This is a genomic window from Brevibacillus sp. NRS-1366, assembly GCF_050467985.1.
This window is the reverse complement of the sequence record NZ_JBITPN010000007.1, coordinates 1-57,671: the sequence shown is the minus strand read 5'-3', so window position 1 is coordinate 57,671 and position 57,671 is coordinate 1. Positions and strand designations below refer to the sequence as shown.

Here is a 57,671-nt window from a genome sequence, read left to right as displayed (position 1 = left end):
CATAGATGCTTGACGATGACGGCAATGCTGTTGGACTCGATAGATGGAGACCGATGTAGCTCCTCCAATGAGAGCTGTTCCATTGTTCTCTCTGCCGACCTTTTTACGTCATGAAATTTGTCCGTTGTACATGAAAGAAATTCTTGCGCTAAGTCCACTGGCATTCTCCCCTTTCCTGTATACATAAAGATGATACATGGGGTGGGAATAAAGGGGAAGAGATCGAGGGGTCATAATAAATGGATCGCCCCCGTTTGAAAGCCTTGCATTTTCGTCTAAAATAAGGAATACTGTATGATAGCCTTCGTATGTTGTACAATCGAAGAATCCGACATTATTCTTGATTTACCTATACTTTCGTCCGCGTCTCATTCATGTGGCGGGGAATGTATTGAAGCCAATAGTTTTCTAATGGAAAGGACGTGCCTTGAGTGAGTCAATTGTTTGCTCATATTGATTCCGAGAAACTGAGTGAGATGGCATTGGTTGACATTGCGTATGAAATTTTGCGTGAAACCAATCGTACCTACAACTTCCGCGAGCTGATGGATGAGCTGGTTGCCCTGCGTAAGATGACAAACGAACAGCTCATGGCTATCATCGCTCAAGTATACACAGAGATTAATATTGACGGCCGTTTCGTCTGCCTTGGTGACAATGTCTGGGGCCTAAAACGCTGGTACCCGACCGACACTGTTGATGAAACGCAAGAGGGCGGCGGAACCAAGAAGAAGAAAGTGGTTCTGGACGACGACTTCGACGATTACGATGCAGATGATGAAAGCGTTGAGGAATTCGAAGAAGACGATATTGTCATTTTTGAGGATGAAGAAGAGTTCGTCGACGAAGATGCTGAAATCGAGGAAGAAGAGATTGACGCCGAGATCGATGAGGAAGAGTTGGACGAAGAAGAGGAGGAACTGTTTGAAGATGAAGTGTTGGAAGACGAGGATTCCGCTGACGACGTCGAAGAAGATGAAGATAAATTATAAGTCCTTGACTTCCGCTTGAGGGACAGATAAAATACTCCTTGGGCTTCACATGAAGAAGGATTAAATAAGGGAAACTATAAAACAAAAGTGCCCCTACCCCATGTTTGCACGGGATAGGACTCGCTTTTGTTTTTCTTTTTTTGGGAGCCGTCTTTATCCGTTTATTTTAACAACTTAAGGGTTAGGGAAAGAGGGGACGTTAACGATGACGAAGTATATTTTTGTGACAGGCGGGGTCGTATCCTCGTTGGGAAAAGGAATTACAGCGGCTTCTCTGGGCCGACTCCTGAAGAATCGGGGACTGAAGGTAACCATCCAGAAATTTGACCCATACATCAACGTTGACCCGGGAACGATGAGCCCGTATCAGCACGGGGAAGTATTCGTTACGGATGACGGTGCGGAAACAGACCTGGATTTGGGCCACTACGAGCGTTTCATTGATATCAACCTGAGTGCCAACTCCAATGTAACGAGTGGTAAAATTTACTCCACGGTCATCGCCAAAGAGCGTCGTGGCGACTACCTGGGTGGAACAGTTCAAGTTATTCCTCATATTACCAACGAGATCAAGGACCGTGTATTCCGAGCTGGCCGTGAAACCGGAGCAGATGTGGTTATCACTGAGATTGGCGGGACGGTTGGTGATATCGAGAGCTTGCCTGTACTTGAAGCGATCCGTCAAATCAAGAGTGATATCGGCCGTGAGAACGTCATGTACATTCACGTGACCTTGGTTCCTTACATCAAGGCAGCAGGTGAAATGAAAACCAAACCGACTCAACACAGCGTCAAGGAATTGCGCAGCCTGGGCATTCAACCAACAGTCATCGTTACACGTACAGAACAGCCAATGACGCAAGAAATGAAAGACAAGCTCGCTTTGTTCTGTGACATCGACAAAAATGCTGTGATCGAATGTGTGGATGCAGAGACTCTTTACGATGTTCCACTGCAGCTTCAAGCACAAGGTCTGGACGACTACGTTTGCCGTCACCTTGGCCTGACTTGCCACGAAGCGGATATGACTGAATGGAAAGCGCTCGTGAGCCAAATCAAAAACCTGTCCAAAACAACGACGATTGCAATCGTTGGTAAGTATGTAGAGCTGCATGACGCGTATTTGTCCGTTGCAGAAGCGCTTTATCATGCTGGCTACGCCAATGATTCCAACATTGAAATCAAATGGGTGAGCGCGGAAGAGGTTACGCCTGAGAATGTTGGTGAACTGCTTAGTGATGTAAACGGTATTCTCGTACCAGGCGGCTTCGGTGATCGCGGAATCGAGGGCAAGATCATCGCTACGCGTTATGCTCGTGAAAATAAAGTACCTTTCTTTGGGATTTGCCTGGGTATGCAAATCGCTGTCATCGAATACGCTCGTCACGTAGCAGGCATGGATGGAGCAAACAGCTCCGAGATCAATCCTGACACAGCGTACCCTGTGATTGATTTGTTGCCTGAGCAAAAAGAAATCGAAGACAAAGGCGGCACCATGCGCCTGGGCGTTGGACCTTCCAAAGTCGAGGAAGGCAGCCTGACTGCACAAGCGTACGGCAGCACTTTGGTATATGAGCGTCATCGTCATCGTTATGAAGTGAACAACGAGTACCGTGAACAACTGGTGGAGCAAGGCTTGCGTATTGCAGGTACTACACCAGACGGCCGCTTGGTTGAAATCGTGGAAGTGCCAGATCACCCGTGGTTCTTGGCTACCCAATTCCATCCAGAGTTTACTTCCCGTCCGAACCGTCCACAACCATTGTTCCGTGATTTTGTGAAAGCTTCCCTAAACCTGAATAAATAAGCATCAATAAAAAATGCACCAGCGATTTGTCATCGTTGGTGCGTTTTCTCTGTTTTCGTTATCTCTTTTTTTAATGAAAAAAAGGAGCGAGCCAGGCTACCCAATAAGCTGCGGGAACTAGCAGAAATTGAGCTAATAGAGTACCGAAAAAGCGGGAGATCATCAGCCAGAGGTACATGTTGCGAATCGATTCGTGAGTCGCTTGTCCTTGCAAAGCTTTTTCCGTTAAAAGAGCAACTTGGGGGTCTACCAGAATGGTCATGAAAATGGTGGCGAACCCGTTGATCAGCCCAGAGGACATCGAGACGGTAGCTTTAAAATCGGGAACGAGCAAAATGGCGTAGAGAACAGACAGCACACTGCTTGTATAAATGGCTGTTCCCAAAGAGTTAAGCAATAGTAGCCGCTTAGGAATACCTTTAATACGGAAGCGTGAAATGAATCTCCAGTTCGGGATACGCACATGGTGCCTAGCACGCCGGATACTGTCTATCGTAACGGCAGTCCGCAGCATTTGCGGAATCGACCCCGCGAGCTCCAAATGTGAGATGACTCGTTTGGAAAGCTGAACAAACGTCGGGAAAAGCATGATGGCTGCCAACGTGCCTAGCGATGATGCGCCAATAATCATATGCAGCTTCATGCTCGGGTCAGTATGCGAGAGGGCAGCTTGATCAATCAACCCGCCAGTGAACGGTCCCTGAATCAAATTAGAAGTACGTGATACGAGCAGTACGATTCCGACTAGCGACATGGCTACAGCAATTCTACCTGTCTGCACTCCGGCAAAACGGATTCCATAGGAGAGAGTTTCTGTAGTGTGGATAATAAATGTTAACAAGCAGATCAGCAACAAAGCATCCATGAAAGAGTTACGCTCCTCGCTAGCTGAAAAAATAGTACACCTATTATACCGTAAGTAGGCAAAGCGGGAAAATTTCAACACGGATATGCAGGAGTTTCCTGTTTTTAGGCGAACCCTAATGATTTAAGGAAAAGGCTTTCGTCAGGGGGGAATCGAAGTGTTGGACAAACATGATAAAAAAGTACTGGTTGTCGATGATCAGTATGGAATCCGCATTTTGCTATATGAGGTACTGGGTAAGGAAGGCTACAAAACGTTTCAGGCAGCGAATGGAAAAATGGCGCTGGAAATCGTGGAAAAGGAATCGCCTGATCTAGTCATTCTCGACATGAAAATCCCTGGCATGGACGGCATCGAAATTTTAAAGCATATCAAGAAAATCAATCAGGACATCAAGGTAATCATGATGACGGCTTACGGCGAGCTGGACATGATTAAAGAAGCGACACAGCTAGGTGCACTTACACACTTTACCAAGCCATTTGATATAGATGAACTGCGGATGGCCGTACATCAGCAGTTGGCTTGCTAGTCATTTATACCTCGCTTGCAAGGGTACAAGCGTACCTGTTAACAAACAAGCGTCTGTGGTATAATAAGCCACATGACTGAAGTCTGCTAGAGGAGGATTTACAAAAATGCCACTGGTACCTATGACCGCATTTACCGAAGACGTCAAGAAGCATAAGTACGCCGTCGGACAATTTAACCTGAACAATTTGGAGTTTACTCAAGCGATTACGGAAGCAGCTATGGAAGAAAAATCGCCTGTGATCTTTGGTGTCTCTGAAGGAGCACTTAAATACATGGGATTGGATTATACCGTAGCCATTGCCAAGGTGGCAGCAGAACGCGCAGGAGTTCCCGTAGCGTTGCACCTGGACCATGGAAGCAACTTTGACATGGTAATGAAGTGCATCCGTGCAGGGTTCTCTTCCGTTATGTTTGACGGTTCCCACCATTCGTTTGAAGATAACCTTCGCCTGACCAAACAGGTTGTAGAGGCTGCGCACGCTGTTGGCGTTTCTGTAGAAGGTGAACTCGGTACCATCGGCGGGGTAGAAGACGACTTGTCCGTTGATGAGGAAGATGCTACCCTGGCAAATCCTGAGGAAGCGATTCGCTTCTGGGAAGAAACCAAAGTAGACTATGTAGCAATTGCTGTAGGAACAGCACACGGTATGTATAAAGGGGTTCCAAAAATCCGCTTTGACATCATCGAAAAAGTGGCGAACAATATTGGCTCGCCAATCGTGCTGCACGGCGGTTCCGGCGTTCCGGATGATGCAATCGTGAAATCGATCAGTCTGGGCGTAGGGAAAATTAATGTAAATACGGAAAGTCAAGTCGCATGCACCGAAATGGTACGCAAAGCGTTGGCTGCGAAGCAAAGCGAGATTGACCCGCGCAAATACCTGGGCCCTGCTCGCGATGCGATCAAGGAAGTTGTTAAAGGAAAAATGCGTTTATTCGGAAGCAGCAACCGCGCGTAACCAAGGAGGACTAATCATGCGTTTTTTGATTGATACTGCAAACGTTGATGAAATTCGTGAAATTCATGAGTGGGGCGTTCTGGCCGGTGTTACTACCAATCCATCTTTGGTAGCAAAGGAAGGCCGGGATTTTGTTGAGGCTCTCAAAGAAATTATTGATATCGTCGATGGCCCAATCAGCGCAGAAGTCATTAGTGTTGATGCAAAGGGTATGATTGAAGAGGGAGAAAAGCTCGCTTCCCTTTCCAAAAATATCGTGGTCAAGCTGCCGATGACAGCCGAAGGCTTGAAAGCAGCGAAATACTTCGCCAAGCGTAAAATCAAAACCAACGTGACACTCGTGTTCTCTGCTAATCAGGCGTTGTTGGCTGCCCGTGCAGGAGCGAGCTTTGTGTCTCCGTTTTTGGGGAGATTGGATGACATTGGACAAGACGGTATGCAATTGATCGAAGACATCGCGGAGATCTTTTCTGTTCATGGGATTGAGACCGAAATTATCGCAGCGTCTGTTCGCCACCCTGTCCATGTGACAGAAGCGGCTCGCCGCGGTTCGCATTACGCGACCATCCCATCCAAAGTATTTAAGCAACTGATTGCCCATCCGCTGACAGATAGCGGCTTGGAAAAGTTTCTTTCCGACTGGGCAGGTATGCAAAAATAGAGGACATCTTATGAAAGTCCGAGCACCTTTTCCATTGGGGAAGGTGCTTCTTTCCCGATTACGCCTGAGGAGAGCAAAGCATGGATAAGCTGATCATCAATGGTGGGAAACCGCTCGCGGGGACGGTTACCATCAGCGGAGCAAAAAACAGCGCAGTCGCACTGATTCCAGCTGCATTGCTGGCAGATGGGCCCGTTGTCATCGAAAATCTGCCCCGTATTCAGGATGTAGATATCTATCATGAGCTCCTGCAAGAAATGGGAGCAGATGTGCTGTTCGAAGAGGATTGGATGGAAGTAGACGGACGCGAGATGCGACTGATGCTTATGCCCAATGGCCGGATTAAGAAGCTGCGCGCCTCTTATTATCTGTGGGGAGCATTACTCGCCAAGTTTGGAGAAGCACAGGTCGGACTGCCGGGTGGCTGCGACTTGGGTCCCCGTCCTGTCGATTTGCATATCAAAGGCTTTGAGGCGATGGGCGCCGAGGTTGAAAACAAGAACGGCGTGATGACCATCCGGGCCAAACATGGTCGCCTGCAAGGTGCGCGTATTTATCTCGACCTGGTAAGCGTCGGTGCTACTATTAACATCATGCTGGCTGCTGCCAAAGCAGAGGGCGTGACCATTATTGAAAACGCTGCCCGTGAGCCGGAGATTGTGGATGTAGCTACCTTGCTCAACAACATGGGGGCAAACATCAAAGGTGCCGGTACGGATATGATCCGTATTCAGGGAGTAGAGCGACTGCGTGGCTGTCGTCATACCATTATTCCTGACCGGATTGAGGCGGGCACCTATATGATTGCGGCAGCGGCAACGAACGGCAATGTTCTGGTAGAGAATGTGATTCCGAAGCATTTGGAGTCGCTGACAGCCAAGCTTCGCGAAATCGGAGCGCAAGTCGTAGAAATGGATGATTGTATTCAAGTGATCGGGCAGGATGGTTATCGCTCGATTGATGTAAAGACAAGTCCGTATCCCGGTTTTCCAACCGATCTGCAGCAACCAATTACGACGTTGTTGACCTTGGCAAAAGGCTCTAGTATTGTAACGGACAATATTTACAGCTCTCGTTTTCGTCATGTCGACGAGCTGCGCCGCATGGGGGCGTCATTGAAAGTAGAGGGACGATCGGCAGTCATCGAAGGTGGCAGTAGACTCAATGGCGCGAAGGTCGTAGCTTCAGATTTGCGAGCTGGAGCGGCTCTATTCATTGCCGGACTGGCAACCAGCGGAACGACTGAGCTGGAAGGATTGGAGCATATTGATCGCGGGTATGAGAATTTAGTGGGCAAGCTGCAAACCTTGGGCGCAGATGTAGTGCGGATAGGCCTGCAGCGTTCGGAAAACCACCAACGTTAACCAAACACCAGGAGAGGAGTCTTCCAGAATGGAACGCAGTTTAACACTTGAACTGGTACGAGTGACCGAGGCGGCAGCTTTGGCTTCTGCCAGTTGGATGGGTCTTGGAAAAAAAGATGAGGCCGATGACGCAGCGACAACCGCCATGCGTAAAGAATTTGAAAAGGTGCCAATGGACGGGATTGTTGTTATCGGAGAAGGAGAAATGGATGAGGCGCCAATGCTCTACATTGGAGAGCGTCTCGGCCAAGGGATAGCTCCTGCTGTCGATGTAGCCGTCGATCCTTTGGAAGGAACCAACATTCTGGCCAAAGGAACTTGGGGAGCAATCTCGGTCATTGCGATTGCGGACCGCGGAAATTTATTGCATGCTCCTGACATGTATATGGAGAAAATTGCAGTAGGGCCAAAAGCGGTTGGCAAAGTAGATATTAATGCTCCGGTTCGCGATAACTTAAAAGCTGTCGCACAAGCGCAAGGAAAAGACATCAGTGATCTGGTAGCGATTGTATTGGATCGGGACCGTCATCAACAAATCATCCATGAAATTCGGGAAGCAGGTGCGCGCATTCGATTAATATCGGATGGCGACGTAGCGGCTGCAATCAATACGGCATTCCCCGATACAGGCGTGGATATCATGTTCGGTTCTGGTGGAGCGCCTGAGGGTGTACTGGCTGCTGTGGCACTCAAATGTCTGGGTGGCGAAATTCAAGGCAGACTGCTTCCGCAAAATGAGGAAGAGATTGAGCGCTGTATCAAGATGGGTCTCGCGAATCCGCACCAGGTCCTGTTCATGAATGATTTGGTGAAAGGTGACGACGCTATTTTTGCGGCTACAGGTGTAACAGATGGCGAATTGTTAAAAGGTGTTCGTTTCCAGGGAATGCGTGCAACCACCAATTCGGTTGTGATGCGTGCAAAAACAGGGACGGTACGATTTATTGAGGGGAATCACCGCTTGGAACGCAAACCAACAATAGGTTTGTAAGATCATCAGATGAAAAGTAGGGTCAAACCTCAGCGAAGCTTCTAAGTAAATAAAGAGTGGTGGATGTATGTTACTTTCTGAACTAGAAGAAAAGAAACTGACTGATCTCTATAAGCTGGCAAAGGAATACCACATTCCTTATTACTCGCAGTTGAAGAAAAAAGAATTGATTTTCGCTATTCTTCGCGCCAGGGCAGAACGAGACGGTCTCATGTTTATGGAGGGTGTTTTGGAGATCCTGCCAGAAGGATATGGATTTCTGCGCCCGATCAACTATCTCCCAAGCTCGGAAGACATCTACATTTCTCAGTCGCAGATCCGTCGTTTTGATTTGCGAATGGGGGATGTGGTATCGGGTAAAGCCCGGCCGCCAAAGGAGAACGAGCGATATTTCGGCCTCTTGCAAGTAGAGGCAGTAAACGGAGAAGACCCTGAAACAGCTGCAGAGCGTCTTCATTTCCCCGCTTTGACACCGTTGTATCCTCAAACGAAACTTGTGTTGGAGACAGCTCCCGAACGTGTTTCCACCCGCCTGATGGATCTCCTAGCCCCTGTTGGACTTGGCCAACGTGGATTGATTGTGGCTCCGCCAAAAGCAGGGAAAACGGTGCTGCTCAAAGAAATCGCCAACAGTATTACGGAGAGTCGTCCCGATATCCATTTGTTTGTGCTGCTCATTGATGAGCGTCCCGAAGAGGTAACCGATATGCAGCGCTCGGTCAAAGGTGAAGTAGTTGCCTCTACTTTTGATGAATTGCCTGAAAATCATATCAAAGTGGCTGAGCTGGTACTGGAGCGGGCGAAGCGTCTGGTCGAGCACAAAAAAGACGTAGTGATTCTGCTCGATTCGATTACTCGTTTGGCGCGTGCCTACAACCTGGTCATTCCGCCAAGTGGACGGACACTGTCCGGGGGGATTGATCCGGCAGCTTTTCACCGGCCCAAGCGGTTCTTTGGCTCGGCTCGCAATATCGAAGAGGGCGGCAGCCTGACCATCTTGGCCTCAGCTCTGGTCGAGACAGGCTCGCGGATGGACGATGTGATTTACGAGGAGTTCAAAGGTACGGGAAACATGGAGCTTCATTTGGATCGCAAGCTGGCAGAACGCCGCATTTTCCCGGCGATCGACATTCGCCGTTCGGGAACAAGGCGCGAAGAACTGCTTTTGACCAAAGAAGAGCTGGATAAGCTGTGGATGATCCGGAAAAATATGAACGAAACCAACGAATTTGTTGATTCGTTTATTAAAAAACTGGCAGATACCAAGACGAACGACGAATTTTTACAAACCCTTGAATCCAAGCAAGGACGAGGGAAAACAGCAAGTACGACGGCGAGTTCTTCATGACTCTCCGTCATTTTTTTTTGCCTACAGGCATACCGTTAGGAGAGTAACGTAAATAAAGGAGGAGTGTATCAGTGGAGTACGTGCAGGTAACTGCCCCGATGACGAGCCAAGAGGAAGCCAAAAAGGCCGTCGTGGAGCAGGCTTTGTTCCAAGCTTTTAATCCTTATGCGAGCCTGGCTAAGCCAAACGCATCGCCATCGAGCAACGTGATGATGTATGCTGTACGCCAAGGTGACACTCTCTCAGGGATTGCACAGCGATACGGGCTTACATTGAAAAAATTGATCGATACAAATAAAATCAGTAATCCCCATCTGCTTGCCGTGGGTATGAGGCTGGTCATCAGTCAGGACGAGGTAACGCACATGGTCAAACGAGGGGAGACGCTAAATTATGTGTCGCAACGCTATGGTGTAAGCAGAGAGTTGTTGGTAGAAAGAAATCCGTTGCTCAAATGGCTGTCGGACAACCTGTATGTGGGACAGGTATTGTATATTCCCATTACGGGTGGGAAGCCGATGCGGGCGGAGGAGCTTGCGCAAAAGAGAAATACATCCCAAGCGGCAAGTCGACAAGTAATAGGCAGGCTCCGAGGCGGATTGGAGTGGCCGGTGCGGGAGGCGACGATTACGAGTGGATTTGGCGTTCGCTGGGGCAGGTCGCACAAGGGTGTGGACTTGTGGAATGAGGCGGAGGCAAAAACACCGATTTATGCGGCGAAGGCAGGTGCGGTTTTGGAAGCGGGAGCAAACCGCTCGGGTTACGGTCGTATGGTCGTGCTGGATCATGGAGACGGTCTGCAAACGTTTTACGCACACATGCGAACCATACGGGTTGCTCCTGGTCAACTAGTGGATGCTGGAGACGTGCTGGGGTACATGGGGCAAACGGGTGATTCGACAGGATACCATCTGCACTTTGAAGTTCGCCAAGATGATGTGCCGATAAATCCGCTCCCTTACCTTAGCAGGTAACCCTTCACAATTTACATTGCTTTTTCAATGCGATACAATGGGCAAAGTAAAGAAGCGAGGCGATTTTCCCATGTATTTAGTATACGCAGATGAAAAAGGCAATGTATACGATCACCCCGGCCTGTTCGCGGTGGCACGTAATGGAGATATATTGACTGAAGTTCTCGAAGAAGAATTGATCCCGCTGCCAGAAGGGGCAACAATGGTCAGTTTGCCAGATACTGTTCCGATCGGAATGGATCCAGATACAGGCGAAATGGTCAAACTGGATGGCTGCACAGCAGTAGGTGCGCTCGTTCCCCAAGGAATTACACGACTTTTGTTGCCAGGCTATGTCAAAAGCAACAAAGAGAGCAAGCTGCCTCTGTTTGGATATTCGGCGGTTGTTTGGAAAGACAATCGTTTTTGGGTAGCTGGTAGAGCGAGTGACGATATTTACAAATGGGACCCGTTGAATTTTCCGATGGACGAGTTGCGTCAGCGAGTGGAAAAGACATTGGAGCTGTTCCCGCAAAACCGTATTTTAAACCACTTGTCCCATTGTGCCCTGGAATACGAATGCCTGACAGCCTCCAATAACTTTTTCAACCGCTGGGAAGGCAGCTTGCCTGTCTCGTACACCTGTAATGCGGGTTGCTACGGATGTATTTCCGAGCAGCCGGAAGACAGTGGCTTCCCGTCTCCACAAACCCGGATGAATTTCAAGCCGACAGAGGACGAGCTGGTTGAGGTAATGCTGCACCATTTGCAAACACCAGAGAGCATTATCAGCTTTGGCCAAGGCTGTGAAGGAGAGCCATCCACCATGGCTTCCATCATTGTTCCTGCCATGCGACGTGTGCGAGAGGCGACCGACATGGGCTTCATCAACATTAATACCAATGCTGGTTTGACCGATCACATTAAAGGAATCGTGGACGCTGGCCTCGACCTGATGCGCGTAAGTATTATCAGCGCGATTGACGAACACTATAATGCCTACTATCGTCCACGTAACTACACGCTGGAAAATGTGGCGCGTTCTGCCGAGTACGCCGCTTCCAAAGGAGTGTACACATCGATTAACTACCTCTGTTTCCCGGGCGTATTTGACCGTGAAGAAGAGATGGAAGCGATGATCAATTTCATCCGCAGAACCGGAATCAAGCTCATCCAGATGCGCAATCTGAACATCGACCCAGAGAGCTACCTGTCGATGATCCCGAAAGCCCAAGGGGAAGTTTTTGGGATGAAGCAGGCCATCGAAATTTACCAGGAAGAACTCCCAGATGTGGTAATTGGATCATTTACCCACGTGCCACCTGAAGAGCTCAGACGCAGGAAAAACATGGCCTAAGCGGTCAACCTGTTGCATTTCGGCTGTCAGCGTGCTACTATCTGATATGTGTTGATATAACTCTGTTTCGGCAAACGATTCAGGGCGGAAAGAGGTGTAATGAGATGAAACAAGGTATTCATCCTAAGTACAACGTGGTAACTGTTACATGTGCATGCGGTAACGAATTTGAATCCGGTTCCGTGAAACAAGCGTTGAAAGTGGAGATCTGCTCCAACTGCCATCCTTTCTTCACAGGAAAACAAAAATTCGTAGACGCTGGCGGCCGTGTAGACCGTTTCAAACGCAAATACAATCTTTCCTAATCGGAAAGGATTGGAGCAACCAGGTAGAGCGATCTGCCTGGTTTTGTTTTTGTATGGTGCAGAACCAGCAGGAATTACCACTTCCGGGCAAAGGGAGAAAAGAAACGTGGCACAACTATATTTTCGTTACGGAGCGATGAACGCTTCTAAATCCATTCAGCTGTTGACGGTTGCTCACAATTACGAGCAATCTGGAAAGAAAGTGATGGTATTTACTCCGGCAGTAGATGACCGCTTTGGTGTAGGTAAGGTCGCTTCTCGTGTTGGGATCAGCAGGGAAGCGATTCCGATTGGCGATGAGACAAATCTGTATGAGATCGTGGAAGCTGAGACAGTGAAGCCGGATTGCGTATTGGTGGACGAAGCTCAGTTTATTGGTAAACATCACGTTGATCAACTCGTGATGATTGTAGATCAATTAGGAGTTCCGGTCATCGTTTACGGGCTCTTGAAAAACTTTAAAAATGAACTCTTCCCTGGAAGTGCAGCGTTATTGTGTGAAGCGGATAAGGTAGAGGAGATCAAAACGGTGTGTGTTTACTGCAATAAAAAGGCGACGCATATCCTCAAATTTAAAAACGGACAGCCTGTATATACCGGAGAGACGATTGAAATTGCTGGAAATGATACATACAGCAGTGTATGTCGCCAGCATTACTATCGCCCGCCTGTCAATCACGAATAAGTTTCTACAGTCCTTTTTTATGAATAGCCACCTCTTTTTTCTATGTGCATGAGCATTCGTTGTGATGCGCAGACTAAGCGAAACAGGAGGTGGCTTTTTCATGCGAAGAATGCCTTTTTGGAAAAGCACGCTGACAGTTGTGGGCGTGCTCGTTCTTTCTTCTGTCCTGACTGTTGGATGCGGTCGAACGATGACCCAGGAGAAAAGCTATAACACGCAAAAGTCGGAAGGCCAGTATCCTGCAACGATAAAAGGGGAGCAAAGTGGGGATATTTATCACCATGCTGCACCACATACGCAGGACCGCGATACCTTGATGGGACGCAACCAAAACCCAAACATGATCATTGGCCAATCCAACGTACGTAATTCCCAAATTGACTTGAATAACATGGAAATGATGGCGAAGTCGATTCCAGGTGTGGAAGGTGCGCGTATCACACTCAATGGTGGCAATGCATATGTTACTCTTGATCTCGTACACAACATTACGGCTAACCAGGCACGAACCATTGAACAGCAGGTGATCGCTGCTCTCCGGCAAAAAATTCCTCGTTACGATTTCCACGTAACCTCCAATGATGGGTACCATCGCTAACGTGTAGGAAGCAACTGTTTGGCAAGGCTCGGCAACCCCGGGCCTGTTTTGCATAAGAAAACCCCTATCGAGGCCTTCTAAAGGAGAAGCGACGACGTCATGTAAAATAATGCGCTTTGACTTATTCCTGCTTTCCTCCTATAATTTATCTGTTATGATTGTTTTTTTAGTTATTCTTTGCGATGGGGTGAAATACAATGTTTACACGCTTATCCGCAGTTGAAGAGCGTTTTGAAGAGGTAACGAATCTCCTATGTGACCCCGACGTCATTAGCGATACAAAACGCTTGCGCGAACTGTCCAAGGAACAGTCTTCGTTGGAAGAAACAGTGACGACGTACCGTGAATATAAATCAGTTGTGAGTCAAATGGATGATGCCAAAGCCATGCTGGATGAAAAGCTGGACGATGAAATGCGTGAAATGGTCAAGCTGGAAATCGGTGAATTGGCAACGCGCAAGGAACAGTTGGAAGAGCGATTGAAAATCTTGCTGCTTCCAAAAGATCCAAACGATGAGAAAAACGTAATCGTGGAAGTGCGCGGTGCGGCAGGTGGCGAGGAAGCGGCCTTGTTTGCAGCGGTTCTTTTCCGTATGTATACACGTTTTGCTGAGCGCAACGGCTTCAAGATCGAAGTGCTGGAAGCAAGCCCTACAGACATCGGTGGCTACAAGGAGATCGTATTCTCTCTCAGTGGTCGCGGTGCCTACAGCAAAATGAAATTCGAGAGTGGCGCACACCGTGTACAGCGTATCCCGGCTACAGAATCTGGCGGACGTATTCATACCTCTACAGCAACGGTACTGGTACTGCCAGAAGCGGAAGATGTGGAAGTGGAAGTACACGAGAAAGACATCCGAATCGACACTTTCTGTTCCAGTGGTGCAGGCGGACAGAGCGTTAACACCACCAAGTCGGCAGTGCGTGTGACGCATATTCCAACAGGCATCATGGTTTCCTGTCAGGATGAGAAGTCGCAACACTCGAACAAGGACAAAGCGCTGCGTGTATTGCGTGCGCGTTTGTATGACTATTACATGCAGCAACAAAATGCGGAAGCAGATGCTACGCGAAAAAGCCTGGTTGGTACCGGTGACCGCAGCGAGCGCATCCGTACGTACAACTATCCACAAAGCCGCGTAACCGACCACCGCATCGGTTTGACGCTGCATCGTCTGGAATCCGTACTGGAAGGCGAGCTAGATGAAGTGATCGATAACCTGATTATGCATGAACAAACGGAGCTTTTGAAAAGCCATGCACACTCAGCTTGATTGGTCTGATGTGAAGACGATTCGAGAAGCCCAAATGCGGGCTTCTTCCTTTTTGCGGGAGCGAGGGGCAAAGGATCCTCTGTTTGAAGCAGAGCTGCTGATACGACATTGTATGGACTGGGATCGCACGCGGTATCTGATTTCCATGATGGAACCAATACCTTCTGCTGTACTTGACGAGCTTGATTCGCTTTGCCAGCGTCGTGCGCAGGCTGAGCCGCTGCAATACATGTTTGGCTCCCAGGAGTTTTACGGGCGATTGTTCCATGTTCGTCCAGGCGTACTGATTCCTCGGCCGGAAACGGAAATTTTGGTAGAGCAGGTTCTCCGGCTGGCAGACGAGCTGTGGCGAGGGGATGAAAAGCTGGCTGTGGCAGATATCGGTACCGGCAGCGGAGCGATCTGTATTACACTTGCTAGCGAGCGTCCGAGCTGGGATGTGACAACAGTAGACTTGTCACCAGACGCAACGGCAATTGCACGGGAAAATGCGGAGAGGCTGGGAGCTTCTGTCCGCTTTTTACAGGGGGATTTGGTAGAGCCGTTGTTGCAGGCAGGTGAAAAGGTCGATATTCTTGTTTCAAATCCGCCGTATATTCCTAGCAGTGATGTGGATGAGCTGGACGAGGAAGTACGCGTCCACGAGCCGCGTATGGCTTTGGATGGGGGAGCGGACGGCCTTGTTTTCTATCGGCGTCTCTGTGAAGCTTTGCCTCGAATTGTAAAGCCAAGGGCAGTCGTTGCTTTTGAGGTAGGTATTCATCAGGCAAGCGATGTCGCAGCCTTGATTACTGGCTCAGGAGTCATTGAGGAAGTACACATCATCAATGATTTGGCAGGAATTGAGCGAGTTGTTATCGGCGTGAGACGGTAGAGGCGAAGTGCCCTCGCCGTCTTTTCGCTATAATTGCGTGAATATTCGTTGAGAAAGCGTTTGGATTCGTCCAATTCTGCCCATACTGATCTTAAGAAGAGAAAATGACTCGGAAGATCAGTAGAGAGAGGGAGACTGAGGAATATGAAACGGACGCTACTCATAGCTTTTACTTTATGTGTGCTAATGATGAGCTGGGAGGGGCAGCTTACTTCGGCTAATGTGCTGGATAATGGGCCGATCCCTCAGGAATCCATCCGATTGCGAATTATTGCCAATAGTGATTCAGTTCAGGACCAGTGGTTGAAACGAGAAGTACGTGATGCTCTTATTGCCCAAATGGATTCATGGGCAGGTGATATCAAGTCTTTTGAACAAGCGCAGGAGGTCGTAGCAGCCAATCTGCCCGTTTTGCAGGAAGTGGTAGACAAAACGGTACGTGAACGTGGGTTTTCGTATACTTCCGTAGTAGATTTCGGACAAGTGCCGTTCCCGACAAAATTGTACGGCTCGTACGTCTATCCGGCTGGCGATTACGAAGCGCTGCGCGTGCGAATTGGCGAAGCAAAAGGACAAAACTGGTGGTGTGTTTTATTCCCGCCCCTCTGCTTTATTGATATGTCCAATGGTGATGCTGTTGCAGCAGCGAATGTGACCGAGGTTAAAGCAGAAGAACAAACCGAGGATGAAACGAAAGTTACTTCTAGCACACAAGAGATGAGTCCGGTGACTCAAACAACTTCTGTCACACGAATGGATGATTCATTGACGGAATTGCAAGAATGGCGGCAAGCACAGCCGGCTCCTGCCCCTCAAGTAGAGGTAAGATTCTATCTGTGGGAAAAGCTAGAGAAGTGGTTCTCCTAATTGGAATCAAATGCAAAACGACACCCGGACGGATGGTCAGGTGTCGTTTTTACGTACGAAAATGGGGTTGGTTATTTCAGTAAAGCCCCAATTTCCGGTTTCAACAGATTGTGGAAACGATGGGGGGCAATGGTAAAAGAGGGCATTCCTGCGGCATATGGCGCAATTTCATACTGACCAAAATGAATGACGAGGTTTCCATTTTCAAAGGAGAAGGACTGATTATCGGAGATGCTTTCAAACGAATAGATCTCCATGCCTTCTTTCGTATTTTGTTCTTTGATTTGCGCTGAAATGAGATGATTCAAGATAGAGCGATAGTCGTAGCCAGGCTGGAACAGATCGGCCAATGTAAGCTGTTTCGCTTTAGGCTGGTTAGCGATCGTGTAATACGTGACATCTGTCATTCCGTGCGCTCCACCCGTGTAGACATATGTTTGAACAGAGAAGGAAACGAGCTTGCCGGTGGAATGTACTTCATAGGAAATATCGAGAGCATATGGGCGCAGGTCGTAGCCGTATTTTTTGGCGTCTGCTGCGTTTTCCCGTGCACCCTGTTGTGTATGAGCGATAGTATCCTGAGCTTGCTTCAGCAAAGTGGCGTTCAGCTGTGCTTCGAACGCTTTATCTTGCAAGCCACTGATGACCGGAACAACAACCTTAATTTGATGTTCTTTCGTATTGGACAAAATCGTTTTAGGTGTGAACACGACGCCTTGGGTTTGTGGCTTTTGAACCTGAACAGCGGGTATACTTGGTTTGGCAGGAGATACAGCGGCAGGAGCTGCAAATGCAGGAACAGCGACAGATGTAAGCAGGACAACAGTGCCAAGCAGGCTGGAAGCAACAACTTTTAGAGATGACATATTCGTTCACGTTCCTTTCAAATGGGAGAACAAGAGGAAGTTTTCGTAAGCTTATTTTACAATAGCTCCCCAGGAAAATAAGTTAAAAAAGGGTAACAATCAACTTTTCCACGCTGCTTTTGAAAAGTTATACACAAGTTACCCACAGGCTGTTGAAAACTTTTACCTGCACAACTATACTAGAGGCACTCAATTATAATGAAACGAGCTTGAGAAAGGACTTTTTCACGATGGAAATAAATCTAATGACGAAAGTCTGGTCTGTGGATAATAGTGTGGAAAAAACTGTGGAAAAACTCCGTAGTTGTACACAGATTGTGGATGCCGCTAGTCTCTTGCGTGAAGGTGCTGTAGTGGCCTTTCCTACTGAGACTGTATATGGATTGGGTGCAAATGCATTATCTGATGAAGCAGTGGAAAAAATATTTCAAGCAAAGGGCAGGCCAAGTGATAATCCGCTGATTGTTCACATCGGTGCGATCGAGCAATTATCTGCCGTAGCTGTGGAGGTTCCGGAAAAAGGGAAAAAGCTAATGAAGGCTTTTTGGCCAGGGCCATTGACGATCATTCTTCCTAAAACGGATCGGGTAGCTCCTCTAGTAACGGCTGGACTTGATTCCGTTGGAGTGCGCATGCCTGACCATCCGATTGCGCTCGCTATCATTGAAGAAGCGGGTGTACCAATCGCTGCACCAAGTGCCAATCGCTCAGGCCGGCCGAGTCCCACGACAGCTGCACATGTGCTGAGTGATTTGGATGGACGAGTAGCCGGTGTCCTAGATGGGGGAGCGACAGGTGTAGGAGTGGAATCAACAGTGATAGACGTGACCGTAGACCCGCCGATCGTCCTGCGACCAGGCGGAATTACCCGCGAGCAGATGGAAGCGGTGATTGGAAGCGTTGACCTGGACCCATCCTTTCAGGTGGGAGCGGTCGAAATCCCTCGTGCCCCCGGCATGAAATATACCCACTACGCGCCTCGGGGGGAGCTGTGGCTGGTGACGGGCGAGGCTGCCAAAGTACGTGAGAAGATGGCAGAAATGCTGCGTGAGGCCAAAGCCCACGGCCAAAAAACAGGTGTGCTTGCGTCTGACGAATCATTCTCTTTTTGGACAGCCCAGCCTGAGGCGGATGTCGTTCTCTCGGTAGGGTCTCCTACTGATCTGGAGAAAGTTGCGCAGCAATTATATGCCGTCCTTCGTGAATTTGACGATCGGCAAACGCAGTATATTGTAGGAGAAACGTTTTCACGGGACGGCTTGGGTATGGCTGTCATGAATCGTCTAGAAAAGGCTGCTGGAGGCCGTATTCTCTCCGTGTAAAGCGTCTAAACTCCTTCTTGTCCGCATATGGTGAAGAGACAAGGAGGGGGGAGGCAGATTGGATCAGGTCTTGTTTCAATGGGGGCAATTTTTGACCTTGCTCATGATTGCCTTTGCCTTAAGCATGGATGCCTTTTCATTAGGGATCGGTGTGGGCATGGTAGGAATCCGTTTACGAGAGATCCTAAAAGTGAGTATTACAATTGGACTTTTTCACATTGCCATGCCCATAATCGGCATCGTCGTCGGTGCGTATTTATCCGATCTGGTTGGGGACATTGCGGTCTTTATTGGCGGCGGGGTCCTAATGGCCATCGGTGTGCATATGCTATGGAACGGATTCCTCCATGGAGATCAACGGAGCGTATTGAAAACAAAGGGATTCGGTTTGTTGCTCTTCGCCTTCAGCGTCAGCCTGGATGCTCTCACTGTTGGATTCTCGTTTGGGTTAATCGAGGTAAACAGGATTTTGGCTATCGCTCTTTTTGGTATCATGGGAGGAGCGATGTCCTACTTCGGTTTGTTGCTCGGAAAAAGCGTTGGAGGATGGCTGGGGGAGTATAGCGAACTAGTAGGTGGTCTTATTTTGTTTTGTTTTGGGTTAAAATTCATTTTGTAGGCGGATAGCGTCCTGACGAAAAGGAGGAGCATTTCGTGAAGCGGATATTGTTTGTCTGCACGGGGAATACATGCCGCAGTCCGATGGCAGAGGCGATTTTTCGTGCCAAGACTACAGGGCAAGGATATGAAGTGCGCTCGGCGGGTGTGGCGGCTTTTCCCGGACAGGGAGCTTCCTTGCACGCAAAACAGGTGTTAGACGAACGTGGAATCGAGCATGCGCATACATCGAGCCGATTGGACGACGATTTGATTGACTGGTCAGATGTCATTTTGACGATGACACACAGTCACAAGCATGCGATTACAGCCTATTTTCCTGCGGCGATGGCAAAAGTCCATACATTGCGAGAGTTCGTCGGAGTGGAGGGGCTTGGCGATATAGCGGACCCTTTTGGAGGCGAATTGCAGGATTATCGTCGTTGTGCTGAAGAAATTGAGGAATCGCTGGACATGCTGTCTGAGTTGTTGCTCCACCCGCGTTTTCGTGAATTTGGAGGTGAATGAGGTGCTGGTAGCTAGCCAGGACCTCGTTTTGTGTTGATAGCACGAACATTTTTTTGATTGAGAGTAAAAATGTTCACTTTTTACTTGAGGCATTTTGATGTATAATGAGTGAGATTATGAAACGAGCGAGGGATGACAGATGAAAGTGGCGATTGCTGCTGATCACGGTGGATACAAGCTGAAAGAAGAGATCAAGACGCTATTGGCCTCCATGAACATCCAGACGGAAGACTTCGGTTGCACTTGTGAGGAGTCGGTAGACTATCCTGATTACGCCTTGCCAGTAGCCGAAAAAGTGGCGGCAGGTGAGTTTGAGCGGGGAATATTGGTTTGTGGGACAGGCATTGGCATGTCGATTGCTGCCAATAAGGTTCCTGGTATCCGCTGTGCCTTGGTGCACGACACGTTTTCTGCACGAGCGACCCGCGAGCACAACAATACGAATGTACTCGCCATGGGTGAGCGTGTAATTGGTCCTGGGCTTGCCCTTGATATCGTGAAAATTTGGTTGGAAACAGAATTTCAGGGTGGACGCCACGAACGCCGTGTGGAAAAGATCACCCGGATCGAAGAGCAGCACGCGGGAGGGAAGTAAGTGGATTTGTCCGCCATCGAAAACCAGGTGCATGAGATCGTTGATGAAGTGGCACGTCTTGCCAAGATCAAGGCAGGACAAATCATGGTGATCGGTTGCAGCACCAGCGAAGTACTGGGGAACCACATCGGCAAAGCAGGCAGCAAAGAGGTGGCGGCAGCTATTTACCGTGGCATCCGCACTGCCCAAGAGCAGCTTGGTTTTGCTGTTGCATTTCAATGTTGTGAACATTTGAACAGGGCGTTGGTAGTGGAGCGTGAAGTGATGGAGCGCTTAGGACTGGACGAGGTTTCGGTCGTTCCTGTCCCGACTGCAGGTGGTTCCATGGCAGCTCATGCTTTTTCACAGTTGGCAGACCCGGCAGTGGTGGAGCATATCCGTGCCCATGCGGGAATTGATATCGGTGATACCTTTATCGGCATGCATTTGAAGCATGTGGCCGTACCTGTTCGCCCGACACTGCGCAGCGTGGGAGAAGCGCACGTCACGGCTGCTTCCACTCGTCCCAAGCTGATTGGCGGGGCTAGGGCTGTATATGAAGTTATACCCTCAAATAATAGCTGTACCTAAAAAAAGGATGTTCAAAAAGAGTATCATATTCAAGGAGGAGAATAGATCATGCTAGATTTTTTGCGTAAACAGGACCCTCAGGTATTGGAAGGCATTCAATTGGAATTGGGAAGACAGCGCGACAAAATTGAGCTGATTGCATCTGAGAACTTCGTTAGCCGTGCTGTGATGGAAGCAATGGGAACCGTACTGACCAACAAATATGCAGAAGGCTACCCGGGCCGCCGCTATTATGGTGGATGCGAATACGTAGACATCGTTGAGAACATCGCTCGCGATCGCGTAAAAGAGCTGTTTGGAGCAGAACACGCAAACGTTCAACCACACTCTGGTGCACAAGCGAACATGGCTGTTTACTTCACGATTCTACAACCAGGTGATACAGTGCTCGGGATGAACCTTTCCCATGGCGGTCACTTGACTCACGGTAGCCCAGTGAACTTCTCCGGAACGCTGTACAACTTTGTAGAATACGGAGTAGATCAAGAGAATCAACTGATCAACTATGATGATGTTCGTGCCAAAGCATTGGAGCACAAACCAAAGCTGATCGTTGCAGGTGCGAGTGCATACCCACGTACGATTGATTTCGCCAAGTTCCGTGAAATCGCAGATGAAGTAGGCGCTTATTTCATGGTAGACATGGCGCACATCGCTGGTCTGGTAGCAGCAGGTCTGCATCCAAACCCAGTTCCGTACGCACATTTCGTTACATCTACTACGCACAAAACATTGCGTGGACCTCGCGGCGGTTTGATTCTTTGCAAGGAAGAGTTTGCAAAAGCAATCGACAAATCCGTATTCCCTGGCGTACAGGGTGGTCCATTGATGCACGTAATTGCGGCAAAAGCTGTTTCTTTCGGTGAAGCGCTGCAAGCTGATTTCAAAGACTATGCAGCTCGCATCGTAGCGAATGCACGCGCGTTTGCAGATGCTTTGAAAGCAGAAGGTCTGACTCTCGTATCCGATGGAACTGACAACCACCTCGTGTTGGTTGATGTAAGCAAAATCGGCCTGACTGGTAAAGTAGCTGAACACCTGCTGGACGAAGTAAGCATTACAACCAACAAAAATACGATTCCTTATGATACACAAAGCCCGTTTGTAACAAGCGGTGTCCGCATGGGTACTCCAGCTGTTACAAGCCGTGGTTTTGATGAAGAGGCGATGAAAGAAGTAGCAGCAATCATCGCACTCACCTTGAAAAACCCAGAAGACGCAGCGAAACACGAAGAAGCACGTCAACGTGTGGCAGCTTTGTGCCAACGCTTCCCTATGTACGAAGGATTGAACATCTAAGAAATCCACAAAAGCAGGCCCCATGGAGTTTTCCGTGTGGGTCTGTATTTTTGCATGAAAAAAAGAATGAAGATTGGGCAAATTGACGGCGGCACACACCTTCGCTATTATGAAAAAGATGTATTGATAGGGAAACGGAGGAACTTAAATGAGCCGTGTATACGTATTTGACCATCCACTTATTCAGCATAAAGTAACGTTTATCCGTGACAAGAATACGGGCACCAAGGAATTTCGTGAGCTGGTGGACGAAGTAACCACACTGATGGGCTATGAAATCACACGGGAAATGCCACTCGAGGAAACCACGATCGAGACCCCGGTAGCTACCTGTAAATCGAATGTGATTGCAGGTAAAAAAGTAGGTCTCGTACCGATTCTGCGCGCAGGTCTTGGCATGGTGGACGGGCTGATGAAGCTGATTCCTGCAGCGAAGGTAGGTCACGTGGGTCTTTATCGTGATCCAGAAACGCTGCAGCCAGTGGAATACTACGTGAAGCTGCCTTCCGACGTCGCTGAGCGCGAACTGATCGTCATAGATCCAATGCTGGCAACGGGCGGATCGGCTGTTGCTGCGATTACTGCATTAAAAAATCGCGGTGCGAAAAACTTGAAGCTGATGTGCCTCATCGCTGCTCCGGAAGGGATCAAAATGGTGCAGGATGAGCATCCCGATGTCGATATTTATGTAGCAGCTATAGACGAATATTTAAATGACCATGGATACATCGTGCCAGGCTTGGGTGACGCGGGTGACCGCTTGTACGGCACGAAGTAGTGGGAAAGGGAAAAACCAATGAAAACATGTAAAGTAATGACGGTATTCGGTACGCGTCCGGAAGCGATCAAGATGGCTCCGCTAGTGCATGAGCTAAACAAGCACAGCGAAGAAATTGAATCAATCGTCTGCGTAACCGCCCAGCATCGTCAAATGCTCGATCAGGTGCTGGAGATTTTTGAAATCAAGCCGGACATTGACTTGAACATTATGAAAGACCGGCAAACACTCGTTGGTCTTACAAGCCGCGCGCTAGAGAATCTGGATGCGGTAATAAAGGAAGTAAAGCCGGATATCGTACTGGTGCACGGTGATACGACAACGACTTTCGTCGCGAGTTTGGCTGCCTTTTACAACCAGGTAGCGATTGGTCATGTAGAAGCGGGCCTCCGCACTTGGGACAAGTATTCGCCGTTCCCGGAAGAGATGAATCGTCAATTGACCGGCGTCATGGCTGACCTTCACTTCTCTCCTACGGAAGGCTCGGCAGACAACCTGCGCCGCGAAGCCAAACCGCAGGATCGTATTTACATTACCGGTAATACGGCGATTGATGCATTGAAAACAACGGTACGCGATAATTACATGCACCCTGTGCTTGACCGTGTGGCAGACCATAAACTGGTGCTAATGACGGCTCATCGACGTGAGAATCTAGGGGAGCCGATGCGTCAAATCTTCCGTGCGGTTCGAAGACTGGTGGACGAGCATCCCGAGATTGCTGTTGTGTACCCTGTTCACCTGAATCCAGCTGTGCAGGAAGTAGCCCAGGAGCTGCTCGGAGATCATGAGCGTATTTCGTTGATCGAGCCGTTAGATGCATTTGATTTCCACAACTTTGCTCGTCGTGCTCATCTGATCCTTACTGATTCTGGCGGGGTTCAAGAAGAAGCACCTTCTCTCGGTGTGCCAGTGTTGGTGCTGCGGGATACTACGGAACGTCCGGAAGGCATTGCAGCAGGAACCTTGAAGCTGGCAGGCACGGATGAAGAGCAGGTGTACACCATGGCAAAAGAACTGCTTACCGATCAAGAAGCGTACAATGCGATGGCGCATGCAGCCAATCCGTATGGAGATGGGGAAGCGTCCCGCCGGATTGTTGAAGCGATTCTGTATCATTTCGGACTTCGCTCTAATCGTCCAGAGCCTTTCCAATCGGGTCAATAATCATCCAGAATGATTGCGTTCTAAAAAGACGACATACAGCTATGAGTACCCGTCTGGTTTTATTCGTATAAACCGGACGGGTTTTCTTTGATGTAAAGGACTTGATAAGCTTAAGAAGATGAGAGCCCTCCGCAACAGTTTGACCGACCACCATAGCATTTGGTATGTTTTTCAAATTATGAATATAGCGATTTGGCGAAACTATCACCCACCATGGAGCGTCTAAATTTTAGTTGTACCCTTACATAACAAAAAAGACAAAAAGATCGGAATAGGGAGAGGAGTCACCAATATGAGAGCGCAAAGGATGGTTACGCTGCTCACGGCCACCACATTGGCCTGGGGAGCTTTTGTTCCGTTTGTGCCGCTTGCGACAAATGTTGCACAGGCCAGGGCGGAAAGCAGCGCATTGCAAATGATGTGGCAGACCCCGATTGGAGAGGGCACCACTTTACTCAAATACACGAAATCTTTTGCCGATCAGCTTGTTACCGTGATGGTAACAAAAGTTGACCTGAACAATCAGTACGTGGAAGTCAAACCAGTGTATGGAACGGCAGGCAAGCTGACGGATCGCCAAACCGTAACGCAAATGGCGAGGGAAACAGGTGCAGTGGCAGCAATCAACGCTGACTTTTTCAACATGTCCAAGCGAGGAGCTCCATTCGGTATTGTGGTGAAGGACGAGCAGTTGATTTCATCCATGGGTCTGATCTCTTACTGGTACAGCTTGGGGATCAAGGGAGATAAGACAGCCATCATCGACAAGTTCGGATTCGGCGGGAAGGTAACAGCGCCCAGCGGAGCGACCTATTCAATTCAGGGAGTCAACAAGGAAGAGTACAACCCGAGTGAAGGAAGAAAAAGTCACCAAAACCAGCTCAATCTATACACGCCCTCCTTTGGCAAAACAAGTCTGGGAGCAATCTCCGGATACAAAGATGTTGTCGAGGTGCTGTTTGTCGACAATGTCGCCAAAGAAGTACGTGTCAATCAACCAGGAGTATACATACCATACAACGGATACGTCCTATGGGGACATGGAGAGGCTGCCGCTTTTCTCAAGCAAAACTTCCCTGTAGGTGCTACGGCTGCGGTTGAGTACCAGACAACGCCGCAAAATATAGACTTGATGCAAGCGGTCGGCGGGAATGTGCTTTTGGTCAATCAAGGCAAAGCGTTGACTTCCTTCCAGGCGGACAAGTCGATCACATCGATGACCGCACGTACAGCTGTCGGGGTCTCCCAGGATGGCAAAACCCTCTATATGGTTACGATTGATGCCAACAAAGGGGTTTACCTCGATGAGCTGGCAAAAATCATGGCAGAGCTCGGTTCTTATCGGGCAGTCAATTTTGATGGTGGCGGTTCTACAACTCTAGCTGCGCGGATGCTTGGGGAAACTCATGCCAACCTTTCCAATAAACCGAGTGGTGGTGCGGAGCGACGTGTTCCAACAGGACTTGCCGTTTACAACACAGCCCCTGCCGGTGATTTAAGAGGATTCACAATTGATGTGCCATCAGACGTACTCATCGGCCAAACCATCCCCCTCTCCGCTTCCAAAGGGTACGATACGCATTACTTGCCTTATGCGATCAACCCTGCCAATGTGAGCTGGGATGGTAGTCAATCAGAAGCAGGAACAGTTGATGGACAGCGCTTTACGCCAGCCCGCTCCGGTCAGATTACGTTGACGGCTCAATTGGGCAATGTGACGCAAAATAAAGAAATTCATGTCATTTCCGGCAGTGAGGTTCAACAGATCGTCGTCTCGCCAAATCCGATAACGATCGCACCGGGACAAGCCCTGACGCTCGATGTGAAAATCAAGACGAAAAAAGGAGCGTTGGTTCCAGCGACGCCGCTTAGCGTCCAAGCCAGTGTAAACTCCGCGGTAGCGACCGTGAATGATAAGCTGCAGCTAATCGCAGGGAATGAACCTGGCAATGGAACCTTGACGATTACTTATGATGGAGTAGCGACAAGTGTACCGTTCGCAGTTGGACAATTTGAGCAGCCATGGCTTACTTTCGATAATCAAGCCGGGATGTACCATGCAGCGAGCCCGGCCAGCATCAGCTCTAGCGGCTCCTTTACAGTAGTAACCGACCAAGTATTCAGAACGAAGAAAGCTGCTAAGCTGGTGTACAACTTCTCGGGAGCGCCGGTTAGCAACATGCGTATCTCGTATGGAATTCTTGGCGCCAAGCCGGTTGCCATCCCAGGCAAACCACTGGGACTTGGCCTATGGGTGAATGGCGACAATAGCAGACACTGGCTGCGTGCCGAAGTACTGGATGCGAACGGCAAGACCGTATACGTCGATCTGGCAAAAGAAATCGACTGGACAGGCTGGAAGCAGGTTAAAGGCTACTTCCCGAGCAATGCCGCATACCCACTGCAGCTAAAGAGCGTATACGTCGTGGATCAAGCGAATGACGGAATCACTCATGATAAAGGAACGCTGTACTTCGATGAATTCTCGCTCTTGTTGCCGAACCAAGCAGGTCAGCCGAGCAACACGGTAGTTGTCCCTGAGCTGCCAGGAACCGTCTCATTGGGTCAAGAGCTCGATCTGAACTACTCCATGGTCAACACAGCCTCCTTCCTTGACAGCGCGACAGTAGGGATTGATTCCATCGTGACGCAGTCGTTGCCAGGCTATGTGCCGGCTGATTACTCCTTTACGATCAAGCCAGGCGATCTGAAGGAAGGTCAAGAAGACCGGATCTCTACTTCACCGATCCAGTTGACGCTGGTACCGAAAAAGTGGATCGCAGGAAAAGGAATTGGCCTCTTGTACGTAAACGAAACCAATCAAACACTTGATCCGTTGCTTGGAAGCGTCAATGCACAGGGTCAATGGGTGTACGAAGTGAACGGCTATGGCAAGTACGTCCCTTACTATTTGGACAATGCGGGAACAGGTGATACGCCATTTGTTGATATCTCCAACCACCCGGCCAAAGCAGAGATTAGCTATATGGCGGAAAAAGGGTACGTAAAAGGATTGACGGACACCACCTTTGGCCCGGAAGCGTCCTTGACGAGAGCGCAATTCGTCACCTTGCTGGCGAGAACGTTCGAGTGGCAACTCCCGTCCGCGCCCAAGCTGAGCTTCAAGGACAAGGTACCTGCCTATGCGCAGGGAGCTGTACAGGTCGCAGTGTCCAAAGGATTGGTAAAAGGCTACTCCGACAAGACATTCCGTCCGGATCAGCCAGTGACCCGTGCCGAAGCAGCTGTCATCCTGGATCGTCTCCTGAACAAAAAAGGAGCAGCCAAAACCGTTTCGGACAAGGGCACATGGCCGTCGTGGGCGTCCTCGTCTATTACCAACATGGTTGGCCTTGGCTTGATGGATCCAGTCAGCGGAAAGTTCCAGCCGAACAGTGCGACAACCCGCGCAGTATGCGTCGTGGCCCTATACCGTATTTTGCAGCAACCGAAATAAGAGATCAGACTCGAGAACCAGGCTTCCTCTATAAGGGGAAGCCTGGTTCTTTTTTTTGGCCAAGCTTCGTGGAAATTACTAAATGTTCATAAAGAGGCTTGAAATTAAGAGTAGGCTGGTGAGAGAAAAAAGGAGAAATAAGCGGAAGGTCTTAGGGACGCCGACCGAGGCGTAATGGAAAAAGAGAAACACGCTTTTAGCGTCCACCTTTGTGAATCCCCCTTGAATCGTCTACTTTGGACGCGGTTTCCCTTTTGAAATGGAGCCGTGCAAGAATGACCCCCAAGCAAGTGGCCCTACGAACCTGGAGTGTGTTCTCCTTTTTTCTCTCCTCAACTACAGCTCGATTTCGCCGAAAAACCGTTTGCTAAAATAGGTTAACCATTTTAAAATGTTAGTTAACAAATATGTGTTAACCAAAGAGGTGACTTGGTTGTTAAATATGCAAGCTGAACTGGCTGCCAAGAACAAGCAGTATCTCTGGCACCCGTTTACGCAAATGAAAGATTACCTTGAACAAGAGCCCCTGATTATCGCCAGAGGAGAAGGCATCAAGCTCTATGATGTGAATGGCAAGGCGTATTACGACGGGTTCTCCTCCGTTTGGTTAAATGTGCATGGCCACAATGTACCCGAACTCAATCAAGCCATTATTGAGCAATTGGGACAGGTAGCACATTCAACCCTGCTTGGCATGGCAAACGTGCCGTCCATCCTTTTGGCAGAACAGTTAATTCGTATCGCTCCAAAAGGTTTAACCAAAGTTTTCTACTCCGACAACGGGGCAACGGCAGTGGAAATTTCGCTAAAAATGGCTTTTCAGTATTGGCAAAACCGGGGGATTTCTGGCAAGCACTCCTTCATTACGATGAACAACGCCTACCATGGCGATACGATCGGAGCCACCAGTGTAGGAGCTATTCCGCTTTATCATCAGGTGTACAAGCCGCTGCTCTTTTCCCCGCATGTCATTCCGTATCCGTATCCATACAGAGCGGGCGGAGAGGAAGCGGCGGTAGAGGATACGCTGGGGCGTCTGGAGAGCCTGCTCCAGGAGCGTGCCCATGAAATCGCGGCGATGATCGTCGAGCCGGTCGTTCAGGGGGCTGGTGGCATGATCATCATGCCGGATGGGTGCCTGCAAAAAATAGCCGAAATCCTGCAGGCTTATGATGTACTGCTGATCGCTGACGAAGTGGCGACAGGCTTTGGGCGGACGGGAAAAATGTTTGCCTGTGAGCACGATGAGGTCGTACCGGACATTATGGCGGTTGCCAAAGGAATTACCGGAGGCTACTTGCCTGTTGCCGCTACGCTCGTCAAAGAGAAGATCTACGATGCCTTCTATGCAGATTATGAGGAGCAAAAAACATTCTTCCACGGACATTCCTTTACAGGCAATCCGCTTGGCTGCGCGGTCGCTCTGGCCAATTTGCGATTGATGGAGGAGAGGGGACTTGTAGAGGAAGTCGCCAAAAAATCGGCCGAGCTCCAGCAATTACTGGAACCTCTCAGCGATCAGCAGCATGTGGGCGATGTTCGGCAAAAAGGCTTGATGGCCGGGATCGAGCTAGTTCGCGACAAAGAAACCAAAGAGCCCTATCACTGGAACGAGCGCATAGGAGTACGTGTCTGTCAGCTTGCAAGGGAAAAAGGTCTGCTGACTCGCCCGCTGGGAAATGTCATCGTTTTGATTCCGCCGCTTGTCTCCACGACAGAAGAGCTTGCGGATATGGTACAGATCCTCTCTGATTCCATTCGGGAAGCAACGACATAAAGGAACGGAGTGAGGGAGATGGATCAGCGAGCATTTTGTGGACTGTTTCTTTCAGGGACGGATACAGGTGTAGGCAAAACGATTGTGACGGCAGGAATAGCGGCAGCACTGCGGCAAGACGAAGTGGATGTCGGGGTATGGAAACCCGTTCAGTCAGGTGCCCTAGCCAATGAGCCGGAAAGTGATGCTTATTTGCTAAAGGAACTCGGTGGAGTGGAAGATGCGTACGAGGAGATTGCCCCTCTCGTTTTCCCTGCGCCGCTAACACCGCTGCTTGCAGCTGAAGCAGTGGGCAAGAGCTTGACTATGAATGAGGTAGTGGCCGGGGGGCAATTGCTGATGGAGCGTCATCCGGCACTGCTAGTTGAAGGGGCAGGAGGTCTCATGGTTCCGCTGACCCGGACGGAGATGATGGCTCACCTGGCCGTCCGGTTGAAGCTGCCGCTTCTCCTTGTAGCACGGGCAGGGCTCGGGACGATCAACCATACTCTTTTATCTGTCTGGTATGCCCGCAAGCTCGGAATCGAAGTGGTTGGTGTCATTTTGAATGAAACAGCGCCTCGGGCGACAGGCGACGAGAGTGTTAAATCAAATGCTCACATGATCGAGCTTTACGGTGAGGTCCCGGTATGGGGTACGCTTCCGTGGATCGAAGGCCCCCTGAACTCAGAGCAGTTGGCGTTTACCGTCAGAGAGCATATTGATTTGAGTGGCATCCATACCTGTATACAAAATCAAAGGGAAAAGGGAGAGACGAGAAGATGAATCAGACAACCGTGATGGATTGGAAAGTCTACGCAAGCAAAGCGATGCAAAAGGAGGTATTGACTCCGCAAGAGGCCATGCTCGTGCTCCGGGCGGATGATGATGAGCTGCTCCCCTTGATGAATGCCGCTTTTCAGGTCAGAAAGCACTACTTTGGAAAAAAAGTAAAGCTGAACATGATCCTCAATGCGAAAAGCGGACTGTGTCCCGAGGATTGCGGGTACTGCTCCCAGTCCATTGTATCGACAGCCCCTGTGGCCAAGTACACGCTGCTGGATAAGGAAACGCTCTTGGCGGGCGCGCGCGAAGCACTTAATCGCAGGGCCGGTACATACTGTATCGTTGCCTCAGGCAGAGGGCCAACTGAAAAAGAACTGAATCAAGTAGTGGAAGCAGTGAGGGAAATTCGCGACACGATGCCGCTCAAAATTTGTGCCTGCCTAGGGATCTTGAGCGACGATCAGGCTGTGCGCTTAAAAGAAGCGGGGGTACATCGCTACAACCACAATCTGAATACGAGCCAAAGTCATTACCAGGACATTACGACCACGCATACGTACGACCAGCGTGTGGAGACCGTGGATACTGTAAAAAGGGCGGGCATGTCTCCCTGTTCAGGCGTGATCATCGGTATGGGAGAGAGCGATGAGGAGATCGTAGAAATGGCATTCGCCTTGCGCGAGCTGGACGCGGACTCTATTCCGATCAATTTTTTAAATGCGATTCCAGGTACGCCCTTGGAGAAAATGGGCCGAACGCCTGCCAAAAAAGCATTAAAGGTGCTTGCGCTATTCCGTTTTGTTTGCCCGGATAAGGAAATAAGGGTCGCAGGAGGACGGGAGATCAATTTGCGGACGCTGCAGCCATTGTCCCTATACGCAGCCAATTCGTTGTTTGTGGGTGATTACTTGACGACACCGGGACAGGAGATTACCACTGACCATCAGATGATCGAGGACCTCGGGTTTGAGATCGAGCTGTGTGCGTTATAGGCAGGAGAGGCAATCATGAATAACCGTTACGCATGGCTGGAAGAGGAATGGCGTCAATTGGATCAGCATTCATTGGCGAGAGCATTGCACACGGTAGAGCCTATGAGTAAAGACGGCGGGGCGTGGATTCATGTCTCGGGACAACGGCTGCTAAACCTTTCATCGAATAACTATCTCGGTTTGGCCCATGACAAAAGAATTGTGGAAGCAGGAATGCAAGCCGCACAAACATGGGGGGCAGGCGGGACTGCCTCCCGTCTGGTGAATGGCAACTACACGCTGTACGAGGAGCTAGAGCGACAACTGGCAGCTTGGAAAGAACGAGAGGGAGCACTCGTATTCGCAAACGGCTATCAGGCAAACACAGGCGTCATCTCGGCTATGGTTGGCCGTGGCGACGCTGTGTTCAGTGATCGGTTGAATCACGCCAGCATCGTCGATGGAATTATCCTCGGCCGGGCAAATCATTACCGCTATCGACACAACGATCTGGAGCATTTGGAATATTTGCTCCGCGAGCAGCGGGGCGGGCGGAGAAAATGGATCATTACCGACAGTATCTTTTCCATGGACGGAGATATGGCCCCGCTCACGGCTTTGGTAGAGCTGAGAGACCGTTACGATGCCATGCTGATGGTAGATGAGGCGCATGGGGGTGGAGTGCGCGGAGAGCAGGGACAGGGCCTGTGTCACGAAGCGGGCCTAGCCAATCAGGTAGATGTGCTGATGGGGACCTTCAGCAAGGCATTTGGCGTCTATGGCGCATACGTGTGCGCGGATGAGGTCGTCATCCGACATTTGACGAATAAAGCCCGCTCCCTGATTTATTCCACCGCCCTCCCCCCTTTTGTTATCGGCTCTGTCCTGGAAGCACTCCAACTCATTCAGACTGAGACGTGGAGACGAGTTGCAGTCAGACGCAATGCACGGTTATTTCGTCACTTGCTGCGCTTACGCGGTTTTTCCGTAGAAGAAGGCGATACGCCGATTATTCCGCTTGCGATCGGAGAAAATGAACTGACTTTGCAATACAGCAGAAAGCTTCGCGAAAGAGGTATCGCTGCTGTAGCGATCCGCCCACCTACGGTGCCAGCAGGCAGCGCACGTATTCGTTTCACCGTAATGGCGACCCACACACGCGCAGACCTGGAATGGGCAGCAGATCAACTCAAAGGAATCCGTGATGAGCTATGAGAGGAGGGATGAAATGGAAAAGACCATGCTATGGCTACCTGGCTGGGGGATGACGGATCAGTGCTGGAGCGCTGTCCGCTCGCAGTTTCCCTCTTATCGGCACCTAGTCCCTGACTATTCTGCTGTTACGAGTCCAGAGCATTTTGCCCATGCCATCCAAAAGGAAATCCATGCTCTCGAAGCACAATCGTTAATCGTAGTAGGCTGGTCGATGGGTGGAATGCTGGCCCTTCGCCTTGCTGCCGAGCACCCCGTAGCAGGTCTTGTCCTGATCGGTACCACGGCTCGCTTTGTCCGTTCCAGAGACGAACGCCAAAAGGGCTGGAGCGAGCTATTGGTTCAGCGGATGAAGCAACTGTTGCCGATGGAGCGGGAGCGAGTCATGACCGATTTCATGGGAAGGATGCTGACGGAGAAGGAGCGGGAGGAGGGGCAATATCTGCTTTGGGAAGACGCAGGGAGACAGGGGTGGAGCCTTCAAGCCCTTGATGCAGGTCTTTCGTATTTGTGCGAAGAGGATTGTCGACCGTGGCTCGCCTCCCTTTCATGCCCGACCCTCATTATTCATGGAACAGAGGATGTCATTTGTCCGATGCCAGCAGGAGAGGAGCTGGCTGCACGCATTCCACATGCGGCCTTTTTACAACTGGCTGGCTGCGGTCACGCGCCCCCTGTTTTCTGCCCCGATGTAATCGCCGAAGCAATAAAAAGGATGGTGGGACCGGATGTGGAAGACAGCCGTCAGCAACCGTTTTAGTGAGAAATCAGACTCGTATGAACAGTATGCCTTGGTGCAAAAAGAGATGGCCGAGAGCTTGCACCAAATGATCAAGGAATCAACAAAGAGAAGCGAGATCCAACGGATCCTGGAGATTGGCTGTGGTACAGGGGGGCTGACCTCTTTGGCTCGCCGTCTTTTTCCGGACGCTGACTATCAGGCGATAGATTTGGCGTCTGGAATGCTGGAAAAAGCAAAGGCGAGAGTGGCTCAGCTCCAACTGAACTGTAAGTTTTTGCAGGGAGACGCAGAAGAATGGATATGGAGGCAACCGGAGCGGTCCCAAGATCTCATTCTCTCGGGTGCGTGTTTTCAGTGGTTTTCGCAGCCAGAGGATACGGTAAAAGGATTGCATAGACTGCTAGCCCCTGGAGCTTCTCTCTTTTTTTCTACCTTTGGACCCTTGACCTTTTGTGAACTGCACGACTCGTTTGCCTACGCTCATGCCTCTTTGGGGGAGGAGAATGTCCGGCATGGCTTGTCCTTTTTCAAAGCGAGCGAGTGGAGAGCTATGTTAGAGGATACTGGCTTTGAGTCTGTCGTGGCCTCATCAAAAAAAGTCGTGCTGACTTATCCGAAAGTGCGGGATTTTCTTTACGCAGTCAAAGCTGTAGGGGCCAATACGAGCCAGGAACAGGCAGCAGGATTAGGGCAGAGAAAGCTGCTGATAGAGATGATGCAATACTATGAGAGGGTGTACGGCGACGGTCAAGGCATTCCGGTAACCTACGAATTGCTGTACTTTCACGGAACAAGAAGATGAGCCTGTGAGAGGGACACCACGGTTTTTGTTGAATGTTGTACATTCATGGAAATGATAGCAGGAATCTACCAAATCATATGGAATCTTAGGATGGTTGGCTATCCTGTAATCAAGGGGTGTAGTAGATGAGTCAAAAGGAGATCGTTATCGTTAGTGCAGTGCGCACTGCCATAGGTAGTTTCCAAGGGACGCTCGCGGGCATCAGCGCAACCAAGCTAGGTGGGATCGTATTAGAAGCAGCACTAGAACGCGCAGGAGTATCCAAGGACGCAGTAGATGAAGTCATCATGGGAAACGTGCTTTCAGCAGGTCTAGGTCAAAATCCGGCACGTCAGGCATCGATTCAAGCAGGTCTGGCAAATGAAGTGCCGTCCTTGACGATCAATAAAGTATGCGGCTCAGGGCTAAAGGCTGTCCATCTGGCTGTGCAGGCGATTGCCAGCGGAGATTCGGACGTCGTACTGGCTGGAGGCATGGAAAACATGAGTCAGGCGCCATATCTTATGGAAGGCGCGCGCTCTGGTTACCGCATGGGCGATCAAAAAGTCGTGGATTCGATGATTCGCGACGGCTTGTGGTGTGCATTCAACGATTATCACATGGGAATCACTGCAGAAAACTTGTGCACCAAATATGAAATCGGGCGCGAAGAGCAAGACGAGTTCGCAGCTTGGAGTCAAGAAAAAGCGCAGCAGGCACTCGATTCTGGACGTTTTCATGACGAGATTGTTCCCGTAGCGATTCCGCAGCGAAAAGGCGATCCCGTACTCTTCACTGTTGACGAATTCCCAAGAGCAGGTGTGACAGCTGAGATGCTGGGCAAATTGAAGCCAGCATTTAAAAAGGATGGGACCGTAACAGCAGGTAATGCATCGGGTATTAACGATGGCGCTGCTGCACTGTTAATCATGACTCGCGAAAAGGCAGAAGAGCTCGGCGTGAAACCGATCGCTCGTATCATTGCCAATGCCAGTGCGGGTGTCGATCCGAGCATCATGGGCTATGGTCCGGTTCCGGCGACACAAAAAGTGATGGAGAAAGCCGGTTTGACCTTGGCCGACATGGATTTAGTCGAGGCCAACGAAGCATTCGCTGTACAATCTCTGTCTGTTGGAAAAGCACTTGGCATTGATCGCGAAAAGCTGAACGTTAACGGCGGAGCTATTGCTTTAGGTCACCCAATTGGCGCAAGTGGAGCGAGGATTCTGGTAACACTTGTTCACGAATTGCAAAAGCGTGAAGGGGCAAAATATGGGTTAGCGACACTTTGCATCGGCGGTGGTCAAGGGGTTGCAACGATTATTGAAAAAATATAAAGTTCCAATTGTGAACGCTTTGTGTACAGACGAAGCCGAACATTGACAAAGGGAATAATTCTTCGTTAATATGGATGAGGGCAAAGGGGTACTTGACACCAGCCCTCTCCTTATGTATGAAAGGAGAATGTTGCTCTGTGTCGAAAAATGATAATCCATGGCGGGCTATCACACTGGTTACCCTCATTGGTGTCGATATGGCACTTTGTGTCATCGGAGGGGTTCTTTTAGGGAAATACCTGGATAGCTTCTTTGGTACCAACCCGATACTTTTGATGGTTGGACTGCTCGCAGGATTAGGTATAGGCGTGTACAGCGTCTACCGCATTGTTCGCGGTTACCTCTAGGGAGATGGGACATGCAAACGTTTTCTTCGGCTATGCGAGCCACTTTTCGCTATGCCTTTTTCTGTATGGCAATCGCTGCGATACTCTGGGCGGTGTTGCCATCTTATCGCTTTTTTTTGCAAAGCCTCCTGCTAGGGATGGCTGGTAGTCTTGTGAATGGAACGGTCCTCTTTAGCAAAACCTGGCGTATCGGTCAGATGGCTGTCGATTCAAGTGTGCGGCCAAGAGGGACTGGCATGCTCCAACGACTCGTCGTTGCAGGATTTGCTGTCTTCTTGACAATGCGTTTTCCCCACTTGTTCGGACTCGCTGGAGTACTGATTGGTTTGTTCCTCTTTCAGATTCTTAGTTTCCTTTTTGTGTATCGCTCCTTTAAATAGATGATAGGAATTCTTTCTTTACATGTACTTATGAAACATACTCGCGCGGAAGAAAGGGGTGAAATACATGCATTATTCTCTGCGATTTGAATGGCTGGGCATGGTATTTGACATCTCCACTATTCTCATGATTCTGGTAACCTCTCTGGTGGTACTATTGCTGTGTATCGGCATGACTCGCAATCTGACCTCCGCTACTCCAAGCGGCGCGCAAAACGTGATGGAATGGATTGTGGACTTTGTCACCGGTATTACAAAAAGCTACATTACACCGAAGAAAGCTGCGGGTTTTGTATCCCTAGCACTCACTTTGTTCCTTTACATTTTCCTTGGAAACCAGCTAGGACTTCTGTTTAACGTAAATACGGCTCACCACAATGATCCGGTGAAACAAGAAGTGGTTAGTGATAAGGTTGTCGATTGGTTGACAGCATCCACCAATGAGGAAACGAAGAAGCAAAAAGTGGATAAGGTGATGGAAGAGTTGAACTCTACCGATCCGCACGCACATGGTGTAGTTATTGGCTGGTGGAAATCGCCAACCGCGACACCGAGCGTAACCTTCGCTCTGGCATTCATTGTTCTTCTGTACTCTCACTACCTGGGTATCAAGAAGAGCTTTGGCGGATGGTTAAAACATACCTTCCTGAATCCGATTCACATTCTGGAGGAGTTCATCATCAAACCGTTGACGCTTCCTTTGCGTCTATTCGGTAACATCTTTGCAGGTGAGGTTTTGATCGCCTTCCTCCTGGGTGTAGGGATTTTCGGTAGTATTCCGCTGTTCATTTGGTTGGGCTACTCCGCGTTCGTCGGGTCTGTACAGGCGTTCATTTTCACAACGCTGGCGATGGTTTACCTGTCACAGCAAGTGAACGAAGATCATTAATCAGCTATTTCCGATTTTATTCTCGTTTTTTACAACACTAAGGAGGTTTTTAAACAATGGAAGGTTTGGCTCTTGCAATCGGTATCGTATTTGGTCTAGCTGCTCTTGGTGCGGCAATTGGTAACTCTTTGGTAATCTCTCGTACAATTGAAGGTGTAGCTCGTCAACCTGAAGCACGTGGTAACCTGATGGGTCTCATGTTCCTGGGTCTTGGTCTGGTAGAGGCAGTTCCGATCATCGCTGTTGCGATCGGTTTCATTCTCTACGGTCGTCTGTAAGCGAGCAAGTAGTAACAATAGGCGGGCGCTTGATACCCGCCTCTATTTTTGGAATATACGGTTATGAATCCGTGAAGATACATCGTTCTTTTCGCAGGAAGGAGTGAAATGAATGCTCGACTTTGGTGCCGTATCCCTAGAATGGGGAACGCTCTTAACCCAAGCAATCGTATTCTTGTTGTTGCTCTTGCTGGTTCGTAAATTGGCCATGGGCCCGATCGTGGGAATCATGGAAAAACGTCGTCAGCATATTGAAAACCAAATCTCCTCGGCTGAGCGTAACCGCAATGAAGCGGAAAGCCTCTTGGCTGAGCAACGCCGCGTGCTGGATGAAGCTCGCGCTGAATCCAAAGCAATCATCGATCGTGCTGCCAAGCAAGCATCTGATGAGGCTACAAAAATCGTGGCTGAAGCACAAGCTGCATCCGAGCGTATGAAAGCGGACGCAAGTGCTGAACTGGCTCGTGAAGTAGAAAAAGCAAAACTCGAACTGCGTGAGCAAATGACTGGCCTTTCCGTACTCTTGGCTTCCAAGATCATCGAGAAAGAACTGGACGAAGCAGCTCAAAAGTCTACTGTTGATAAATTTCTCGCACAAGTGGGAGATCGCCTATGAGTAGCGCAGTAGGAAAACGTTATGCTCGCGCTCTCTTTGAAGTAGCGAGTGAGCGTAGCAAGATTGATCAGGTGGAAGCTGACCTCGGTGCGATCGTGCAAGCTGTCTACGGCAATGAAGATCTGAAAAAGATCATGGAGCACCCACACATCGCAGCAGATGCGAAAAGCAAACTGGCCCATGAGTTGTTCAAAAGCCATGTAGGTGAAGAGAGCTTTAACTTCCTGAACGTCCTAATTGAAAATGGACGTGAAGTTCAGCTGTCTGATATCTACAGCTCTTTCGTACAATTGGCGAACGATGCACGTGGATTCGCTGAAGCGACTGTTACGAGTGCAAAACCGCTTTCTTCCGAAGAACAAGCGGAGCTTGCGGAGAAGTTCGGTCAAACACTGAACAAAAAGCTGCGTTTGACAGCAGTCGTAGATCCTACGATTCTCGGTGGCATTATTATCAAAATCGGCGACCGTCTTTACGATGGCAGCCTGAAAACGAAGTTGGAAACCTTTGCGCAAAGGGCGTAAAGTTCGATGGCTCTTTAAGAAGTTGGATGAATGGGGTGAATTAAGTGAGTGCAATCAGACCAGAAGAGATTAGCTCCCTCATTAAAGAGCGGATCGCTAACTTTAAATCTGAAATCGAAGTTGTGGATGTAGGCTCTGTTATCCAGGTAGGTGACGGTATTGCCCGCGTTCACGGTTTGGAAAAGGCCATGCAAGGGGAGCTCCTCGAGTTCCAAAATGGCGTAATGGGTATGGTACTCAACTTGGAAGCAGACAACGTGGGTGTCGTTATTATGGGACCTTTCCGCGACATTAAGGAAGGCGATACTGTAAAACGTACCGGCCGCGTTATGGAAGTTCCAGTAGGGGAAGCGATGCTTGGCCGCGTAGTAAACCCACTGGGTCAACCACTTGATGGTCAAGGCCCGATCAACAACGATGGTTTCCGCCCAATCGAGAGCCCAGCTCCTGGTGTTATGGCGCGTAAATCCGTACATGAGCCACTCCAAACAGGTATCAAGGCGATTGACGCAATGATCCCGGTTGGTCGTGGACAGCGTGAGTTGATCATTGGTGACCGCCAAACTGGTAAAACAGCTGTGGCGCTCGACACGATCATCAACCAAAAAGGTAAAAACATGGTTTGTATCTACGTAGCAATCGGTCAAAAGCAATCTACCGTTGCAAACATCGTAGAAACTCTGCGCAAAGCAGGCGCTCTGGAATACACCATCATCGTATCCGCTACAGCTTCTGACCCAGCTCCGATGCTGTACCTGGCTCCTTATGCCGGTGTAACCATGGGTGAATACTTCATGTACAAAGGCGGACACGTTCTGTGCGTATACGATGACCTGTCCAAACAGGCTTCTGCATACCGCGAAATGTCCCTGTTGCTCCGTCGTCCTCCAGGCCGTGAAGCATACCCTGGTGACGTTTTCTACCTGCACTCCCGTTTGCTGGAGCGCGCTGCGAAATTGTCTGATGATCTGGGTGGCGGTTCTATTACTGCTCTGCCGTTCATCGAAACCCAAGCGGGTGACATTTCTGCATACATTCCAACGAACGTGATCTCCATCACCGATGGTCAGATCTTCCTCGAGACAGACCTCTTCAACGCAGGTCAACGTCCTGCAGTGAATACTGGTCTTTCCGTATCCCGCGTAGGCGGTTCGGCGCAAATCAAGGCGATGAAAAAGGTAGCAGGTCCACTCAAGCTGGAGCTTGCTCAATATCGTGAGCTCGCTGCTTTTGCTCAGTTCGGTTCCGATCTGGACAAAGCGACCCAAGCTCGTCTGACCCGTGGTGAGCGCTTGATGGAAATCATGAAACAAGGCCAGTTCGATCCAATGCCTGTTGAGAAGCAAGTAGCTTCTATCTATACAGCAACAAAAGGTTTCCTGGATGACATTCCAGTAGGAGACGTAGGCCGCTTTGAGAAGGAGCTTCTGTCCTACCTGGATTCCAACAAACCACAACTGTTGGAGCATATCCGTACGACGCATGAGCTCCCAGATGAAAAAGAATTTAACGCAGCGATCGAAGAGTTCAAAAAAGGCTTTTCGGTAACTCGCTAATCGTTAACCTGATAGACATCAGATGCATGCCGGGCTGAGGGCTCGGACATGCGTCCTCAAGGTGGTGAAAACGAGTGGCTAAAGGAATACGTGAGATTCGACGCAGTATCAAAAGTACGAAAAATACGCGCCAAATCACGAAAGCGATGAAAATGGTGGCGGCTGCAAAGCTTCGCCGTAACCAGGAGAAGGCTGAGGCAGCACGTCCGTATGCAGACAAGATCCAAGAAGTGATCGCGAGCATCGCGAGCGGTACTTCCGGTTCCAAGCATCCTATGCTTCAGTCCCGTCCGGTGAAAAAGACTGGTTACATTGTCATCACTTCCGACCGCGGACTTGCAGGTGGTTATAACGCCAACATGCTGCGCGCTGTGATTACAACGATCAGCGAAAAGCACAAGTCCAAGGATGAATATGGCATTTTTGTCATCGGTCGTAAAGGTCGTGACTTCTTTAACAAGCGGAACCACCCGGTTATGGAAGAGGTTACGGGTCTGCCAGCCAGTCCAGCCTTTGCAGACATCAAGAAAATTGCTGGTGCGGCGGTTCAGATGTTCGCGAATGAGCAAATCGATGAACTGTACCTGTGCTACAACAAGTTCCAAAGTGCAATTTCGCAAATACCTACCGTAAAACAGTTGCTGCCGCTTGAAGCTCCCGAGAGCGATAACGTGCGCGCAATCAATTACGAGTATGAGCCGTCCTCGGAAGAAGTTCTGGCTGATTTGTTGCCAAAATATGCGGAGACACTAGTTTACAGTGCGCTTCTGGAAGCAAAAGCTTCCGAAGAAGGTTCCCGTATGACAGCAATGGGCAACGCGACAGACAACGCAACGGATATGATCAACCGTTATACATTGATCTACAACCGTGCTCGTCAAGCAGCCATTACACAAGAGATTTCCGAGATCGTTGCAGGTGCAAACGCACAGGCTTAAGTGGCAGCGAATAGCTCCCAATTTAGCTTTACAGGAGGGAAGAAGTAAGATGGCGAATGGACGCGTGGTTCAGGTAATGGGTCCGGTTGTTGACGTCGAGTTCGACCGTGGACACCTGCCTGCCATTTATAATGCGATCAAGATTCAACATAAAGCACAAAGCGCTGGCGAGCGCGACATCGACTTGACTGTTGAGGTTGCTACTCACCTGGGCGATAACCTGGTTCGTACCGTTGCGATGTCCTCAACTGATGGATTGGTTCGCGGTATGGAAGCAGTAGATACTGGTGCAGCTATTTCCGTTCCAGTGGGTGCAGTAACCCTTGGACGTGTATTTAACGTTTTGGGAGAGCCGATCGACCTGCAAGACCTTGGTTCGGTAGATCGTCGTGACCCGATTCACCGTAAAGCTCCTGATTTCGTAGACCAAGCGACTACTGTAGAAATCCTGGAAACAGGGATCAAAGTAATTGACCTTTTGGCTCCGTACATCAAGGGTGGTAAGATCGGTCTGTTCGGTGGTGCGGGGGTAGGTAAAACCGTTACTATTCAAGAGCTGATCAACAACATCGCACAAGAGCACGGCGGTATTTCCGTATTCGCTGGTGTAGGTGAGCGTACCCGTGAAGGTAACGACCTGTATCACGAGATGAAAGACGCAGGCGTTCTGCCGAAAACCGCGATGGTATTCGGTCAAATGAACGAACCACCTGGTGCACGTCTTCGTGTAGCTCTGACCGGTCTGACCATGGCGGAATATTTCCGTGATGAAGAAGGCCGCGACGTTCTTCTGTTTATCGACAATATCTTCCGCTTTACTCAAGCGGGTTCGGAAGTTTCCGCACTCCTCGGCCGTATGCCATCTGCGGTAGGTTACCAGCCAACACTGGCTACCGAAATGGGTCAGCTGCAAGAGCGCATTACCTCCACGAAAAAAGGTTCCGTAACATCTATTCAAGCGATCTACGTACCAGCGGATGACTATACTGACCCGGCTCCTGCTACTACGTTTGCTCACTTGGACGCTACAACAAACCTGGAGCGTTCTATCGCTGAGTTGGGTATCTTCCCTGCGGTAGACCCACTCGCATCCACTTCCCGTGCACTGACTCCTGATGTAGTTGGTCAAGAGCACTACGATGTGGCTCGCGGCGTACAAAAAATTCTGCAACGTTACAAAGAACTGCAAGATATCATCGCGATCCTTGGTATGGACGAGTTGAGCGATGACGACAAGCAAGTAGTTGGACGCGCTCGTCGTATTCAACGTTTCTTGTCCCAGTCCTTCCACGTTGCTGAACAGTTTACAGGTAACCCAGGTCAATACGTACCTCTGAAAGAAACCGTTCGCAGCTTCAAGGAAATCCTTGAAGGTAAACACGACCATCTGCCAGAGGTAGCGTTCCTGTATGTAGGCACTATTGAAGAAGCGGTTGAAAAAGCGAAGTCCATGGCGTAAGACACCCTGGAAAGGGGAGACGAGTAAGTGAGTAAGATGACAGTTGAAGTCGTAACTCCTGAACGGGTTGTCTACAGCGGTCAGGCTGAAATGGTCATTGCTCGCGGCGTTCAAGGGGACCTCGGTATTTTGCCGAACCATATGCCGCTTGTCAGCCCGCTGAAAACAGCGCCAGTTCGGATTAAGACAGAAGGCGAAAAAGAAGTAAAGATGGCTGTAAGTGGCGGCTTCATGGAAGTGCGCGGCGATAAAGTGACCATCCTTGCTGAAACGGCTGAATTGCCGGGAGACATCGATGTTGAACGCGCGACGGCAGCGAAAGGCCGTGCCGAAAAGCGTTTAACTGAGAAGTATGCCGAACTCGACGTCCAGCGTGCAGAACGTGCGCTGCAACGTGCGATGGCACGTCTCGACGTAACGAAGTAAAGTGTAAGCTGATATCCCCGCGCCCATGTGGCAGCGGGGTTTTTCGGTTTTTACTTAATGAATGAGTATATGTGCTAAACGGGCATGATATTTCCAGTTGGTAATTGCCTAATGTTTCTGTGTATAATAAACCTAATGCCCTGCCGACAAACATATGTTTAGTGACTGTTCAAAAAGGCGGTTTCCTCTTTTTGAACAAGCTCTAGTAGTGAATGACAGTAGGATCAAACGGCATTGGCGACTGGGATTATAAGGAGAGTGTAACAAATGCAAACCGTTCGCGATATCCGCCAAAACCAAGAAGGCGTAGTGATTCCAAGCAGCTTTACGGCCAATGGCTGGTCAAGCGTGCTGTCTCATGAAATGAATGTTCTGTTTCAAGCGATATGCTACGTGGTTACCGAATTCGAGACAAAAGCGGAGATGGAAAAAGGTCTGAATGAAATTCAGGCACTGGAAGGCACGTTTTCCGAGCCTGTAGCGGAAGGCTTCAAATCAGAGGAAGATTTCAAGGGCTATGTGAACCTGTTGAACCGATTCAAGGCGTTCCTGGGCCGCTCGAATTACGAGTATCCGACTTCCCGTGAAGAGGCGATCCAGCTTTTCATAAAGTGGGGTCTAGTAATTGACAAGGGTGACGTATGGGATGTCCCTGTTAATCCATTCCCGGATACGGCGGATCTGTTCCAATTGAGTGAAGCTGAGACCATTGCTCTGGCACACGTCAAAATGGAAGCATTGGTTCATCCGATCTTTAGCCGTTTGATCATAACGCTGCACGAGAAGGATGAAAATACGTTCAACCTTTCCAAGGCAGACATGAAAGAAATGCTGAATACAAATGATGCGATGCTGGCAGAGGTTCTCATCAAGCTGACTCCGTATCTGGAAGAAGCGATTGAGAACGTATTGGAGATCCCAGAGGACGAGAGCATGACCTTTACTGTAGTATGGGAGAGAGTATACGAAGATTTCCTTGGACAACAGTTCTCTCCAAACGTTCAATAATTAGATGGATGGACCAAAAACAACATTCGTTTGGTCATCAAATTCCGATGAAAAAAACTCAGGGAATGCCCTCTGAGTTTTTTCCCTATTTTTGGCACATAAGGAAGGCTTTCGTTAGACACTCTCTGGGCAATTTGATATAATGATAAAGGTATTTTTTTCTAACAGTATCAAAAAAGTGCCAACAATCATGCCTTCAATCTTGATACTGCAGGATGTACCCTTTGAGGAGGTTTGTGCTTTTTTCGAAAGGGCAGTGTGAAACGGATTTATACCTTTGTAGAAGCGGAGGGAACAGGTTGATTGACATCTATACCAACAATTATGTCATTGTCGCGATCTTTTTGATTCTTGGTGTGTTGTTGCCCGTGGCCACCGTCAGCTTTGTTGGCCCATTGCTGCGTCCAAAGAAGCCGACACGGGAAAAACAAACCACTTATGAAAGCGGTAACATTCCAGTTGGTGACAGTTGGGTACGCTTCAATGTGAAGTATTACATCTTTGCCCTCATGTTTGTCATCTTTGATGTAGAAACGCTCTTTCTGTACCCATGGGCCGTCGCTTACAAAGAACTGGGGCTGTTTGCCTTGGTTGAGATGGTTATCTTTATCTCCTTACTAGTAGTAGGATTGATTTACGCGTGGAGAAAGAAGGTGCTGGAATGGAACTAGATCTGACGAGTATTGCGCCTGAATTGCAAGAAGAACTGAATCGCAACGTGATGTTTACGACACTGGAAACGGTAAAAGGATGGGTTCGCAGCAATTCGCTTTGGCCACTCACCTTTGGTCTGGCGTGCTGTGCAATCGAAATGATGGGAACAGGTGGAGCGCGTTATGACCTTGACCGATTCGGTGTCATTTTTCGTGCCTCCCCGAGGCAATCCGATGTCATGATTGTAGCTGGTACGGTGACCAAAAAAATGGCTCCGCTATTGCGCAGGCTGTACGATCAGATGCCTGAGCCCAAATGGGTGATTGCCATGGGGTCCTGTGCGACGGCGGGAGGCCCGTATGTGCGCTCCTACAGCGTAGTAAAAGGGGTAGATCAAATCGTACCTGTCGACGTGTACATCCCTGGTTGCCCGCCTAATCCGGCAGCATTAATCTATGGAATCAACAAGCTACAGGAAAAGATTCGCTATGAAGCGAAGACTGGGAAGCAGGTGACCAGTCAATGACGGAGGAAAATCGCAAGCCAACGCCGGAAGAAAAGGCGAAGGCGGCGGCTGAGGCCAGAGCCAAGGCCGAAGCTTTGCGAAAATTAAGAGAACAAGAAGGGCAGGCATTATCGGAGTCGGCCCCTGTTGAAGCACCACCGACAGAAGCAGCCCCACCTGAGAAGCCAGTCTCCGAAATGACGCCAGAGGAAAAGGCTGCAGCGAAGAAAGCAGCGGCGGCAGAAGCGATTGCGAAAGCAAAAGCAGCCAAAGAAGCTGCAGAAGCACCTGCAGCAGAATCACCGCAGACAGAAGCAGCCCCACCGGCGAAGCCAGTCACAGAAATGACGCCAGAGGAAAAGGCTGCAGCGAAGAAAGCAGCGGCGGCAGAAGCGATTGCGAAAGCAAAAGCAGCCAAGGAAGCAGCGGAGGCTCCTGCAGCGGAAGCACCGCAGACAGAAGCACCTCCACCGGCGAAGCCAGTCACAGAAATGACGCCAGAAGAAAAAGCGGAGGCGAAAAAAGCTGCAGCCGCAGCGGCGTTAGCCAAAGCGAAGGCTGCGAAAGAAGCAAAAGAAGCAGCTGAGCAGGGAGCCGAAGCTGGAGCGAGCGGAGACGCAGACGCCAAAGCAAAGGCCGCCGCAGCCGCGAAAGCGAAAGCAGCCGCAGCCGCTGCTGCGAAGGCAAAAGCAGCACGGGAAGCAGGCGGAGCGGGTGCAGACGCTGGAGATGCGGGTGGCGACGATGCGAAAGCGAAGGCAGCGGCCGCCGCGAAAGCAAAAGCTGCAGCAGCAGCCGCAGCAAAGGCGAAAGCTGCACAAACGTCAGATGCGACTGTCGCCGAAGATACGCCAAAGGCACCTTCAAAAAACCAACCGTATCTGGATAAGTATGTCGCACGTATAACAGAAGGGTTTGGTAAAGAAGTCATCGAAGCAGCTTATATCAATGACTTGGCGAAAGAAGTCCCCACGTTGACGATAAAAAATGAACGGTGGCATGAAGTAGCCCAGTTTTTGCGGGATGACGAGCAACTAGGATTTGAATACTTGTCCAATCTGCATGGTGTCGACTATGAGGATCGCCTGGAGGTCTACTATCATTTTTATTCGTACAAACATCGGCAAAGTGTAGCAGTAAAAGTCAAAACAAGCCGGGAAGAGTCAAGTGTCGCTTCGGTTATGGATATTTGGCATGGTGCGAACTGGAATGAACGGGAAACGTACGATCTTTTAGGGATTCATTTCCCGGGACATAGAGATTTCCGTCGAATCCTGCTACCAGATGATTGGGTAGGTTATCCGCTACGCAAAGATTATGTGCAATACGACGAGGAGGTTTAGCAGATGAACCAGAACATCCTCACGACACAAATCGAGACCTCTTCTGAGACGGGAATTCGCACGGAAGAGATGCTATTGAACGTTGGGCCACAGCATCCAAGTACACACGGTGTCTTTCGACTAGTTGTAAAGATCGATGGAGAGACCATCAGGGAAGCGATTCCTGTGATGGGCTATTTGCACCGGGGTACGGAAAAGTTGGCTGAAAACCTGACGTATACACAAATCATCCCGTACACGGATCGGATGGATTACGTGTCGGCGATGACGAATAACTATGTGCTCTGTCATGCAGTAGAGACAATGATGGGGCTGGAAATTCCAGAGCGTGCCCAGTTTTTGCGACTAATCGCCATGGAACTGAACCGTGTTGCGAGCCATTTGGTCTGGTGGGGAACGTACTTGTTGGACATTGGTGCGATGGGTCCCTTCCTGTACGCATTTCGTGATCGAGAAATGATCCTTGATTTGTTCAATGAGCTATGTGGAGCAAGGATGACGTTTAACTACATGCGTGTAGGCGGAGTCAAATGGGATGCCCCACCAGGATGGACGGATAAAGCAAAAGAATTCGTCCAATACATGAAAAAAGAGCTGAGCAATTACCACAAGCTCGTGACCGGCAACGAAATTTTCATCAGCCGCATCAACGGCATTGGCAAATTCGATACCAAAACGGCTTTGGATTACTCACTCTCGGGAGTAATGCTGCGGGCGACCGGGGTGAAGTGGGACCTGCGTAAGGACGAACCTTACTGTATTTACGATCGCTTTGAATTCGACGTTCCGACAGCGACAGAGGGAGATTGTATGGCACGCTACCATCTGCGCATGGCTGAAATTGAACAGTCCTTGCGAATTCTGGAGCAGGCTCTTGAGCAGTTTCCGAGTGAAGGAGAAGTGCTGGGCAAAGTTCCACGCGTCATCCGTCCGCCAGCAGGCGAAACGTATGTCCGCATCGAATCGCCGCGCGGAGAAATCGGATGCTATATTGCCAGCCAAGGCAAGGATAAGCCCTGGAGATTGAAGTTTAGACGTCCTTCGTTTACCAATCTGCAAATTCTGCCCAAGTTGTTGGAGGGAGAAAGCCTCGCCAACATGATCGCCATACTGGGTAGCATTGACATCGTGCTTGGGGAGGTTGACTGTTAATGAGGACACTCCTGCAGCAAACACCCTCGTGGGGAACCACGTTCTGGTTTATCCTGGCTGCTGTCGCAATGCTTGCGGTATTGCTGGGCTTTGTGACATACGCTATTTACTTTGAACGAAAAGTGATTGGTTGGATGCAGCTGCGCATCGGGCCGAATCGAGTCGGTCCGCTTGGCCTGCTGCAAACAGTCGCGGATGTTACCAAGCTTTTGTTGAAAGAGGATACGCGCCCAAAGCACGCTGACAAAGCCTTGTTTACCTTGGCTCCAATTTTAGCGTATGCACCTGCTTTTGCTGTATTGGCCGTGATGCCTTTTACAGAAAGCATTCAATTTGCTGATCTGGGAATCGGCCTCTTGTACTATATCGCTCTGTCCGGGATTACGGTATTAGGCGTGATCACAGCCGGATGGGCGTCAAATAACAAGTACTCGCTGATCGGGGGTCTTCGCTCCGCTGCGCAGATGATCAGCTATGAAGTACCGCTGGTCATGTCCGTGGTGGGTATCGTACTATTGACGGGCAGCATGAATCTTCGGGAAATCGTCGAAGCGCAGCGGGATGTCTGGAATATCGTTCCGCAGTTTATCGGATTTTGCGTCTTTATTATTGCTGCACAGGCAGAGCTGAACCGCTCGCCGTTTGACCTGCCGGAAGCAGAGTCCGAGCTGGTAGCCGGTTACCACGTCGAATACTCCGGTTTCCGCTTTGCCATGTTCATGCTGGCTGAATACGTGTATATGTTTGGCATGGGGACGCTCATTACGATTCTCTTTTTAGGTGGTTGGTTGCCCATTCACCCGGCACTCGGCTTTATTCCGGGGATCGTTTGGTTTATTCTTAAATTTTCGCTGTACGTCTTCCTCCAGTTCTGGATTCGCGCCACGATGCCACGTATGCGTGTCGACCAACTGATGTCGTTTGCCTGGAAAGTGCTATTGCCGGTGGCGTTGTTCAATATCCTACTCACAGCAGTGGTCGTCTCTTACCAAAATGGTATGTTCTAATCGGGAGCGTCTCGTGTTTATAGCGCAGGCTACGCCATAGGCTTGGCGCAGCCAAGTTCTCAAATTCTGAGGGGTGACACACATGCTAGGACTGGCCAAAGGCCTGGGGTATACATTCAAAAAGCTGACTGAGAAAAAAGTAACCCATTTTTACCCGGATGTGCCGTTTCCCATGCCGCCTCGTTTCCGCGGTATTCAGCACTTTTCGCCGGAAAAATGTATCGTCTGCAACCAATGTGCTCGTGTCTGTCCGACGGAATGTATTCAATTGACAGGGAAACCCCATCCTGACCCGGAGAAAAAAGGGAAAATCATTGACACCTACGATATTAATTTCGAGCTTTGCATCCTGTGCGATCTTTGTACGGAGGTATGTCCGACAGAAGCGATCGTGATGACCAATAACTTCGAGTTGGCTGCTTACAGCAGAGACGAATTGTACAAGAACTTGAAATGGCTGGACGCCAACAATACCAATGTCAGGGAGGAGAATTAGCATGACCGGCGAATTTGTAGCCTTTTTTATCCTGTCCCTTCTGACGATTGGTGGCGCAGTCTTCATGATTAGCTTCACCCGCGTCGTACACATGGTGATTTCACTCGGAATTACCTTTATCAGTATCGCCGGCTTGTTTGTACTAGTGGGCGCGGAGTTCGTTGGAGTAGCCCAGGTACTCGTCTATTCAGGGGCTATTTCAATCCTGATGCTATTCGGGATCATGCTGACCAAGCACGATGCCAGCGATGAGGGAACCGGGCGTACATGGAAAAATCGGTTTATCTTGCTGTTCGTTGCTGGTTTATTCGGATTGTTGTTCTGGGGGATCCAGAATACGCCTTGGCCGGCACCGCCAGCACCAGTAGCCTCCACCATGAGCAATGCAAAAGAAATCGGCATAGAGGTATTCACCAAGTACGTCGTACCGTTTGAACTATTGTCCGTATTGCTGTTGGTCGCATTGATAGGTGCGATCATCATGGCGAAAAAGGAGGGGGATAACGAATGACGGTGAGCATTACCTCCTATCTGATGGTCGCACTGATTCTGTTTTGTGTCGGCTTGTATGGGGCACTGACCAAGCGCAATGCCGTCGTCGTGTTGCTGTCAATCGAGTTGATGCTGAATGCGGTGAACATCAACCTCGTCGCATTCTCGAAGTACGGCTTGTATCCGGCAGTTGCAGGGCAGATTTTCACGCTGTTCACGATGACAGTAGCGGCGGCAGAAGTAGCATTAGGTTTAGCCATTTTGATCGCATTGTACCGCAACAAGGCAACTGTCAATGTAGACGAAATGGACCAAATGAAACGATAAGATGGAGACCTGATAAGGAGGACAAAGATGGATACTCTTTTTCACTATGCCTGGCTGATCCCTCTGTTTCCGCTTCTTGCTTTCATCGTGATCGTCTCATTTGGTCGCCAGTTGAAAGAGGGAGCGGCCATGGTCGGCATCGCGCTGACGGCTGTTTCATTCGCCTTAGCACTATTCACGTTCTGGGAGAGATTTCAGGATGGGGCAGCAGACTACAAATTCGCAGTTGAGTGGCTGCATGTAGGCGATATTGTCATCAACATGGGGTTTGAAGTGAATCAGCTAAATGCCATGATGCTCGTGATTGTGACACTCGTCAGCCTGCTGGTTCAGATTTATTCAAAGGGCTATATGCATGGGGACGAACGCTTCCCCGTGTTTTATCAATACCTGGCTCTCTTTACTTTCTCCATGCTGGGATTAGTCATCTCGCCCAATCTACTTCAGGTGTATATTTTCTGGGAGCTGGTAGGGGTCTGTTCATTCCTATTGGTCGGGTACTATTACTTCAAACGAGAAGCCAAGGCTGCTGCCAAAAAGGCCTTCATCGTGACGCGTATTGGTGACCTGGGTCTATTCATTGGAATTTGTTTGCTGTTCTGGTGGACAGGAAGCTTTGAATACTCGCAAATCTTTGAGAGCGTAGCACTGGGGCGCTTAGAGCCGTGGATGATTACGGTAGCTGCGATACTCATTTTTGTTGGGGCGATGGGGAAATCAGGTCAGTTTCCGCTTCATACGTGGTTGCCTGATGCGATGGAAGGCCCTACTCCTGTATCGGCACTGATCCACGCCGCCACGATGGTAGCCGCCGGTGTCTACTTAGTCGCTGCGACCTACCCATTGTTTATTGCTTCGGATACGGCATTGACCGTAGTGGCATATGTGGGAGGATTTACTGCGATATTCGCTGCCTCGATTGGTCTGACACAACGCGATATCAAACGGGTGCTGGCTTATTCGACAGTCAGTCAGCTTGGGTACATGATGATGGCGCTCGGCGTAGCTGGGGCTGCTGGTTATGTGGCGGGGTCCTTTCATTTGATGACTCACGCATTTTTCAAAGCACTGCTCTTTTTAGGTGCAGGTAGTGTCATCCATGCTGTACATACGCAGGATGTTTTTGAAATGGGTGGATTGTGGAAAAAAATGCCTATAACGGCGCTGACTTTTTTGATCGGCTGTTTGGCGATTGCCGGGATTTTCCCATTCGCCGGATTCTGGTCGAAAGAAGCGATCTTGGGAGCGGTGTATGGTGCGCACCGATTTGATTTATTGTTTATCGCACTGCTGGCTGCTTTCTTTACAGCCTTTTACATGTTCCGCCTGTTCTTCCTGACGTTTGCAGGGAAGCCGCGGGGAAGTCATGAGGCGCACGAATCTCCTGCGGTGATGACATGGCCACTTTTGATATTGGCACTTCTCGCGGTCGTGGCTGGTTTCGTCAATACACCATACGCTCCGATGCTGTCCGACTGGCTGCTTTCTGGTGGAACCGGAGCGGCGATTACCAGCGTATTTGGTGACGGAACAGAGCATGCTGCATCTTGGCTGCAGATCGTGGCTTTGCTGATTTCGATTCTGGGTGTGATATTGGCATATCTGATGTACGGCAAGAAATCGATTCCGTCCGATAGCGTACCGGAAGCGATGCCGTGGCTCTACCAGCTTTCCTACCGCAAATACTATGTAGATGAGATCTATCATTACGTGATCGTGCGACCATTGGGATGGCTGGGCTTTATTTTAAACGGTTTTGACAAATACGTCGTGGATGGATTAGTAGGACTGACGGCAAAAATTACGCAGGGGATCGGTTCCTTGCATGCCAGGGTACAAAGCGGTCAGATGCAGTCTTACGGAGCCGTAGTCCTGTTTGGATTGCTGCTGCTCATCATCGCGATTAGTTTGACGGCACAAGGAGGTGGACTCTTTGGATTCGGTCACTAATATCCTCTTGTCGTCACTGGTGTTTTCTCCGCTGCTGGCGATCATTGTTCTCGCGTTTGTGCCGAGCCACCAGGTGGGCGCGATCAAAAAGATCGGCATCTTCGGTACCTTGTTGCCACTCGTTCTGGCTCTGTGGATGTTCGGCGCGTTCAACTACGAAACGGCCAACCTTCAGTTTGTTGAAAAGCATGACTGGATTTCGATTCCGATCGGTCTTGCCCAAACAGGTGCGGTATTCACATTTGATATCAACTACGAGCTCGGTGTAGATGGGATATCGATGCCGTTGATCCTGTTGACAGCCATTATCGCGACGCTCGCAGCAGTCGCTTCCTGGCATATCAAAAAGCGTCTGAAAGAGTATTTCATTTTGTTTCATCTGCTGCTGATCGGGATGCTGGGCGTCTTTGCCGCAGACAACCTGTTCCTGTTCTTCATTTTCTTTGAATTGACGCTGGTGCCGACCTATTTCCTCATTGGCATTTGGGGCTACGGGGAGAGGGAACACGCGGCGAACAAGTTTCTTTTGTACAACGGAATTGGTTCGGGGATCATGCTTTTGGCTTTCATTGTGATCTTTGTCGTGATGCGCACCTTAAATATTGACCAAATTAGTGCCATTCTGACGACACCGGAGCATCCGATTTCTGCCGCCCTTACACCGGCTTTTCGTTTCGGATTGTTTCTAGCCCTGTTCATTGCATTTGCGATCAAGCTGCCCGTATTTCCGTTCCATACGTGGATGCTGAAAGTGCACGTGCAGGCGCCACCTTCCATCGTTATGATCCACTCCGGAATCTTGCTGAAAATGGGTGCGTACGGTCTATTGCGGATGGGAATCGGCTTTTTCCCTGAGCATGCCTATGAGTTTTCTACCTGGATGGCTGTTTTGGGGATCATCAACATCTTGTACGGAGCCGTTCTTGCTTTTGTACAAAAGGATTTGAAAATGGTGATGGCCTACTCCAGTATCAGCCATATGGGGATCGTGCTTCTCGGTTTTGCCTCGATGAATACCATCGGGTTTCAAGGCGCGATGTTCCAGGTCGTATCGCACGGATTTATCTCGGCGTTGCTATTCTTCTTGATCGGCGTCATCTGGGATCGGACACAGACTTCTATGATCGACGATCTGGGTGGTTTGGCAAAGTCGATGCCATTTGTCAGCGGCGTCTTCTTGGCAGGAGGTATGGCATCCCTGGGACTGCCGGGAATGTCTGGATTTATCAGTGAGTTCTTTGCCTTCCTGGGCTTGTTCGGGCGATTGCCGGTACTGGCAGCAGTTGGGGCAATCGGAATTGTGCTGACAGCCGTCTATCTATTGAGGGCTATCTTGCGAACGACATTTGGCCAGGCGCCTAGCCGCTTTACAGGTCTGGCAGATGCTCAGCCGATGGAAGTCATTCCAATGGTGGTCCTTTTGGGATTCATCATCTTGATCGGTGTGTACCCGGCTGTGCTCGGCAATCCGATGCAGCAGGCACTGAAAACGATCGTACCCATTGTCACGGGAATAGGAGGGTAATCCATGGACGTTAAAGATATCTTCTCATATGACTGGAGCTACCTTCTGCCCGAATTCATCATTCTCGGTTTTGCCACGCTGTTGTCACTGTTGGACCTGTTTGCAGGAAAGCGGCTCGGCAAGCAAGTGATCGGCTGGCTTTCTCTCGTAGGTGTGATTCTTGCAGCCGTGTTTGTTTTCGTGAACGTAAACACTCTCGACAAGCCATACAGCTACATGGCGGACATGATCCGCATTGATGACTATGGCAATGCCTTCAAGCTGCTTTTCCTCGGCGGTACGGCATTTGCCATTCTGATTTCCCTTTCCTATTTAAAGAGGGGAGAGGTCCAGCATTCAGGGGAGTATTACTACCTCTTGCTGACAGGTCTTCTGGGAGCCATGGTCATGGCCTCTTCGGCTGATTTGATCACGCTGTTTGTAGGTTTGGAGCTTTTGTCCTTGTCTTCGTACGTGCTCGTCGGCTTGCGCAAAAAGTCGTTACAATCGAATGAATCGGCATTCAAGTATGTCGTCTCGGGTGGAATTGCTACCGCGATCACTTTGTTTGGGATGTCGTATGTATACGGTTTGACGGGAACGACTCATATTTATGAGATTTCCATGCGCCTGGCAGAAGCCGGTATGGCAGGATATCAGTTCCTCGTCTATATGGCCTTTGCTTTTCTGGCCGTCGGCTTGGCGTTCAAAATTTCCGCGGCTCCGTTCCATATGTGGACTCCGGATGTATACCAAGGTGCACCTACACCTGTGACTGCATTTCTCGCAGTCGTATCCAAAGCCGCAGGGTTTTCGCTGCTATTCCGTGTGCTGATGATCTCGTTCTTGAATGTGACAGATGGCGCAGGTCGATTCTTCTTCCAGGAAGGCAGTCTGTATCTCGGCCTGATGGCAGCAGCCTCGATGATCATCGGGAATACGATGGCGCTCAGACAGACCAACGTCAAGCGCATGATGGCCTACTCGGGGATAGCCCAGGCCGGCTACTTGTTAGTGCCGTTTGTCCCACCGACCACCCTCTTTTTCAGTGAAGTGATTTTCTATCTGTTTGCTTACCTGCTAGTTAGCTTCGGGGCTTTTGCAGTCATCATGGTCGTATCGCAGGAGCAGCAGACAGAGGATTTGAAAGGGTTTGCCGGTTTATATCATCGTTCCCCCATCATGGCCGTCGCGATGAGCATCTTCTTGCTCTCTCTGGCAGGTATCCCGGTCACAGCAGGCTTCTTCGGGAAATTCTATCTGTTCATGGGTGCATTGGCGCAGGAGAACTATTGGCTGGGTGCGATCATGATCATCACCAGCGTCATTTCCTACTACTACTATTTCGGGATTATTCGACAAATGTACATGCGTCCTGGGACCAGTGAAGCGTCTATGGCTGTGCCAAAAGGCATCTGGGTGTTTGTTCTCGTGATGGCTGTCTTGACCGTGTTCTTCGGCGCATTTCCGGGACTGGTCACGGATTATGTACAGGTTCACTTCAATCCGGCGTTTGACTTTGGGAACATGCTTCCTCCCAACTTTCAATGAGACTCGTAACTGATTCACACTTCATGTATTATAGAAGGGATAGCCCATTTTTCAGGGCTGTCCCTTTTTCTGTTCAAGGTTTCTAGAACGAGTTCGTGTTTTATGTATGAGGAGGAAGCGAGCGTGCCGCAAGAAATGTACGGCTTTTTGAGTATCATTCTTTCCATTGTGTTTATTGGACTGGCCTTTTGGGCCCTTCAATCTTTCCGCTTTGAGAAAATCCTAAAGAGGCCAAATGGCGCACAGGCCAAGCTATTGCAGATTTTGCTTTCGATTGTGATTGGCTATGAGGTTTCCCGCTTTTTCCTGGATTACTTAGGCTGGTCAGTGGCCTTCGGAAATCTCTTCTCCTGATTGACCATCCTCTAATTGCCCAAACTTCACCAGAAGTTGCTGGTATATACACCCAGTTTCATGTGCAAAATGAGAAGTACAAAGAGATGTACGTGAACCTGGGGAGAGGGTATTTATGGGGAAATGGTTTGGTTGGTTAGCACTAGCTCTATTGTTTGTCATGGGTGTAGTATGCTGGATGCCTGCGCAGGCGACAGAAGCAAAACCAGTAGCTGCCCAGCTGATAGGCGCTTTGGAGGACTCTGGTGCCTTGGGAATAACGATTCAGGTGCGTGCCCGTACTGCTCTGGGGCAGGTCCATCGTCCTGAGGAATTCAAAGAGTTGGCGAAAAAATGGGCAGAACAACTAGAGATTCCTTTTTCCCATACCGAATTCTCGCGGAAAAACAATATCCTCGTGTATCATACTGCTTACACGCAAGACGGCGTCCACGTGCGCTATGAGGTGACAGGGGTTCCCAAAAACGGTTCTTTTGACACATATCTAGTGCTTCAGATGTCAGGAAGTCGTCAATCCCTACTATATATTGAACAGATACAGGAAACGTTCGCGAATGCCCTAAGCAAAGCCAACTTTATTCCGCAAATTAGCACTTGTATTCGCGGAATGTACAATGTTAAGATGGGTGTTGACCAACAGGAGGGTAGGATTTTGTCGATTTTTCAGGCCCTCCAGGCAAAAGAACTCGAACGTTTGCAAGATGAGACGGTTGTCAGTATTTCCGGGTACTCGCGTATGTGGGAACCGTCACTGATGTTAAACGGGCAAAAGATGAACCTTCAGGTGGCAACTCATCGGGATAGCAGCGATGCTGGAACATGGATCACCGTAGGAACACCAATCATCACAGCGGAATATTAGCACGCGGAGGGGTACACATTGGATAAAATTATTGTCCGCGGTGGTAAGGCATTGACGGGGAATGTAAAAGTCTCTGGCGCCAAAAATGCCGTACTCCCTATTATTGCAGCATCTATCTTGGCCGAAGAAGGGACATGCGTCATTTCGGACGTGCCTGCTCTCGACGATGTCAGGACGATTTGCGACCTTTTGAAAACGATGGGAATCTCCCTTACATATGATCACGAAGTGCTGACAATTAACGCTTCCCAGCTTACTAGCGTGGAAGCTTCCTATGAACTGGTCCGCAAAATGCGTGCGTCCTTCCTCGTGATGGGACCGCTTTTGGCCAGAAAAGGAACGGCTCGTGTCGCTCTTCCAGGTGGTTGTGCCATTGGTACGCGCCCGATCGACCAGCATCTCAAAGGGTTTGAGGCCATGGGAGCCAAGATCGAGATCGGACAAGGGTTTATTGAAGCAAGCGTAGAAGGCCGATTGAAAGGTGCGAAAATCTACCTCGATGTCGCTAGTGTAGGCGCAACGGAAAACATCATGATGGCAGCTGCTTTGGCAGAGGGTACTACTGTGATCGAAAATGCGGCTGAAGAGCCGGAGATTGTAGATTTGGCCAACTTCCTGAACCGGATGGGGGCAAAAATCCGCGGTGCTGGTACGGGGTCGATCCGTATTGAAGGCGTGGAAAAAATGACTGGCTGCACACATTGTGTTATTCCAGACCGGATTGAAGCAGGTACGTTCATGGTGGCTGCGGCCATTACGGGTGGAGATGTTTTTGTAGAAGGCGCTATTTGCGATCACCTCAAGTCTGTTACGGCCAAGCTGCGCGAAATGGGCGTAGAAGTGGACGAGCAGGAAAACGGCATTCGCGTTCGCCGCACCGGTGCGCTCAAAGCTGTCGATTTAAAAACGTTGCCTTATCCCGGTTTCCCGACAGACATGCAATCGCAAATGATGTCACTGTTGCTTATTTCTGAGGGCACTAGCATTGTGACAGAAACTGTCTTTGAGAATCGTTTCATGCATGTGGAAGAATTCCGCCGCATGAATGCTAATATTAAAATTGAGGGTCGCAGTGCGATTGTAGAAGGCGGCTCCAAACTGACCGGCAGCAGGGTAGCGGCAACAGACCTGCGTGCAGGTGCTGCATTGGTACTGGCTGGGCTGGTATCCGAAGGTGTAACCGAAGTATCCGCTCTGCATCACATTGATCGCGGTTACGTGAACTTTACGGAAAAGCTGCTTGCTCTCGGAGCGGATGTGGAACGATATGTTCCAGAAGAAAAGACGCGTGAAGCGACAGTGACAGAAACCATCAAAGTAAGCTTCTCTCCTAATTTTGCTTGATCAATATGTCAGCTAGATGGCAAAACAAATGGCGTGTGAACTGGAAACAGTTTTGCACGCTTTATTTCATTAAACATGAATGATCTGCCATGATATAATGGAACAAAGTGAGGTGCTTAGTGGTGGAGATGGATGCTAAATTAAATCTTATCCTGTTGAAATTGGAAGGCTTGGAAAAAGGGCAAGATTCTCTTCATCAAGAAGTGAAGAAAATCAATGAGGAAGTAACGGAAATCAAACAGGAAGTAACAGAAATTAAACAGGAAGTAACGGAAATCAAACAGGCTGTTATACGCTTAGAAGAAAGCCAACCTCAAGACATTCGAGCACTGTTGGAGAGCATGGCAGGTAAAATAGACAGTTTTAGATATGATGTGGAGTTTATTGCTGAGAAACAAGCAATGCAAGACTTGAAAATTAATCGAATTGAGAAGCAAATCCAGTCATAAAAGGCTGGATTTTTTCGTTCTACTATCGAAAAGTATAAAAATTTTAACTAATTCCGAAAGAA

61 protein-coding genes (1 of these 61 running past the window's edge) are annotated in these 57,671 nt (G+C 49.5%); 58 read left to right on the top strand and 3 right to left on the bottom strand.

Annotated elements, in window-relative coordinates; all coding sequences use genetic code 11:
* On the bottom strand, positions 1-158 hold the beginning of the coding sequence (locus ACIFQN_RS04605; RefSeq protein ID WP_429831865.1) for a DUF1572 family protein. It extends 382 nt beyond the left edge of the window; 158 of the gene's 540 nt are visible here — the first part of the coding sequence; its start codon is at positions 156-158; its stop codon lies beyond the left edge, outside the window.
* 273 nt (positions 159-431) lie between these two features.
* Between ACIFQN_RS04605 and rpoE the strand changes: the two genes are divergently transcribed.
* Complete coding sequence (gene rpoE / locus ACIFQN_RS04600; protein WP_429831864.1) at positions 432-992, top strand: DNA-directed RNA polymerase subunit delta; 561 nt, start codon at positions 432-434, stop codon at positions 990-992.
* Between the two features lie 205 nt (positions 993-1,197).
* Positions 1,198-2,799 carry a CTP synthase gene (locus ACIFQN_RS04595; RefSeq protein WP_429831863.1) on the top strand — a complete coding sequence of 534 codons (1,602 nt, stop codon included), beginning with the start codon at positions 1,198-1,200 and terminating at the stop codon, positions 2,797-2,799.
* Between the two features lie 70 nt (positions 2,800-2,869).
* Here ACIFQN_RS04595 and ACIFQN_RS04590 read toward each other — a convergent pair whose 3' ends face one another.
* Complete coding sequence (locus tag ACIFQN_RS04590) at positions 2,870-3,664, bottom strand: lipid II flippase Amj family protein (protein ID WP_429831862.1); 795 nt, start codon at positions 3,662-3,664, stop codon at positions 2,870-2,872.
* 157 nt (positions 3,665-3,821) lie between these two features.
* Here ACIFQN_RS04590 and ACIFQN_RS04585 point away from each other — a divergent pair, with 157 nt between their 5' ends.
* From ACIFQN_RS04585 to spoIIR, 14 genes are all read left to right on the top strand, one after another.
* Positions 3,822-4,196 carry a response regulator gene (locus ACIFQN_RS04585; RefSeq protein ID WP_049740841.1) on the top strand — a complete coding sequence of 125 codons (375 nt, stop codon included), beginning with the start codon at positions 3,822-3,824 and terminating at the stop codon, positions 4,194-4,196.
* A gap of 106 nt (positions 4,197-4,302) precedes the next feature.
* The gene (gene fba, locus ACIFQN_RS04580) at positions 4,303-5,157 is read left to right on the top strand and encodes a class II fructose-1,6-bisphosphate aldolase (RefSeq protein ID WP_429831861.1); all 855 of its coding nucleotides are present in this window, start codon (positions 4,303-4,305) and stop codon (positions 5,155-5,157) included.
* Positions 5,158-5,173: 16 nt separating this feature from the next.
* The gene (fsa, locus tag ACIFQN_RS04575; RefSeq protein ID WP_429831860.1) at positions 5,174-5,818 is read left to right on the top strand and encodes a fructose-6-phosphate aldolase; all 645 of its coding nucleotides are present in this window, start codon (positions 5,174-5,176) and stop codon (positions 5,816-5,818) included.
* A gap of 80 nt (positions 5,819-5,898) precedes the next feature.
* Positions 5,899-7,182, top strand: a complete 1,284-nt coding sequence (locus ACIFQN_RS04570; protein WP_429831859.1) for a UDP-N-acetylglucosamine 1-carboxyvinyltransferase — start codon at positions 5,899-5,901, stop codon at positions 7,180-7,182.
* A 28-nt stretch (positions 7,183-7,210) separates the two neighbouring features.
* Positions 7,211-8,173: a class II fructose-bisphosphatase gene (gene glpX / locus ACIFQN_RS04565; RefSeq protein WP_429831858.1), complete on the top strand. Its 963-nt coding sequence runs from the start codon at positions 7,211-7,213 to the stop codon at positions 8,171-8,173.
* Between the two features lie 67 nt (positions 8,174-8,240).
* Positions 8,241-9,521 carry a transcription termination factor Rho gene (gene rho, locus ACIFQN_RS04560; RefSeq protein ID WP_429831857.1) on the top strand — a complete coding sequence of 427 codons (1,281 nt, stop codon included), beginning with the start codon at positions 8,241-8,243 and terminating at the stop codon, positions 9,519-9,521.
* A 71-nt stretch (positions 9,522-9,592) separates the two neighbouring features.
* Complete coding sequence (locus tag ACIFQN_RS04555; RefSeq protein WP_429831856.1) at positions 9,593-10,495, top strand: peptidoglycan DD-metalloendopeptidase family protein; 903 nt, start codon at positions 9,593-9,595, stop codon at positions 10,493-10,495.
* A 70-nt stretch (positions 10,496-10,565) separates the two neighbouring features.
* Positions 10,566-11,831 (top strand): radical SAM protein, encoded by a 1,266-nt coding sequence (locus ACIFQN_RS04550; protein ID WP_429831855.1) that lies wholly within the window; start codon positions 10,566-10,568, stop codon positions 11,829-11,831.
* Between the two features lie 104 nt (positions 11,832-11,935).
* On the top strand, positions 11,936-12,136 hold the full coding sequence (gene rpmE / locus ACIFQN_RS04545; protein ID WP_005827805.1) for a 50S ribosomal protein L31: 201 nt from the start codon (positions 11,936-11,938) through the stop codon (positions 12,134-12,136).
* 106 nt (positions 12,137-12,242) lie between these two features.
* A complete protein-coding gene (locus tag ACIFQN_RS04540) occupies positions 12,243-12,821 on the top strand; it encodes a thymidine kinase (RefSeq protein ID WP_429831854.1) in 579 nt (192 codons plus the stop codon).
* Between the two features lie 100 nt (positions 12,822-12,921).
* On the top strand, positions 12,922-13,419 hold the full coding sequence (locus ACIFQN_RS04535; protein ID WP_429831853.1) for a sporulation protein: 498 nt from the start codon (positions 12,922-12,924) through the stop codon (positions 13,417-13,419).
* A gap of 197 nt (positions 13,420-13,616) precedes the next feature.
* Positions 13,617-14,693: a peptide chain release factor 1 gene (prfA, locus tag ACIFQN_RS04530; RefSeq protein WP_429831852.1), complete on the top strand. Its 1,077-nt coding sequence runs from the start codon at positions 13,617-13,619 to the stop codon at positions 14,691-14,693.
* Positions 14,677-15,567: a peptide chain release factor N(5)-glutamine methyltransferase gene (gene prmC, locus ACIFQN_RS04525; RefSeq protein WP_429831851.1), complete on the top strand. Its 891-nt coding sequence runs from the start codon at positions 14,677-14,679 to the stop codon at positions 15,565-15,567. The genes prfA and prmC overlap by 17 nt, the downstream gene beginning before the upstream one ends.
* A gap of 144 nt (positions 15,568-15,711) precedes the next feature.
* On the top strand, positions 15,712-16,434 hold the full coding sequence (gene spoIIR, locus ACIFQN_RS04520) for a stage II sporulation protein R (protein ID WP_429831850.1): 723 nt from the start codon (positions 15,712-15,714) through the stop codon (positions 16,432-16,434).
* A 71-nt stretch (positions 16,435-16,505) separates the two neighbouring features.
* On the opposite strand, the gene ACIFQN_RS04515 is transcribed toward spoIIR, so the two are convergent.
* Positions 16,506-17,300: a DUF3298 and DUF4163 domain-containing protein gene (locus tag ACIFQN_RS04515; RefSeq protein WP_429831849.1), complete on the bottom strand. Its 795-nt coding sequence runs from the start codon at positions 17,298-17,300 to the stop codon at positions 16,506-16,508.
* A 230-nt stretch (positions 17,301-17,530) separates the two neighbouring features.
* Here ACIFQN_RS04515 and ACIFQN_RS04510 point away from each other — a divergent pair, with 230 nt between their 5' ends.
* The 42 genes from ACIFQN_RS04510 (at position 17,531) to ACIFQN_RS04305 (ending at position 57,609) form a co-directional block, all read left to right on the top strand.
* Positions 17,531-18,622 (top strand): L-threonylcarbamoyladenylate synthase, encoded by a 1,092-nt coding sequence (locus ACIFQN_RS04510; protein WP_429831848.1) that lies wholly within the window; start codon positions 17,531-17,533, stop codon positions 18,620-18,622.
* Between the two features lie 58 nt (positions 18,623-18,680).
* A complete protein-coding gene (locus tag ACIFQN_RS04505; protein ID WP_429831847.1) occupies positions 18,681-19,241 on the top strand; it encodes a manganese efflux pump MntP family protein in 561 nt (186 codons plus the stop codon).
* Positions 19,242-19,276: 35 nt separating this feature from the next.
* Positions 19,277-19,747 (top strand): low molecular weight protein arginine phosphatase, encoded by a 471-nt coding sequence (locus ACIFQN_RS04500; RefSeq protein WP_429831846.1) that lies wholly within the window; start codon positions 19,277-19,279, stop codon positions 19,745-19,747.
* Positions 19,748-19,886: 139 nt separating this feature from the next.
* On the top strand, positions 19,887-20,342 hold the full coding sequence (gene rpiB / locus ACIFQN_RS04495; protein WP_429831845.1) for a ribose 5-phosphate isomerase B: 456 nt from the start codon (positions 19,887-19,889) through the stop codon (positions 20,340-20,342).
* Positions 20,343-20,912, top strand: coding sequence for a TIGR01440 family protein (locus ACIFQN_RS04490; protein WP_429831844.1), 570 nt, complete (start codon positions 20,343-20,345; stop codon positions 20,910-20,912).
* 48 nt (positions 20,913-20,960) lie between these two features.
* Positions 20,961-22,211: a serine hydroxymethyltransferase gene (gene glyA, locus ACIFQN_RS04485; RefSeq protein WP_429831843.1), complete on the top strand. Its 1,251-nt coding sequence runs from the start codon at positions 20,961-20,963 to the stop codon at positions 22,209-22,211.
* A 148-nt stretch (positions 22,212-22,359) separates the two neighbouring features.
* Positions 22,360-22,989: a uracil phosphoribosyltransferase gene (gene upp / locus ACIFQN_RS04480; protein ID WP_429831842.1), complete on the top strand. Its 630-nt coding sequence runs from the start codon at positions 22,360-22,362 to the stop codon at positions 22,987-22,989.
* Positions 22,990-23,007: 18 nt separating this feature from the next.
* Positions 23,008-24,156, top strand: a complete 1,149-nt coding sequence (wecB, locus tag ACIFQN_RS04475) for a non-hydrolyzing UDP-N-acetylglucosamine 2-epimerase (RefSeq protein ID WP_429831841.1) — start codon at positions 23,008-23,010, stop codon at positions 24,154-24,156.
* A 292-nt stretch (positions 24,157-24,448) separates the two neighbouring features.
* Positions 24,449-27,613, top strand: coding sequence for a phosphodiester glycosidase family protein (locus tag ACIFQN_RS04470; protein WP_429831840.1), 3,165 nt, complete (start codon positions 24,449-24,451; stop codon positions 27,611-27,613).
* Positions 27,614-28,055: 442 nt separating this feature from the next.
* Positions 28,056-29,390: an adenosylmethionine--8-amino-7-oxononanoate transaminase gene (gene bioA, locus ACIFQN_RS04465; protein ID WP_429831883.1), complete on the top strand. Its 1,335-nt coding sequence runs from the start codon at positions 28,056-28,058 to the stop codon at positions 29,388-29,390.
* 18 nt (positions 29,391-29,408) lie between these two features.
* Positions 29,409-30,155 carry a dethiobiotin synthase gene (gene bioD, locus ACIFQN_RS04460; protein ID WP_429831839.1) on the top strand — a complete coding sequence of 249 codons (747 nt, stop codon included), beginning with the start codon at positions 29,409-29,411 and terminating at the stop codon, positions 30,153-30,155.
* Positions 30,152-31,147 (top strand): biotin synthase BioB, encoded by a 996-nt coding sequence (gene bioB / locus ACIFQN_RS04455; RefSeq protein WP_429831837.1) that lies wholly within the window; start codon positions 30,152-30,154, stop codon positions 31,145-31,147. The genes bioD and bioB overlap by 4 nt, the downstream gene beginning before the upstream one ends.
* Positions 31,148-31,162: 15 nt before the next feature.
* Positions 31,163-32,341: an 8-amino-7-oxononanoate synthase gene (bioF, locus tag ACIFQN_RS04450; protein ID WP_429831835.1), complete on the top strand. Its 1,179-nt coding sequence runs from the start codon at positions 31,163-31,165 to the stop codon at positions 32,339-32,341.
* A 13-nt stretch (positions 32,342-32,354) separates the two neighbouring features.
* Complete coding sequence (locus tag ACIFQN_RS04445) at positions 32,355-33,098, top strand: alpha/beta hydrolase (RefSeq protein ID WP_429831834.1); 744 nt, start codon at positions 32,355-32,357, stop codon at positions 33,096-33,098.
* Complete coding sequence (gene bioC, locus ACIFQN_RS04440; protein ID WP_429831833.1) at positions 33,067-33,882, top strand: malonyl-ACP O-methyltransferase BioC; 816 nt, start codon at positions 33,067-33,069, stop codon at positions 33,880-33,882. The genes ACIFQN_RS04445 and bioC overlap by 32 nt, the downstream gene beginning before the upstream one ends.
* Before the next feature lie 125 nt (positions 33,883-34,007).
* A complete protein-coding gene (locus ACIFQN_RS04435) occupies positions 34,008-35,198 on the top strand; it encodes an acetyl-CoA C-acetyltransferase (RefSeq protein ID WP_429831832.1) in 1,191 nt (396 codons plus the stop codon).
* Between the two features lie 137 nt (positions 35,199-35,335).
* A complete protein-coding gene (locus ACIFQN_RS04430) occupies positions 35,336-35,545 on the top strand; it encodes an AtpZ/AtpI family protein (RefSeq protein ID WP_429831830.1) in 210 nt (69 codons plus the stop codon).
* An 11-nt stretch (positions 35,546-35,556) separates the two neighbouring features.
* Positions 35,557-35,925, top strand: a complete 369-nt coding sequence (locus ACIFQN_RS04425) for an ATP synthase subunit I (protein ID WP_429831828.1) — start codon at positions 35,557-35,559, stop codon at positions 35,923-35,925.
* A 67-nt stretch (positions 35,926-35,992) separates the two neighbouring features.
* Entirely contained in the window at positions 35,993-36,814 is an 822-nt protein-coding gene (atpB, locus tag ACIFQN_RS04420; RefSeq protein WP_429831827.1) for a F0F1 ATP synthase subunit A, read from the top strand.
* 56 nt (positions 36,815-36,870) lie between these two features.
* The gene (gene atpE, locus ACIFQN_RS04415; RefSeq protein ID WP_049740871.1) at positions 36,871-37,092 is read left to right on the top strand and encodes a F0F1 ATP synthase subunit C; all 222 of its coding nucleotides are present in this window, start codon (positions 36,871-36,873) and stop codon (positions 37,090-37,092) included.
* A 112-nt stretch (positions 37,093-37,204) separates the two neighbouring features.
* On the top strand, positions 37,205-37,708 hold the full coding sequence (atpF, locus tag ACIFQN_RS04410) for a F0F1 ATP synthase subunit B (RefSeq protein WP_429831826.1): 504 nt from the start codon (positions 37,205-37,207) through the stop codon (positions 37,706-37,708).
* The gene (locus ACIFQN_RS04405; protein ID WP_429831825.1) at positions 37,705-38,232 is read left to right on the top strand and encodes a F0F1 ATP synthase subunit delta; all 528 of its coding nucleotides are present in this window, start codon (positions 37,705-37,707) and stop codon (positions 38,230-38,232) included. Before atpF ends, ACIFQN_RS04405 begins: the two co-directional genes overlap by 4 nt.
* Before the next feature lie 44 nt (positions 38,233-38,276).
* Positions 38,277-39,788, top strand: a complete 1,512-nt coding sequence (gene atpA, locus ACIFQN_RS04400) for a F0F1 ATP synthase subunit alpha (RefSeq protein ID WP_429831824.1) — start codon at positions 38,277-38,279, stop codon at positions 39,786-39,788.
* A gap of 74 nt (positions 39,789-39,862) precedes the next feature.
* Positions 39,863-40,726 (top strand): ATP synthase F1 subunit gamma, encoded by an 864-nt coding sequence (gene atpG / locus ACIFQN_RS04395; RefSeq protein ID WP_429831823.1) that lies wholly within the window; start codon positions 39,863-39,865, stop codon positions 40,724-40,726.
* A gap of 49 nt (positions 40,727-40,775) precedes the next feature.
* Positions 40,776-42,185 carry a F0F1 ATP synthase subunit beta gene (gene atpD / locus ACIFQN_RS04390; protein ID WP_429831822.1) on the top strand — a complete coding sequence of 470 codons (1,410 nt, stop codon included), beginning with the start codon at positions 40,776-40,778 and terminating at the stop codon, positions 42,183-42,185.
* Between the two features lie 27 nt (positions 42,186-42,212).
* Positions 42,213-42,611, top strand: coding sequence for a F0F1 ATP synthase subunit epsilon (locus ACIFQN_RS04385; protein ID WP_429831821.1), 399 nt, complete (start codon positions 42,213-42,215; stop codon positions 42,609-42,611).
* Positions 42,612-42,878: 267 nt separating this feature from the next.
* On the top strand, positions 42,879-43,619 hold the full coding sequence (locus ACIFQN_RS04380; protein WP_429831820.1) for a DUF6042 family protein: 741 nt from the start codon (positions 42,879-42,881) through the stop codon (positions 43,617-43,619).
* A 299-nt stretch (positions 43,620-43,918) separates the two neighbouring features.
* Positions 43,919-44,290 (top strand): NADH-quinone oxidoreductase subunit A, encoded by a 372-nt coding sequence (locus ACIFQN_RS04375; protein WP_429831819.1) that lies wholly within the window; start codon positions 43,919-43,921, stop codon positions 44,288-44,290.
* Entirely contained in the window at positions 44,281-44,799 is a 519-nt protein-coding gene (locus ACIFQN_RS04370; protein WP_049740880.1) for a NuoB/complex I 20 kDa subunit family protein, read from the top strand. Before ACIFQN_RS04375 ends, ACIFQN_RS04370 begins: the two co-directional genes overlap by 10 nt.
* Complete coding sequence (locus ACIFQN_RS04365; RefSeq protein ID WP_429831818.1) at positions 44,796-46,121, top strand: NADH-quinone oxidoreductase subunit C; 1,326 nt, start codon at positions 44,796-44,798, stop codon at positions 46,119-46,121. Before ACIFQN_RS04370 ends, ACIFQN_RS04365 begins: the two co-directional genes overlap by 4 nt.
* A 3-nt stretch (positions 46,122-46,124) precedes the next feature.
* Positions 46,125-47,273, top strand: coding sequence for an NADH-quinone oxidoreductase subunit D (locus tag ACIFQN_RS04360; protein ID WP_429831817.1), 1,149 nt, complete (start codon positions 46,125-46,127; stop codon positions 47,271-47,273).
* A complete protein-coding gene (nuoH, locus tag ACIFQN_RS04355) occupies positions 47,273-48,280 on the top strand; it encodes an NADH-quinone oxidoreductase subunit NuoH (protein WP_429831816.1) in 1,008 nt (335 codons plus the stop codon). Before ACIFQN_RS04360 ends, nuoH begins: the two co-directional genes overlap by 1 nt.
* Before the next feature lie 82 nt (positions 48,281-48,362).
* Complete coding sequence (nuoI, locus tag ACIFQN_RS04350) at positions 48,363-48,776, top strand: NADH-quinone oxidoreductase subunit NuoI (protein ID WP_049740883.1); 414 nt, start codon at positions 48,363-48,365, stop codon at positions 48,774-48,776.
* 1 nt (position 48,777) lies between these two features.
* Positions 48,778-49,287: an NADH-quinone oxidoreductase subunit J gene (locus ACIFQN_RS04345; protein ID WP_429831815.1), complete on the top strand. Its 510-nt coding sequence runs from the start codon at positions 48,778-48,780 to the stop codon at positions 49,285-49,287.
* Positions 49,284-49,595, top strand: coding sequence for an NADH-quinone oxidoreductase subunit NuoK (gene nuoK / locus ACIFQN_RS04340; RefSeq protein WP_429831814.1), 312 nt, complete (start codon positions 49,284-49,286; stop codon positions 49,593-49,595). The genes ACIFQN_RS04345 and nuoK overlap by 4 nt, the downstream gene beginning before the upstream one ends.
* A gap of 27 nt (positions 49,596-49,622) precedes the next feature.
* Entirely contained in the window at positions 49,623-51,545 is a 1,923-nt protein-coding gene (gene nuoL, locus ACIFQN_RS04335) for an NADH-quinone oxidoreductase subunit L (protein ID WP_429831813.1), read from the top strand.
* The gene (locus ACIFQN_RS04330; RefSeq protein ID WP_429831812.1) at positions 51,529-53,070 is read left to right on the top strand and encodes a complex I subunit 4 family protein; all 1,542 of its coding nucleotides are present in this window, start codon (positions 51,529-51,531) and stop codon (positions 53,068-53,070) included. Before nuoL ends, ACIFQN_RS04330 begins: the two co-directional genes overlap by 17 nt.
* A gap of 3 nt (positions 53,071-53,073) precedes the next feature.
* On the top strand, positions 53,074-54,600 hold the full coding sequence (gene nuoN, locus ACIFQN_RS04325; RefSeq protein WP_429831811.1) for an NADH-quinone oxidoreductase subunit NuoN: 1,527 nt from the start codon (positions 53,074-53,076) through the stop codon (positions 54,598-54,600).
* Between the two features lie 123 nt (positions 54,601-54,723).
* Complete coding sequence (locus ACIFQN_RS04320) at positions 54,724-54,954, top strand: DUF1146 family protein (protein WP_429831810.1); 231 nt, start codon at positions 54,724-54,726, stop codon at positions 54,952-54,954.
* A 115-nt stretch (positions 54,955-55,069) separates the two neighbouring features.
* Complete coding sequence (locus ACIFQN_RS04315; RefSeq protein ID WP_429831809.1) at positions 55,070-55,816, top strand: YwmB family TATA-box binding protein; 747 nt, start codon at positions 55,070-55,072, stop codon at positions 55,814-55,816.
* An 18-nt stretch (positions 55,817-55,834) separates the two neighbouring features.
* Entirely contained in the window at positions 55,835-57,160 is a 1,326-nt protein-coding gene (murA, locus tag ACIFQN_RS04310; RefSeq protein WP_429831807.1) for a UDP-N-acetylglucosamine 1-carboxyvinyltransferase, read from the top strand.
* Between the two features lie 122 nt (positions 57,161-57,282).
* Entirely contained in the window at positions 57,283-57,609 is a 327-nt protein-coding gene (locus ACIFQN_RS04305) for a hypothetical protein (RefSeq protein ID WP_429831805.1), read from the top strand.
* Positions 57,610-57,671 lie beyond the last annotated feature (62 nt).

Bases quoted from the DNA above. Each gene is read 5' to 3' on its own strand.
- ACIFQN_RS04345 (WP_429831815.1), top strand. From the start codon at position 48,778: ATGACCGGCGAATTTGTAGCCTTTTTTATCCTGTCCCTTCTGACGATT.
- nuoN (WP_429831811.1), top strand. From the start codon at position 53,074: ATGGACGTTAAAGATATCTTCTCATATGACTGGAGCTACCTTCTGCCC.
- ACIFQN_RS04425 (WP_429831828.1), top strand. From the start codon at position 35,557: ATGCAAACGTTTTCTTCGGCTATGCGAGCCACTTTTCGCTATGCCTTT.
- ACIFQN_RS04370 (WP_049740880.1), top strand. From the start codon at position 44,281: ATGGAACTAGATCTGACGAGTATTGCGCCTGAATTGCAAGAAGAACTG.
- bioC (WP_429831833.1), top strand. From the start codon at position 33,067: ATGTGGAAGACAGCCGTCAGCAACCGTTTTAGTGAGAAATCAGACTCG.
- ACIFQN_RS04435 (WP_429831832.1), top strand. From the start codon at position 34,008: ATGAGTCAAAAGGAGATCGTTATCGTTAGTGCAGTGCGCACTGCCATA.
- upp (WP_429831842.1), top strand. From the start codon at position 22,360: ATGAGCCGTGTATACGTATTTGACCATCCACTTATTCAGCATAAAGTA.
- prmC (WP_429831851.1), top strand. From the start codon at position 14,677: ATGCACACTCAGCTTGATTGGTCTGATGTGAAGACGATTCGAGAAGCC.
- ACIFQN_RS04570 (WP_429831859.1), top strand. From the start codon at position 5,899: ATGGATAAGCTGATCATCAATGGTGGGAAACCGCTCGCGGGGACGGTT.
- atpE (WP_049740871.1), top strand. From the start codon at position 36,871: ATGGAAGGTTTGGCTCTTGCAATCGGTATCGTATTTGGTCTAGCTGCT.
- ACIFQN_RS04360 (WP_429831817.1), top strand. From the start codon at position 46,125: ATGAACCAGAACATCCTCACGACACAAATCGAGACCTCTTCTGAGACG.
- bioD (WP_429831839.1), top strand. From the start codon at position 29,409: ATGGATCAGCGAGCATTTTGTGGACTGTTTCTTTCAGGGACGGATACA.
- ACIFQN_RS04510 (WP_429831848.1), top strand. From the start codon at position 17,531: ATGGAAATAAATCTAATGACGAAAGTCTGGTCTGTGGATAATAGTGTG.
- spoIIR (WP_429831850.1), top strand. From the start codon at position 15,712: ATGAAACGGACGCTACTCATAGCTTTTACTTTATGTGTGCTAATGATG.
- nuoL (WP_429831813.1), top strand. From the start codon at position 49,623: ATGGATACTCTTTTTCACTATGCCTGGCTGATCCCTCTGTTTCCGCTT.
- atpB (WP_429831827.1), top strand. From the start codon at position 35,993: ATGCATTATTCTCTGCGATTTGAATGGCTGGGCATGGTATTTGACATC.
- prfA (WP_429831852.1), top strand. From the start codon at position 13,617: ATGTTTACACGCTTATCCGCAGTTGAAGAGCGTTTTGAAGAGGTAACG.
- ACIFQN_RS04515 (WP_429831849.1), bottom strand. From the start codon at position 17,300: ATGTCATCTCTAAAAGTTGTTGCTTCCAGCCTGCTTGGCACTGTTGTC.
- ACIFQN_RS04405 (WP_429831825.1), top strand. From the start codon at position 37,705: ATGAGTAGCGCAGTAGGAAAACGTTATGCTCGCGCTCTCTTTGAAGTA.
- atpF (WP_429831826.1), top strand. From the start codon at position 37,205: ATGCTCGACTTTGGTGCCGTATCCCTAGAATGGGGAACGCTCTTAACC.
- ACIFQN_RS04550 (WP_429831855.1), top strand. From the start codon at position 10,566: ATGTATTTAGTATACGCAGATGAAAAAGGCAATGTATACGATCACCCC.
- ACIFQN_RS04365 (WP_429831818.1), top strand. From the start codon at position 44,796: ATGACGGAGGAAAATCGCAAGCCAACGCCGGAAGAAAAGGCGAAGGCG.
- ACIFQN_RS04470 (WP_429831840.1), top strand. From the start codon at position 24,449: ATGAGAGCGCAAAGGATGGTTACGCTGCTCACGGCCACCACATTGGCC.
- fsa (WP_429831860.1), top strand. From the start codon at position 5,174: ATGCGTTTTTTGATTGATACTGCAAACGTTGATGAAATTCGTGAAATT.
- rpmE (WP_005827805.1), top strand. From the start codon at position 11,936: ATGAAACAAGGTATTCATCCTAAGTACAACGTGGTAACTGTTACATGT.
- nuoI (WP_049740883.1), top strand. From the start codon at position 48,363: ATGCTAGGACTGGCCAAAGGCCTGGGGTATACATTCAAAAAGCTGACT.
- rpiB (WP_429831845.1), top strand. From the start codon at position 19,887: ATGAAAGTGGCGATTGCTGCTGATCACGGTGGATACAAGCTGAAAGAA.
- bioF (WP_429831835.1), top strand. From the start codon at position 31,163: ATGAATAACCGTTACGCATGGCTGGAAGAGGAATGGCGTCAATTGGAT.
- ACIFQN_RS04380 (WP_429831820.1), top strand. From the start codon at position 42,879: ATGCAAACCGTTCGCGATATCCGCCAAAACCAAGAAGGCGTAGTGATT.
- ACIFQN_RS04590 (WP_429831862.1), bottom strand. From the start codon at position 3,664: ATGGATGCTTTGTTGCTGATCTGCTTGTTAACATTTATTATCCACACT.
- ACIFQN_RS04535 (WP_429831853.1), top strand. From the start codon at position 12,922: ATGCGAAGAATGCCTTTTTGGAAAAGCACGCTGACAGTTGTGGGCGTG.
- bioB (WP_429831837.1), top strand. From the start codon at position 30,152: ATGAATCAGACAACCGTGATGGATTGGAAAGTCTACGCAAGCAAAGCG.
- nuoK (WP_429831814.1), top strand. From the start codon at position 49,284: ATGACGGTGAGCATTACCTCCTATCTGATGGTCGCACTGATTCTGTTT.
- glpX (WP_429831858.1), top strand. From the start codon at position 7,211: ATGGAACGCAGTTTAACACTTGAACTGGTACGAGTGACCGAGGCGGCA.
- atpD (WP_429831822.1), top strand. From the start codon at position 40,776: ATGGCGAATGGACGCGTGGTTCAGGTAATGGGTCCGGTTGTTGACGTC.
- fba (WP_429831861.1), top strand. From the start codon at position 4,303: ATGCCACTGGTACCTATGACCGCATTTACCGAAGACGTCAAGAAGCAT.
- ACIFQN_RS04315 (WP_429831809.1), top strand. From the start codon at position 55,070: ATGGGGAAATGGTTTGGTTGGTTAGCACTAGCTCTATTGTTTGTCATG.
- bioA (WP_429831883.1), top strand. From the start codon at position 28,056: ATGCAAGCTGAACTGGCTGCCAAGAACAAGCAGTATCTCTGGCACCCG.
- ACIFQN_RS04595 (WP_429831863.1), top strand. From the start codon at position 1,198: ATGACGAAGTATATTTTTGTGACAGGCGGGGTCGTATCCTCGTTGGGA.
- rho (WP_429831857.1), top strand. From the start codon at position 8,241: ATGTTACTTTCTGAACTAGAAGAAAAGAAACTGACTGATCTCTATAAG.
- glyA (WP_429831843.1), top strand. From the start codon at position 20,961: ATGCTAGATTTTTTGCGTAAACAGGACCCTCAGGTATTGGAAGGCATT.
- nuoH (WP_429831816.1), top strand. From the start codon at position 47,273: ATGAGGACACTCCTGCAGCAAACACCCTCGTGGGGAACCACGTTCTGG.
- ACIFQN_RS04445 (WP_429831834.1), top strand. From the start codon at position 32,355: ATGGAAAAGACCATGCTATGGCTACCTGGCTGGGGGATGACGGATCAG.
- wecB (WP_429831841.1), top strand. From the start codon at position 23,008: ATGAAAACATGTAAAGTAATGACGGTATTCGGTACGCGTCCGGAAGCG.